The sequence below is a fragment of the Aeromonas sp. QDB62 genome (assembly GCF_027705695.1).
Taxonomy (GTDB): Bacteria; Pseudomonadota; Gammaproteobacteria; order Enterobacterales; family Aeromonadaceae; genus Aeromonas; species Aeromonas allosaccharophila.
Genome location: NZ_JAPDCD010000003.1, coordinates 113,854 through 171,524, shown reverse-complemented (window position 1 = coordinate 171,524; position 57,671 = coordinate 113,854). Strand labels below are relative to the sequence as shown.

The 57,671-nt window shown below is 60.3% G+C and carries 43 protein-coding genes, 1 tRNA gene, 1 pseudogene and 3 riboswitches (2 of these 48 only partly in view); of the genes and pseudogenes, 21 read left to right on the top strand and 24 right to left on the bottom strand.

Annotation, left to right across the window (positions count from 1 at the left end):
* Positions 1-367 carry the 5' end (the start) of a chemotaxis protein gene (locus tag OKC27_RS02805; protein WP_042658491.1) on the bottom strand. 533 nt of this gene lie to the left of the window's left edge, so the window shows 367 of its 900 coding nt (coding positions 1-367); its start codon is at positions 365-367; its stop codon lies beyond the left edge, outside the window.
* A 153-nt stretch (positions 368-520) separates the two neighbouring features.
* A complete protein-coding gene (locus OKC27_RS02800) occupies positions 521-1,180 on the bottom strand; it encodes a hypothetical protein (RefSeq protein WP_075114031.1) in 660 nt (219 codons plus the stop codon).
* Between the two features lie 39 nt (positions 1,181-1,219).
* Here OKC27_RS02800 and OKC27_RS02795 point away from each other — a divergent pair, with 39 nt between their 5' ends.
* A complete protein-coding gene (locus OKC27_RS02795; protein WP_005335287.1) occupies positions 1,220-1,423 on the top strand; it encodes a YheV family putative zinc ribbon protein in 204 nt (67 codons plus the stop codon).
* A gap of 143 nt (positions 1,424-1,566) precedes the next feature.
* On the top strand, positions 1,567-2,250 hold the full coding sequence (gene slyD / locus OKC27_RS02790; RefSeq protein ID WP_058052998.1) for a peptidylprolyl isomerase: 684 nt from the start codon (positions 1,567-1,569) through the stop codon (positions 2,248-2,250).
* Between the two features lie 412 nt (positions 2,251-2,662).
* Here slyD and OKC27_RS02785 read toward each other — a convergent pair whose 3' ends face one another.
* Positions 2,663-3,523, bottom strand: a complete 861-nt coding sequence (locus OKC27_RS02785; protein ID WP_058053005.1) for a Tim44 domain-containing protein — start codon at positions 3,521-3,523, stop codon at positions 2,663-2,665.
* 363 nt (positions 3,524-3,886) lie between these two features.
* Between OKC27_RS02785 and dnaB the strand changes: the two genes are divergently transcribed.
* The 3 genes from dnaB (at position 3,887) to OKC27_RS02770 (ending at position 6,970) form a co-directional block, all read left to right on the top strand.
* Positions 3,887-5,281: a replicative DNA helicase gene (gene dnaB / locus OKC27_RS02780; protein WP_033136212.1), complete on the top strand. Its 1,395-nt coding sequence runs from the start codon at positions 3,887-3,889 to the stop codon at positions 5,279-5,281.
* 196 nt (positions 5,282-5,477) lie between these two features.
* Positions 5,478-6,551: an alanine racemase gene (alr, locus tag OKC27_RS02775; RefSeq protein WP_182938124.1), complete on the top strand. Its 1,074-nt coding sequence runs from the start codon at positions 5,478-5,480 to the stop codon at positions 6,549-6,551.
* Positions 6,551-6,970 (top strand): secondary thiamine-phosphate synthase enzyme YjbQ, encoded by a 420-nt coding sequence (locus OKC27_RS02770; protein ID WP_182938123.1) that lies wholly within the window; start codon positions 6,551-6,553, stop codon positions 6,968-6,970. Before alr ends, OKC27_RS02770 begins: the two co-directional genes overlap by 1 nt.
* A gap of 103 nt (positions 6,971-7,073) precedes the next feature.
* Here OKC27_RS02770 and pepE read toward each other — a convergent pair whose 3' ends face one another.
* From pepE to OKC27_RS02730, 8 genes are all read right to left on the bottom strand, one after another.
* Positions 7,074-7,799: a dipeptidase PepE gene (pepE, locus tag OKC27_RS02765; RefSeq protein WP_182938122.1), complete on the bottom strand. Its 726-nt coding sequence runs from the start codon at positions 7,797-7,799 to the stop codon at positions 7,074-7,076.
* A gap of 250 nt (positions 7,800-8,049) precedes the next feature.
* A complete protein-coding gene (locus tag OKC27_RS02760; protein WP_033114626.1) occupies positions 8,050-9,858 on the bottom strand; it encodes a carbon starvation CstA family protein in 1,809 nt (602 codons plus the stop codon).
* 216 nt (positions 9,859-10,074) lie between these two features.
* The gene (gene btsR / locus OKC27_RS02755) at positions 10,075-10,812 is read right to left on the bottom strand and encodes a two-component system response regulator BtsR (RefSeq protein WP_182938121.1); all 738 of its coding nucleotides are present in this window, start codon (positions 10,810-10,812) and stop codon (positions 10,075-10,077) included.
* Positions 10,806-12,500: a sensor histidine kinase gene (locus OKC27_RS02750; RefSeq protein ID WP_182938120.1), complete on the bottom strand. Its 1,695-nt coding sequence runs from the start codon at positions 12,498-12,500 to the stop codon at positions 10,806-10,808. Before OKC27_RS02750 ends, btsR begins: the two co-directional genes overlap by 7 nt.
* Before the next feature lie 246 nt (positions 12,501-12,746).
* Positions 12,747-14,108, bottom strand: a complete 1,362-nt coding sequence (locus OKC27_RS02745; protein WP_075114035.1) for an endonuclease/exonuclease/phosphatase family protein — start codon at positions 14,106-14,108, stop codon at positions 12,747-12,749.
* A 229-nt stretch (positions 14,109-14,337) separates the two neighbouring features.
* Entirely contained in the window at positions 14,338-15,162 is an 825-nt protein-coding gene (locus tag OKC27_RS02740) for a heme ABC transporter ATP-binding protein (RefSeq protein ID WP_182938118.1), read from the bottom strand.
* 11 nt (positions 15,163-15,173) lie between these two features.
* On the bottom strand, positions 15,174-16,205 hold the full coding sequence (locus OKC27_RS02735; RefSeq protein WP_075114037.1) for a FecCD family ABC transporter permease: 1,032 nt from the start codon (positions 16,203-16,205) through the stop codon (positions 15,174-15,176).
* On the bottom strand, positions 16,202-17,053 hold the full coding sequence (locus OKC27_RS02730) for a heme/hemin ABC transporter substrate-binding protein (RefSeq protein ID WP_270805918.1): 852 nt from the start codon (positions 17,051-17,053) through the stop codon (positions 16,202-16,204). Before OKC27_RS02730 ends, OKC27_RS02735 begins: the two co-directional genes overlap by 4 nt.
* A gap of 170 nt (positions 17,054-17,223) precedes the next feature.
* Between OKC27_RS02730 and hutX the strand changes: the two genes are divergently transcribed.
* Together hutX and hutZ are read left to right on the top strand one after the other, a co-directional pair.
* A complete protein-coding gene (gene hutX, locus OKC27_RS02725; RefSeq protein ID WP_075114039.1) occupies positions 17,224-17,736 on the top strand; it encodes a heme utilization cystosolic carrier protein HutX in 513 nt (170 codons plus the stop codon).
* Positions 17,733-18,290 carry a heme utilization protein HutZ gene (hutZ, locus tag OKC27_RS02720; protein WP_075114040.1) on the top strand — a complete coding sequence of 186 codons (558 nt, stop codon included), beginning with the start codon at positions 17,733-17,735 and terminating at the stop codon, positions 18,288-18,290. Before hutX ends, hutZ begins: the two co-directional genes overlap by 4 nt.
* Positions 18,291-18,376: 86 nt before the next feature.
* Here the strand turns inward: hutZ and OKC27_RS02715 are convergent, their stop codons facing one another.
* From OKC27_RS02715 to OKC27_RS02705, 3 genes are read right to left on the bottom strand one after another with little or no spacing between them, the layout of a single operon-like run.
* On the bottom strand, positions 18,377-18,760 hold the full coding sequence (locus OKC27_RS02715) for a hypothetical protein (protein WP_042658522.1): 384 nt from the start codon (positions 18,758-18,760) through the stop codon (positions 18,377-18,379).
* Between the two features lie 37 nt (positions 18,761-18,797).
* Positions 18,798-19,352 carry a cysteine hydrolase family protein gene (locus tag OKC27_RS02710; RefSeq protein WP_042658523.1) on the bottom strand — a complete coding sequence of 185 codons (555 nt, stop codon included), beginning with the start codon at positions 19,350-19,352 and terminating at the stop codon, positions 18,798-18,800.
* 26 nt (positions 19,353-19,378) lie between these two features.
* Positions 19,379-20,350: a ChaN family lipoprotein gene (locus OKC27_RS02705; RefSeq protein WP_042658524.1), complete on the bottom strand. Its 972-nt coding sequence runs from the start codon at positions 20,348-20,350 to the stop codon at positions 19,379-19,381.
* A 194-nt stretch (positions 20,351-20,544) separates the two neighbouring features.
* Between OKC27_RS02705 and OKC27_RS02700 the strand changes: the two genes are divergently transcribed.
* Positions 20,545-22,650, top strand: a complete 2,106-nt coding sequence (locus OKC27_RS02700; protein ID WP_182938117.1) for a TonB-dependent hemoglobin/transferrin/lactoferrin family receptor — start codon at positions 20,545-20,547, stop codon at positions 22,648-22,650.
* A 290-nt stretch (positions 22,651-22,940) separates the two neighbouring features.
* A complete protein-coding gene (locus OKC27_RS02695) occupies positions 22,941-24,095 on the top strand; it encodes a 3-phenylpropionate MFS transporter (protein ID WP_111805191.1) in 1,155 nt (384 codons plus the stop codon).
* 77 nt (positions 24,096-24,172) lie between these two features.
* Here the strand turns inward: OKC27_RS02695 and OKC27_RS02690 are convergent, their stop codons facing one another.
* The 3 genes from OKC27_RS02690 to OKC27_RS02680 are packed head-to-tail and all read right to left on the bottom strand — an operon-like array spanning position 24,173 to position 26,163.
* Positions 24,173-25,390 (bottom strand): hypothetical protein, encoded by a 1,218-nt coding sequence (locus OKC27_RS02690; protein ID WP_182938116.1) that lies wholly within the window; start codon positions 25,388-25,390, stop codon positions 24,173-24,175.
* Positions 25,391-25,397: 7 nt separating this feature from the next.
* Positions 25,398-25,607 carry a helix-turn-helix domain-containing protein gene (locus tag OKC27_RS02685; RefSeq protein WP_005335250.1) on the bottom strand — a complete coding sequence of 70 codons (210 nt, stop codon included), beginning with the start codon at positions 25,605-25,607 and terminating at the stop codon, positions 25,398-25,400.
* A 7-nt stretch (positions 25,608-25,614) separates the two neighbouring features.
* Positions 25,615-26,163, bottom strand: a complete 549-nt coding sequence (locus tag OKC27_RS02680) for a DUF2975 domain-containing protein (RefSeq protein ID WP_182939785.1) — start codon at positions 26,161-26,163, stop codon at positions 25,615-25,617.
* A gap of 224 nt (positions 26,164-26,387) precedes the next feature.
* Between OKC27_RS02680 and OKC27_RS02675 the strand changes: the two genes are divergently transcribed.
* Together OKC27_RS02675 and OKC27_RS02670 are read left to right on the top strand one after the other, a co-directional pair.
* Positions 26,388-29,843: a hybrid sensor histidine kinase/response regulator gene (locus OKC27_RS02675; RefSeq protein ID WP_182938115.1), complete on the top strand. Its 3,456-nt coding sequence runs from the start codon at positions 26,388-26,390 to the stop codon at positions 29,841-29,843.
* Between the two features lie 234 nt (positions 29,844-30,077).
* Positions 30,078-30,166: riboswitch (cyclic di-GMP riboswitch) on the top strand.
* A gap of 103 nt (positions 30,167-30,269) precedes the next feature.
* On the top strand, positions 30,270-32,864 hold the full coding sequence (locus OKC27_RS02670) for a glycosyl hydrolase family 18 protein (RefSeq protein WP_182938114.1): 2,595 nt from the start codon (positions 30,270-30,272) through the stop codon (positions 32,862-32,864).
* Between the two features lie 180 nt (positions 32,865-33,044).
* Here the strand turns inward: OKC27_RS02670 and OKC27_RS02665 are convergent, their stop codons facing one another.
* Complete coding sequence (locus OKC27_RS02665; RefSeq protein ID WP_182938113.1) at positions 33,045-34,280, bottom strand: sensor domain-containing diguanylate cyclase; 1,236 nt, start codon at positions 34,278-34,280, stop codon at positions 33,045-33,047.
* Positions 34,281-34,594: 314 nt separating this feature from the next.
* Positions 34,595-34,682: riboswitch (cyclic di-GMP riboswitch) on the top strand.
* 98 nt (positions 34,683-34,780) lie between these two features.
* On the opposite strand from OKC27_RS02665, the gene OKC27_RS02660 reads away from it, so the two are divergent.
* From OKC27_RS02660 to OKC27_RS02650, 3 genes are all read left to right on the top strand, one after another.
* Positions 34,781-37,393, top strand: a complete 2,613-nt coding sequence (locus tag OKC27_RS02660; RefSeq protein WP_182938112.1) for a glycosyl hydrolase family 18 protein — start codon at positions 34,781-34,783, stop codon at positions 37,391-37,393.
* 81 nt (positions 37,394-37,474) lie between these two features.
* The gene (locus tag OKC27_RS02655; protein WP_182938111.1) at positions 37,475-39,400 is read left to right on the top strand and encodes a glycoside hydrolase family 19 protein; all 1,926 of its coding nucleotides are present in this window, start codon (positions 37,475-37,477) and stop codon (positions 39,398-39,400) included.
* A gap of 743 nt (positions 39,401-40,143) precedes the next feature.
* A tRNA-Ala gene (locus tag OKC27_RS02650) sits at positions 40,144-40,219 on the top strand.
* A gap of 169 nt (positions 40,220-40,388) precedes the next feature.
* On the opposite strand, the gene OKC27_RS02645 is transcribed toward OKC27_RS02650, so the two are convergent.
* Together OKC27_RS02645 and OKC27_RS02640 are read right to left on the bottom strand one after the other, a co-directional pair.
* The gene (locus OKC27_RS02645) at positions 40,389-41,906 is read right to left on the bottom strand and encodes an ExeM/NucH family extracellular endonuclease (RefSeq protein ID WP_232093666.1); all 1,518 of its coding nucleotides are present in this window, start codon (positions 41,904-41,906) and stop codon (positions 40,389-40,391) included.
* A 16-nt stretch (positions 41,907-41,922) separates the two neighbouring features.
* Positions 41,923-42,579, bottom strand: coding sequence for a hypothetical protein (locus tag OKC27_RS02640; RefSeq protein WP_270805917.1), 657 nt, complete (start codon positions 42,577-42,579; stop codon positions 41,923-41,925).
* A gap of 293 nt (positions 42,580-42,872) precedes the next feature.
* Positions 42,873-42,955: riboswitch (cyclic di-GMP riboswitch) on the top strand.
* 115 nt (positions 42,956-43,070) lie between these two features.
* Between OKC27_RS02640 and OKC27_RS02635 the strand changes: the two are divergent.
* Positions 43,071-46,099, top strand: a pseudogene (locus OKC27_RS02635) (glycosyl hydrolase family 18 protein).
* A gap of 139 nt (positions 46,100-46,238) precedes the next feature.
* On the top strand, positions 46,239-47,183 hold the full coding sequence (locus OKC27_RS02630) for a chemotaxis protein CheV (RefSeq protein ID WP_042060964.1): 945 nt from the start codon (positions 46,239-46,241) through the stop codon (positions 47,181-47,183).
* A gap of 183 nt (positions 47,184-47,366) precedes the next feature.
* On the opposite strand, the gene OKC27_RS02625 is transcribed toward OKC27_RS02630, so the two are convergent.
* Positions 47,367-47,978 (bottom strand): arylesterase, encoded by a 612-nt coding sequence (locus OKC27_RS02625; RefSeq protein WP_182938108.1) that lies wholly within the window; start codon positions 47,976-47,978, stop codon positions 47,367-47,369.
* A gap of 56 nt (positions 47,979-48,034) precedes the next feature.
* On the opposite strand from OKC27_RS02625, the gene OKC27_RS02620 reads away from it, so the two are divergent.
* Both OKC27_RS02620 and OKC27_RS02615 read left to right on the top strand, forming a co-directional pair.
* On the top strand, positions 48,035-48,730 hold the full coding sequence (locus tag OKC27_RS02620; protein ID WP_182938107.1) for an ABC transporter ATP-binding protein: 696 nt from the start codon (positions 48,035-48,037) through the stop codon (positions 48,728-48,730).
* A 36-nt stretch (positions 48,731-48,766) separates the two neighbouring features.
* Positions 48,767-51,214 carry an ABC transporter permease gene (locus OKC27_RS02615; protein WP_182939784.1) on the top strand — a complete coding sequence of 816 codons (2,448 nt, stop codon included), beginning with the start codon at positions 48,767-48,769 and terminating at the stop codon, positions 51,212-51,214.
* A gap of 127 nt (positions 51,215-51,341) precedes the next feature.
* Here the strand turns inward: OKC27_RS02615 and OKC27_RS02610 are convergent, their stop codons facing one another.
* On the bottom strand, positions 51,342-52,247 hold the full coding sequence (locus OKC27_RS02610; protein ID WP_182938106.1) for a TIGR01777 family oxidoreductase: 906 nt from the start codon (positions 52,245-52,247) through the stop codon (positions 51,342-51,344).
* Between the two features lie 253 nt (positions 52,248-52,500).
* Here OKC27_RS02610 and OKC27_RS02605 point away from each other — a divergent pair, with 253 nt between their 5' ends.
* Positions 52,501-54,030, top strand: a complete 1,530-nt coding sequence (locus OKC27_RS02605; protein ID WP_182938105.1) for an EAL domain-containing protein — start codon at positions 52,501-52,503, stop codon at positions 54,028-54,030.
* Between the two features lie 74 nt (positions 54,031-54,104).
* On the opposite strand, the gene OKC27_RS02600 is transcribed toward OKC27_RS02605, so the two are convergent.
* Complete coding sequence (locus OKC27_RS02600; RefSeq protein WP_182938104.1) at positions 54,105-55,286, bottom strand: aminotransferase-like domain-containing protein; 1,182 nt, start codon at positions 55,284-55,286, stop codon at positions 54,105-54,107.
* A 206-nt stretch (positions 55,287-55,492) separates the two neighbouring features.
* Positions 55,493-56,560, bottom strand: a complete 1,068-nt coding sequence (locus OKC27_RS02595) for a M28 family metallopeptidase (protein WP_182938103.1) — start codon at positions 56,558-56,560, stop codon at positions 55,493-55,495.
* A gap of 273 nt (positions 56,561-56,833) precedes the next feature.
* Between OKC27_RS02595 and trmB the strand changes: the two genes are divergently transcribed.
* Both trmB and OKC27_RS02585 read left to right on the top strand, forming a co-directional pair.
* Positions 56,834-57,547: a tRNA (guanosine(46)-N7)-methyltransferase TrmB gene (gene trmB / locus OKC27_RS02590; protein WP_182938101.1), complete on the top strand. Its 714-nt coding sequence runs from the start codon at positions 56,834-56,836 to the stop codon at positions 57,545-57,547.
* Positions 57,548-57,595: 48 nt separating this feature from the next.
* Positions 57,596-57,671 carry the start of a YggL family protein gene (locus OKC27_RS02585; protein WP_005348158.1) on the top strand. The gene runs 257 nt beyond the window's last position, so only the first 76 of its 333 coding nucleotides appear in the window; the start codon lies at positions 57,596-57,598; its stop codon lies beyond the right edge, outside the window.

Sequence of the window (57,671 nt, the reverse complement as noted above, 5' to 3'; positions counted from 1 at the left end):
ACACATTTTGGCCGAGGGCGGCGGGCGGTGACTCGATATCGCGCCAGTTGCACTCGGTGATCTTGTCGATGCCCCGCACCAGAAAGCCCACCAACGTGCGGCGGCAGTCGGTGATGATGATGAAGCAGTGGGGCATCTCCTCCTTGCTGATCGGGCGATAACCCACCGCCATCGCCATGTCGATCACTGGAATGGTGGAGCCACGCATATTGGCGGCCCCCAGCACGGTCGGATGCGAGTGGGGCATTGCGGTCAGCTGGGTGTAGGGCACTATCTCCTTCACCTTGAGGGTACCGATGGCAAAGGATTGTTTGGCTGAAAGGTGAAACAGCAACATGCCCTGGGATTGATTGGCTTTGCTCGTCATGGCAGATGTCCTGTTGGTCGAAACGTTGGCAGTCACTTCAGGCCTCTAGCATAAAGGATTACGGGGGGAATGGCCCTCCCTTGTTAGCGACCATCTGGCAAAAAACTGGACTCGTTTCACCGACTTTCTTGGCGTTATCACGCTGACAATCGGCTACTGGCCATCATCCCCGCTAACGCCCCACTGCTGACAGGCAGCTTGCAGCGCGGCCTCATTGGCATAGCCCAGCTTGCTGGCCACCTGGGCTGGCTTGCTGCCGCCCTTCAGCAGTCTGAGCGCCTGCAGCAGTTGCCACTGCTGTTGCAGAGCAAGGCCTTCTACAGGCGCATCGGCCTGTTGTGCCCACTGTTGCAGAGACTCTGGCTGGCCACTGGCCAGGGCTTGCCAGCGAGTTTGCAGATCATGGTATCCCTGCTGGCTGATGGCGCACTGTTGCAACTCATCCAGGATCACCTGCAGTCGCTGACCATAGGCCCCTTGCCACTCTTTTGGTCGCTGCCACCGGGCCTGCGAATCGAGCAGGGCATCGAGCAGCGGCGTGGCCTGTAGCCAGCCGGCCTGCTGCGGTTGATCAAGGCGCAGGGAGACATTCAGCTGATCGTAATCGCAACCGCTGAGCGGGCTGAAAGCGGCGAGGGCATCGGCGCAGAGCCAGAAGCTGCTGCCTGCGGGCAATAACAGCTCATGCTGGCCCAGTCTTAGCAGCGCGGCGCCCCGGGTGATCCGCAACAGCTGCCCGACCGGGGTCCGTTTGCGGTTGCCGGCGTGCAGGCCCTGGCAGGAAAAATGGTGATACTCGATGGCGTGATGCATGTAAAAACCCTGATATGATGCTGCCTGGAGGTAACAAATATGGAAACCAGACGTAAAAAACGCTTCATTGCCGGTGCAGTCTGCCCGGCGTGCGGCAAGTTGGACAACATGATGCTGTATCTGGAGCATGGAGTCGAGAAGGTGACCTGCGTCGCCTGTGGCGACACCCAGGTACAAACGCCGGCCGAAGTCGACAAGCAGACGCGCGAGGCGGAAGAGGTGATCGGGGTGTTTCGTCCCTGATGAGTCAATGGTTGGTGCGATGCGGGTCTCCCCGCTGACGCTGTTGCCGTTTTTTTCGTCACCCGGTGGCGCGGCACGGCATATGCGCGGCCCGCTTTTTAGGGTATTCTGAGCCCGTTTTTTTCTATCCGCAGGATCCTGACATGAAAGTAGCTCCTCTGAGCGTGGTTACGCTGGAATACACAGTCACCGACGAGCACGGTGAAGTCATCGACAGCACTGTCGGCAAAGAGCCGCTGGTCTATCTGCACGGCACCCGTTACCTGGTCTCTGGCCTGGAAGCCGAGCTGGAAGGTCGCGCGGTAGGTGAAGCCTTCGAAGTGACTCTGGCACCGAGCCAGGCCTACGGCGAATATGACGAGACGCTGGTACAAGAAGTACCGGGCGAGCTGTTCGACGGCATGGAAGTCTCCGAAGGGGATACTTTTGTGGCTGAGACCGACGATGGCCACCGTCCGGTGACCGTGGTTGAAGTGTCCGAAGAGTTCGTCAAGGTGGATGGCAACCATCCGCTGGCTGGTGTGACCCTGGGCTTCAAGGTCGAGATCAAGGACGTGCGCGCTGCCACTGCCGAAGAGCTGGCCCACGGCCACGTTCACGGTGCCGGTGGTTGCGGTCACGATCACGGTCATGACCACGATCACGGCGGCTGCTGTGGCGGTCATGGTCACGACCATGATGACGATCACGACCAGGGCGGTTGCTGTGGTGGTGCTGGCCACGGTCACGATCATGGCCACGACCACGGTGACGACCATGCTGATGGTCAGGGTAAAGGCGGCTGCTGCGGTGGCGGCGGTTGTGGTGGCAAAGGCCATCACCACTGATCACTGCCATGCCGATGATAAAAAATCTGCCATAGGAGTCATACCGAGCAATTAATGCTCATTAATTGCTCCTCCTTGGATGATGAAATCCGAAGCCGGTTGTTCTGGCTTCGGATTTTTTATGTCTGTCAAATAGGCTCGCGGCTTTTCCCAAGCTAACAGGGCAGCTGCTCAACATTATTCCCTCTCGGTTCCGCGATGTGTTTTTGGCTCTATGTGCAAACGTCATCTGTAAACGGGTTACCAAATCGGTGTCATCATCAGCACAATATGACCATGTTACTTCACGCCCCAACAGTTATGACGAGCCAGCGCCAGCCTCTATTTGGTCGCTTTGTGCCCTATAAAAAAATAGCCAGTCAGACTTAACTGACTGGCTATTGCCTAGTGATTCACTGATTGGCGCTAAGCCTTACAGCTGCTCGATACCGACGATATGCCAGGGGGCATTGTTCTTGGCCAGATCGCGCTCGAGGTGCCACACCTCTTTGATGTCTTCCTCAACCTGCTCCTGACGGTCCATATAGCGGCCGCTGAAGCGTACGCTCACCTGAGCCCAGTCGCTGCCGTAGTCGGCGCGTACCAGCTGGGTGTCGACGTACATCACTTCGGTGTGCTGGTCGCCAGTCAGTTCGGCGCGCTCGGCTTTGAGCTGTTCGAACAGCTCCGGGCTGACGTACTCGCGCACTTTTTCCAGATCGTTCTTGTTCCACGCTTCTTGCAGGGTGCGATAGTGATCGCGGGCTCCGGCCAGGAAGCTGTTCATGTCAAAGCCTGGCGGCAGGCGGAACGGCACGTCGCTGTCGGCAAAGCCGGTGGCTTGCGGTGCGCTGTTGCTCTGCTCGAACTGCTGCGGGGCAGCGGATTGCGGTGGCTGATAGCCCGCATAGGCCGCCTGTTGTGGCTGTGGCGTCGCGACCTTGCCCCGGCGCATGGCACGGAACAGGAACACGGCACCCAGTGCCAGCAGGGCAATCAGCAGGAAGTCCATTCCTTGCAGACCTTCAAAGGCACCGCTGCCCAGCAGGTAGGCAAACAGACCACCGGCCAGCAGGCCGCCCAACAGGCCACCCATCATGCCGCTCTTTTTCGGCGCAGTCTGGGCACCCAGTGCCGGGTTCTTGGTGTCGACCGGTTTGGCCGCAGGCTGGGCCGGCGCAGTTTTGTAACTTTTACCAAAGGATTTGCCGCCGCCAAATTTCTTGGCTTCGGCGTGAGGTGCCCCCAGGCCAATGGCCAGGATCACGGCAAACAGGGTCAGCATCTTTTTCATTTTGACTCTTTTCACTCTCGTCTGTGGGTGGGGCATGCTCCGCTTTGGCAAGCTCAGCAAGGCGCATGGCAGGCTGCCTGTCCCTAAATGTGTCGCAGCTTGTATTCATCAATATCACTGTTGGCATGAATTATTCATGAACGAGTTGTCTGGTCATCAGGCGTCAAGAGCAGGAGTACACAGCATGAAAAGCAGGCGATTGAGTCGCAAGGAGCGCAAAATGCGTAGCAAAATCAAAAGCAACAAGAGTGAGCCGACCCTGGTCTGGCCTTTTATGATGGTATGAGCCGCCAGATAGGGCTCGCCGTAGTTGGCTTTCTTTTGTAAAATTCCCGTCCCCTTCCCGCTGCGGTTTTTATGTGTATGGCAGAGCAAGTGACGGCGAAAAAAGACGCCAAGACACAACAGCTGAAAGTTCCTCCCCACTCTTTTGAGGCCGAACAGTCCGTACTGGGCGGCCTGATGCTGGATAACGATGCCTGGGATCGGGTTGCCGAGCGGGTGATCGATCAGGATTTCTACAGCCGCCCGCACCGGCTGATCTTCCAGGCCATGACCCGCCTCTCCAACGCGGGCAACCCCATCGACCTCATTACCCTGCAGGAGGAGCTGGAACGCTCCGAACAGCTGGAGGAGTCCGGTGGCTTCGCCTATCTGGTTGAGATCGCCAAGAACACCCCGAGTGCTGCCAACATCAACGCCTACGCCGAGATCGTGCGTGAGCGGGCGGTGGTGCGGGAGATGATCTCGGTCGCCAACGAGATAGTCGAAGCGGGCTACGAGCCGCAGGGCCGTACCTCCGGCGATCTGCTCGATCTGGCCGAGAGCAAGGTATTCAAGATTGCCGAGCAGCGCAGCAGCGCCAATGAGGGGCCCCAGCCCCTCAAGCTGATCCTCGAGCAGACGGTCGACAAGATTGAAGAGCTGTTCAAGACCCCGCATAACGGGGTGACCGGGGTGTCGAGCGGTTATGGCGATCTCGACAAGATGACCGCCGGTTTGCAGCGTTCGGACTTGATCATCGTGGCGGCCCGTCCCTCCATGGGCAAGACCACCTTTGCCATGAACCTCTGCGAGCACGCGGCCCTCACCGCCGACAAGCCGGTGCTCATCTTCTCGCTGGAGATGCCCTCCGAGCAGATCATCATGCGTATGCTCGCTTCGGTCGGTCGCATCGACCAGACCAAGGTGCGTACCGGTCAGCTCGACGACGAGGATTGGGCCCGTCTCTCCTCCACCATGGGATTGCTGCTCGAGAAGGGCAAGATGTATATCGATGACGCCTCCGGCCTCACCCCGACCGACGTGCGTTCTCGCGCCCGCCGCATCGCCCGGGAGCACGGTGGCCTCTCGATGATCATGATCGACTACCTGCAGCTGATGCGGGTGCCGGCGCTCTCTGACAACCGTACCCTGGAGATCGGCGAGATCTCCCGCTCCCTCAAGGCGCTGGCGAAAGAGCTGCAGTGCCCGGTGGTGGCGCTCTCCCAGTTGAACCGAAGCCTGGAACAGCGGGCCGACAAGCGCCCAGTCAACTCGGATCTTCGTGAATCGGGTTCCATCGAGCAGGATGCGGACTTGATCATGTTTATCTATCGTGATGAGGTTTATCACGATGACAGTCCGGACAAGGGGATTGCCGAGATCATCATCGGCAAGCAGCGTAACGGCCCTATCGGCCGTGTGCGCCTCACCTTCCAGGGGCAGTTCTCCCGGTTCGACAACTACGCCGGTCCGGCGTTTGATGACGACTATTGATGTAAACCCAGGGTGATGGGGGATTAGCCATCACCACGACTGCCCTGACCGATAGCCCAAGCAGACAGCGGCCAACCGTCAGGGCCTGTTTTCCCGGTTCGACAATTATGCCGGTCCGGCCTTCGACGACGATAAGTGAGTGGCGGTCTTCGGCCCGATGAGGGGGAGACCATTTGTGCCCTCGTAAGGGAAAACCATGAAAGCGGCTACTGCCCAAATCAACACTGCGGCCTTGCGCCACAACCTCGCCGTGGTCAAGCGCCACGCTCCCGCTTGCAAGATCATCGCTGTGGTCAAGGCCAACGCCTATGGCCACGGACTGCTGCCGGTCGCCCGCACCCTGGTGGATGCGGATGCCTATGCGGTGGCCCGCATCGAAGAGGCGCTGATGCTGCGCTCCTGCGCCGTGGTCAAGCCCATCGTGCTGCTGGAGGGATTCTTCTCCGCCGATGATCTGCCGGTGCTGGCGGCCAACAACCTGCAAACGGCGGTTCACACCTGGGAGCAGCTCGAAGCGCTGGAGCAGGTCGAGCTGCCAGCCCCCGTGGTGGCCTGGCTCAAGCTCGACACCGGCATGCACCGCCTCGGGGTGCGCGCCGACGAGATGCCTGCCTTTATCGAGCGACTCGGCAAGTGCAAGAACGTGGTGCAGCCGTTCAACATCATGACCCACTTCAGCCGCTCCGATGAGCTCGAACAATCCACCACCCGCGAGCAGATCGATCTCTTCAGCCGTCTCACGGCACCGCTGGCGGGCGAGCGGGCCATGGCCAACTCGGCGGGCATTCTGGCCTGGCCGGACTCCCACTGCGACTGGGTTCGCCCCGGCGTCATCCTCTACGGCGTCTCCCCGTTCCCCAACACGGTGGCGGCCGATTACGACCTGCAGCCGGTGATGACCCTCAAAACACAGCTGATTGCGGTGCGGGATCACAAGGCGGGCGAGCCGGTGGGCTACGGCGCCAACTGGGTGTCGGATCGTGATACCCGGCTCGGGGTGATCGCCATCGGTTACGGTGACGGCTATCCGCGCATGGCGCCCAATGGCACCTCCGTGCTGATCAACGGTCGCATCGTGCCGCTGGTAGGGCGTGTCTCCATGGATATGAGCACCGTTGATCTCGGCCCAGGTGCGACCGACAAGGCCGGTGACGAGGCTGTGCTGTGGGGCGAGGGGCTGCCGGTAGAGCGGGTGGCCGACGAGATTGGCACCATCCCCTACGAGCTCATCACCAAACTCACCTCCCGCGTCTTTATGGAATACGTCTGATGTGGCAGCAGTGCCTGTTGACCCTGAAGCCCCGTTCGCGGGGCTTTCATCTGGTGACGGACGAGCTGGTGGCCAAGCTGCCGATGCTGGCGGATTACCGAGTCGGCATGGCTCACCTGCTGCTGCAACACACTTCCGCCTCGCTCACCCTCAACGAAAACTGTGATCCGAGCGTGCGCAGCGATATGGAGGCCCATCTGCACCGGCTGGCGCCGGAAGATGCTCTCTACTATCGCCACACCTATGAGGGGCCGGATGATATGCCCGCTCACATCAAATCCTCCCTGCTCGGGGTGAGCCTGCTACTACCAGTTCGCGATGGTCAGCTGGCGCTCGGCACCTGGCAGGGGATCTGGCTTGGCGAGCATCGCATCGATGGCGGTGCTCGCAAGGTGCTGGTGACCCTGCAGGGGGAGTAATCAGGCTGCAACCAGCTGAAAAACTGGATAAAAAAGAGGGATGGCGCCGGCCATCCCTCTGTCGTTTCTACGGTGTTGTGAGTGACCCGTTTGCCGGTGGCGCTCAGCGCACCTTGAACGGCGTCAGCTCGGCCAGCGGGCTCGCGTCCATAAAGGCTTGCGGCTCCTGACCGTGTTTGAAGATCTTGAAGTCCTGATCGCGGGCGCTCCAGTACTCAACGGTATCGCCGCTGATCTGAAGCAGGCTCGCTTCGCGCAGGGCTACGACGTATTCGCTCTGGTTGATGGCACAGAATTCGGCCAGACGCTCGTCGCGAGTCTCGCCCATGTGGCCGCTGATGCTGGCATCCAGATAGTGCGGGTTGATCTGCAGCGGGAACAGCCCCAGCGCAGGCAGCACGGCGGCGTTGCAGACCGGCATGTCGTTGGTGGTACGGATGCTCGGGGTCGCCACGTTGCAACCGGCGCTCCAGCCCACATAGGGGACGCCCCGTTCGCGTACGGCACGCTGGATCGGCACGACGAGGCCATTTTCATGCAGCAGCTGATTCAGGCGCCAGGTGTTGCCACCGCTGATAAAGATGGCGTCGGCCTGATTGATGGCATCGACCGGATCGTCGAAGTGGTGAATGCTGATGGTCTCGATCCCGAGGCTCTCGGTGAGATCATTGGCGCGGGCATCCCAGTCGCTGCGGATCACCGCATAGGGGATGAGCAGAATGCGCTTGACCGGTTTGCGGGCCAGCAGGCTCTGCACCCGGTCGCGGGCCCAGCCGAGCAGACCCGGAAATTCGTTGGCTTTACCATTGCTAAGCAGAAGCAGTTCCATCAATACGTCCTCAAAAAGTGAAAGCGGAGGAGGGAGGGCCACCGGATCCGCCGTGCGGCCGGATGGCAAGAGGAGGCATGCTACCACCATTGGCGCGGCGGTTCTGTGATCAGGGGGTCCATTCAACGGCTATGGATGGATAACTCAATGCCAAACGGTGGATTAATGAGCCGTGGTCAACTCGCCAGCCAGCACCAATAAAAAGACCCCGCTGCAGCGGGGTCATGTCAGGGCTAAAGCAACTTGCACATCAGGAGGCGGTCGCTTCCACCACCTTGTAGGAGGGCTGCTGGCGCAGCTTCCACAGCTCGCTCCATTTGCGCAGGGCGGAGAGCAGGATCAGCATCCCCAGCACCAGCATGATGAGGGAAATGATGCCGTTCATCGGGTTGTAACCCTTGGCAGCGGCGTTGAAGTAGACGTTGCTCATCATCCAGTAACCGGCGTAGTTGACGGTGACGAACAGGTAGGCCAGCGGAATGAGGCAGGTCAGCATGTAGCGGCGCTTGCTGGCCAGCCGCAAGATGATGGTGGCACCGATAATCAGGCCCACCGAGGCCATCAGCTGGTTCGAGACCCCGAACAGCGCCCACACCGAGCCGATATCGCCGGACATCAGCAGATACCCCCACATCACGCAGGCGAGCACGCTGGCCCCGATGGCGCCCGGCATCCAGTCGATGCGCTTGAGGGGCGGGTAGAACTCGCCGAAGAAGTCCTGGATCAGGTAGCGGGAGACCCGGGTGCCGGAGTCGACGGCAGTCAGGATGAACACCGCTTCAAACATCACCACGAACTGGAAGAAGTAGGAGGCGAGGTTACTGAACCAGGGCACCTTGGTGAAAATGTAGGACATGCCCACCGCCAGGGTAACGGCGCCGCCGGTGCGACCGTTCAGATCCATGCCGATCTCCTGGGAGAGGAACGGCAGATCCACCACCTGCATCCCCAGTTTGGCGAAGGCTTCCGGGGTGGCGTTGATGGCGAAGTAGTCGGCCGGGTGCAGGGCGGTGGCGGCGATCAGTGCCATCACGCCTACCACGCACTCGGCCAGCATGGCACCGAAGGCGACCGGCAGGATGTCGTTCCACTTGTCCACCAGTTTCGGGGTGGTGCCTGAGCCGATAAAGGCGTGGAAGCCGGAGATGGCGCCACAGGCGATGGTGATGGAGATGAAGGGCCAGACCGGGCCGCCCAGTACCGGGCCGCCGCCGTGGACAAACTGGGTCATGGCGGGGAACTGGATCTCCGGGTTGATGCAGATCACGCCGATCACCAGTGCACCAAATACACCGATCTTCATAAAGCTGGAGATGTAGCCGCGCGGGGTGAGCAGCAGCCAGACCGGCAGCGCGGTGGCGAAGAAGGCGTAGATGGGCAGCGCCAGACTGATGGTCTCGGCACGCAGGGTCAGCCAGGCACCGAAGGCGCTCTCCTGCACGTAGGGGCCGAAGAAGACGCAGGCCAGCACGGCGGCAAACCCGACCCAGGAGGCGGCTTGCAGGTTGCCGGTCAGCTTGTGCCAGATCCCCACCACCATGGAGATGGGGATGGTCATGAACACCGCGAACACGCCCCAGGCGTTACGTTCCAGCGCGTGTACCACCACCATGGAGAGACCCGCCATGGTGATGGTGATGATGAACAGCATCGCGAGACCCGTGCACCAGCCTGCGATGGGGCCGAGCTCGGCCTTCGCCACCTCGGAGAGGGACTTGCCCTGATGCTTCATGGAGGCGAACAGCACGACGGTGTCGTGCACCGCGCCGCCTATAACGCAGCCGATCAGCAGCCAGAGAAAGCTCGGCAGGTAGCCGTACTGGGCCGCCAGAACCGGGCCAACCAGCGGGCCGGCGGCGGCGATGGCGGCAAAGTGCTGTCCGAAGTTGACCCACTTGTTGGTCGGCACATAGTTCTTGCCATCTTCCAGCTGGTGGGAGGGGGTGACCAGTTTGTCGTCAGCCTGCAGCACCTTGCGCACAAAGAACACGCCGTAGAGGCGATATGCAATGGCGAGGATGCAGAGGGCCGCAATGACAAAAGTGATTGCGTGTTGCATGGGGAGTTTCCTTTTCCTGTGGCCAGTCTGGCCGGGCTCAGGCTGCACTCTACTCATGCGGTGGGGAAAGGGGAGCGAAGAAAAGGTCAGTGGCCGGGTTCTGCCCGCGAGTGGCAGAAAAGCGACCCCGAGTGGTTTGACGGGAGTGCCGACGGTCGTGGTCAGCGGGTAAGTGGTCGCTGGCAGAGCAGGAGCGGGATGACGCGTCCCGCCCCATCAGGGGATATCGAGCAGCTCCTTGAGGGGTTTGAGGTAGCGGCGGCTCACCGGCACCTTGTGGCCGCCCTGAGTCACCACCTCCGCCAGCCCGCCGTCTAGCAGCAGGATTTCGCGGATCTGCCCCGGGTTGAGCAGGTACTGACGGTGGCAGCGCACGAAGCCGGTTTTCTCTTCCAGGGTGCGCAGGGTCAGCTCGGTGGTGCCCTGCTGCTGGCCGCTGATCACCCGGTTGCCGGTGAGATCGCTGTGGATGAACTCCACCTCGCCAAGGGGCAGCAGCAGAATGCGGTTGTGGCCGCTGCAGGGGATGCTGCGCAGGGGCTGGGCGATGCGGGTCGGATCCGGCAGCGGCTGGCCCGCCAGCTCACCTTTTGGAGAGAGCAACCGGTGGATGCGCTCCAGCGCCTTGTTCATCCGCTCTGCCGTGACCGGCTTGAGCAGGTAGTCGAGGGCATTCTCCTCGAACGCGCGCAGGGCAAACTCGTCGTAGGCGGTGATGAAGACGATGTGGGGGCGCAAGTCCGGGTCCAGCATGCTCACCAGCTCCAGCCCGTTGATGCGCGGCATCTGGATGTCGAGAAACAGCAGGTCGGGTTTGAGGCGATGGATGGCGGGCAGTGCCTCCATGGCGTGGGCGCACTCTCCCAGCAGGCGAATATTGCCCGCCTGCTCCAGCAACAGGCGCAGCTCCTCGCGGGCGAGGGGTTCATCGTCAACGATCAGGGCGGTCAGCATGGGCTCTCCTGCAGGGGAAGGGTGATCCTCACCCGGGTTGATTGATGGGGGATGCAGTCGATGGCGACCCCGTATTCGGCGCCGTAACGGGCCTTGATGCGCCGATCCACGATGTGCATGCCAAGGCCGCTCCCCTCCTGCTTCGTCTGATAGAGCCCGGCGTTGTCGCACACCTCCAGCACCACCCGCTGGGCCTCAACCCGGGCGGTCAGGGTAAGCAGGCCGGGTTCGAACATCTGGGATATGCCGTGCTTGACCGCGTTCTCGACGATGGGTTGCAGGGAGAAGGTGGGCAGCCGGTACTCCAGCAGCGACTCGGGAATATGGATCTGCACGCTCAGGTGCTCGGCGAAGCGGGCCTGCTCGATGTGCAGATAGGCGTTCACATGCTCCAGCTCGTCGGCCAGGGTAACCTCGTCCCCTTGCCGTTTGAGGTTCTTGCGAAAGAAGGTGGATAGGTTGTGTACCAGGGTGCGGGCGCTCTCGGGATCGCGCCGGATCACCGCCGACAGGGTATTGAGGGCGTTGAACAGGAAGTGCGGATTGATCTGTGCCTGCAACAGCTTGATCTCCGACTGGGCCAACAGCCGTTTCTGCTCGTTGTATTTGCCCGCCAGGATCTGGCCGGAGAGCAACCGGGCGATCCCTTCCCCCAGGGTGCGGTTGATGGAGGAGAAGAACTTGCGCTTGGGCTCGTAGAGCTTGATGGTGCCCACCACGGATCCCTCTTCCCCCCGCAGCGGAATGACCAGCGAGGAGCCGAGCTTGCAGCCTGGGTGGATGGTGCAGCTGTAGGGGATGAGGTTGCCATCGGCATAGACCACCTCGTTGTGCTGGATCGCCTTGAAAGTGTGCTGAGAGTTGATGGCGGTGCCTGGCAGGTGGTGATCCTCGCCGATGCCGATAAAGGCGAGCAGCTTCTCCCGATCGGTGATGGCCACCGCGCCCACCCCGGTCTCCTCGTAGAGAATGCGCGCCATCTGCTGGCACGCCTCCTGAGTGAAGCCCTTGTCCAGCACCCGCATCGCCCGCTCGGCGATCTTGAGGGCGCGGGCGGAGAAGGCAACCGAGTATTTCTCCAGCATGGCGCGGTGATCGAGGATCATCCGCATGAACATGGCGGCCCCCAGGGTATTGGCCACCAGCATGGGGGCGATGATGTTCTCGATAAGGTGGACGGCGTCGTCGAGAGGGCGGGCCACCAGCAATATGATCCCCATCTGCATCAGCTCGGCGACCAGGGCCACCGACCCAACCACCCAGGGGCTGAACAGCAGATCGAGCCGGTGGCGGGCGACGAAGTGGCGGTGTACCAGCCCGCCGAGCAGCCCTTCGGCGATGGTGGAGAAGGTGCAGGCGAGCGCGGTAAAGCCCCCCAGCGAATAGCGATGGATGCCGCCGGTCAGCCCCACCAGCAGTCCCACGGCCGGGCCGCCGACGATGCCCCCCAGCACGGCGCCGATGGCGCGGGTATTGGCGATGGAGTCCTCGACCCTCAGGCCAAAGTAGGTGCCCATGACGCAGAAGCCGGAGAAGATGAGGTAGCAGAGGATCTTGTGGGGCCAGCTCAGGGTCACCTGAGTCAGCGGCATGAACAGCGGCGTCTTGGAGAGCAGCCAGGCGATCACCAGATAGACGCAGAGCTGCTGGAACAGCGAGATCACCAGAGTGAATTGTTCAAACGCCACGGCTCGTTGCCCCGGTAATGGTTGGTCATTTAATGGACGCGGAGTATTAGCAAACCCCATACCCCCTTGCAAGGCAGGGTTATCGGAATGGTGGCGCAGCGCACGATTTGCCGAATCGCCTGACGCCGTGGCGGGCGGTAACTGTCTGGTTACTCAGCATGGTGCTTGAGCCTGCGACAGACGTGGCGATATTGCGGCAACAAAAAGGGGACCAAGAGGCCCCCGAATTGATGGTCAGTGGGTGGCTCAATCGAGTTTGAGATCGACCCAGACCATGCGGTGATCCGAACTGACTCCCTTGGCGATGCCGAGTTTCGCATCATAGACTAGGTGATAACCGGCCTCGAAGCTGGCAGGCCAGAAGACGCCGCTCTTGACCGCGTTGAGGTTGGCAGAGGGGATGACGTGATCCAGCTGCAGTACGCTGGAGTTGGTGATGCGCTCCGGGTTGGGACGATCAAGGTTGCGCTTGCAGTCGGCCCCCTTGCTGACGCACTCCGGGCCCCCTTCGCTGACCGGGATCAGGGTGCCATTGGTGATGGCCTGATTCATCAGGGCATTGTCCAGCAGCGCCTGAATGGCTGTCAGGTCACCGTCGCCGGTTTGCGGATCGGCGTTGAGATCCCCGGCGATAACGAACTTGGCGTTTTTGGCCAGCCCACCCTTGGTGCCCTTGTCATCGGTCATGTAGTTGAGACCCTTGACGTAGTCGTTCCAGAAGGCGATCTCGGCACGGTTGTGCTTGACGGTATGGCGTGCCGCGTTGGCAAAGATCGGCGGCGTCGGGTGGGAGATCAGGAAGTGGATCACCTCTTCACCCTTCTCGGTCTTGATCAGCACCGGCACATCGGCGTGGTTCTTGGAGGAGAGCGGGTACTGCTGCCAGGCTGCATCTGAATACCAGGCGTCGCCACACTGGCGGCTGGCCGGGATCTTGACCTTGGGATTGTTGCAGTCATCGATGATGGGGTTCTTCTCGCCCGGCATATCCTTCCACTTGAAGTGCTGGAAGGTACGGATCTGCTTGGTATCGATCGGATATTTGGACATCACCGCAAAGGCGTACTGGCCGTGGTAGTTGCCAAAGCCCCAGGCATCGTCGGGACCGTTGTTGATATTGCCATCCAGATTGAGGTCATAACCGCTCATCAGGCCGGTGTTGGTGGCGAAGTTCTGCATCACCGGATAGCTGATGGACGTCACCTCCGCGTGCTGGGCGTGGGCCAGATAGTTGTCGTTGAAGGCTTTCAGGTCGGCAGTGCTCTCGCCTTTGCCGTCGTTGTCGAACTCGTTGAGCAGGAACACATCCGGGCGGGTGCGCTGGATGATCTCCGCCACGTTGCGGATCTGCTGCACGTTCTTGGCTTTGGTTTCAGTGGCGCCGCTCAGGCTTCCTTCAGCGAGGCGGGCCAGCAGGGCATCCTGCTCGGTGCGGGTCAGTGCCAGCTCACCGGTCAGCATACCGGCGGCAGTGCGGTCAAAAGAGAGGTTGAAGGTGGCAAAACGAACCATGGGATCAGCTGCCTTTGAGTCGTTGTCGCTGTTGCAGCCAGCCAGCATCCCGAGGGAGATGGCGGCAGCCAGTAGGGTTTTGTTGATATTTTTCATTGTAATTATTCCGTAGCATCAATGAGTTATGCCTTCTGTGAGGCGGCGCCATTATAAGTAGACGGTGATGCTGCGGGGGTTTTGCCTGAGCAAAGTGTGAGGATATTCACACCACATATCTGGCGATGATGAATTTTAATGCAGTTTGAGGGGCGGGACGCAGGCAAATAGCAGGCAAATAGATGCAGGCAAATAAAAGCGTTTGTCTTCGCGTGCGGCGGCCCCTCCTTCACACCACCATCGGCAGGCCGCTCTCGGGGTGGTGGATCACCTGGGCCGGATAGTCATAGAGACGGGCAATCAGCTCAGGGGTGAGCACCTCGGCAGGTGTGCCATCGGCCATCAGCTTGCCCCGTTCCAGCATCACCAGCCGATCGGCATAGCGCGCCGCCAGATTGAGGTCGTGCAGCACCACCAGCACCGCGGTATTGCGGCTGGCCAGGGCGCGCGCCATGGTGAGCAGCTGATGCTGGTATTTCAGATCCAGCGCCGAGGTGGGCTCGTCGAGCAGCAGCAAGCGGGGTTGCTCGGCCTGCTCGGTCGGGGAAGGTGCCTGCCAGATCTGCGCCAGTACCCGGGCAAACTGCACCCGCTGCCGCTCGCCGCCGGAGAGCCCCGGATAGAGCCGTTTGGCCAGATGCTCGACTCCGGCATGGGTCATGGCCGCCGCCACTATCTCGTCACGCCGCGCCGCCGGTTCACTGTGGGGCAGGCGCCCCATGGCGACAACTTCCTCGCAGAGAAAGGGGAAGTTGAGTGAGGAGCTTTGCGGCAATACCCCGAGTCGGTGGGCCAGCTGGCCGCTGTCCCACTGCTGGCGATCCGCGCCAAACAGGGTGATGGAACCCTCATATTCCAGCTCGCCGGTCAGGCACTTGAGCAGCGAGCTCTTGCCCGCCCCGTTGGGGCCGAGCAGGGCGGTGAGGGTGCCGCTCTCGAGACTAAGATCGAGCCCATCCAGGATCTGGCGCTGGCCACGACGCAGGCTGAGCCGGTTGCAGCTCAACAGGGGGGCGGAGAGTGAGGATGAGAGTGCGGATGAGAGTGGTTGCATAACAGTCCGTATCACAGGGCGCGGCGGCCTTTTACCAGCAGCCAGATGAAGAAGGGGGCGCCGAGCAGGGCAGTGATGATGCCCACCGGCAGCTCGGCCGGGGCCAGCAGGGTACGCGCCAGCATATCGGCCGCCAGCAGCAGGGCAGCGCCAAGCAGAGCCGAGAGTGGCAGCAACCGGACATGGTTGGGGCCCGCCAGCAGGCGCACCAGATGGGGCACCACCAGCCCGACGAAGCCGATCATCCCCGATACCGCCACCGCCACTCCGACGCCCGCTGCGGTGAGCAGAATAAGGCGGCGTTTGAGGGACTGCACATTGACCCCCAGATGGCGGGCCTCCCCCTCACCCAGCAGCAGGGCGTTGAGGGGATTGGCATCGCGCATAAAGAGCCACAGCAGCGCCGCCAACGTGAGCAGGGCCAGCGCCACATCGGCCGGTTTGCCTGCTGCCAGCGTTCCCATCTGCCACAGGCTCAGGTTGCGCAGCATCTGATCGTCGGCCAGATAGGTGAGCAGGCCGATCACCGCGCCGGAGAGCGCCGTGATGGCGACCCCGGCCAGCAGCATGACGGTGACCGAGGTGCCCCCCTCACGGGTGCCGAGCAGATAGACCAGGGTGGTGGTGAGGGCGCCGCCGAGAAAGGCGAGCAGCGGCAGCAGGCCAATCCCGATGGTGGTTTGCAACTGCTGACCGAGTGGTGCCAGCAGCACGATGGCGAGCGCAGCGCCGAGCGCCGCACCGCCGGAGACCCCTATGATGCCGGGGTCGGCCAGGGGGTTGCGAAACAGCCCCTGCATCACGGCACCACAGAGCCCGAGGATCCCGCCCACGGCGATGCAGAGCAGGGTACGAGGCAGCCGGATTTCCTGCACTATCAATAATTTGTGCGACTCAATCCCGCTCTCCTGCCCGGCAAACAGCGCCCGCAGACTCTCGCCCAGAGTGAGCGCCATGGGGCCGGTTGCCAGCGAACCGAGCAGCAACAACGCCAGTGCGGCCGTGGTGAAGGCCAGCAGCCAGGAGAGGGGCAAGCGCATCATGACCCCTGCTTGATCCACTGGGCGATCTGGTTCGCCTGTTGCAGGGAGTTGAGGCTCAGGCCCCCTTGCAGGGCGTGACCGTCGATGGCGTGAATGGCGTTGCGCTTGCCCGCCGGGGTGGCGGCCTGTGCGGGCACTTCTGCCAGCACCGTGGCCGGATCGGCATATTGCTGCCAGTCACGACCGCTGACCAGCACCAGATCGGGTTGCATCTCGATGAGGGATTCGGCGGATACCGGCTTGTAGTTGCGCAACTCGGCGACCGGATTGATGCCACCCGCCAGCGAGACCAGCGCGCTGGCGGTGGTGTCACCTCCGGCGATGCTGGTGGGTTGCCCCTTGTGCAGCAGCAGGAAGGCGACCTTGAGCGGTTTGTTCTGTTTGGCTTGCGCCGCCAGCTGAGCGGTCTGGGCCTGGATCTCTGCCTTCAGGCGATCGCCAGCGGCTTTATCGCCCAGCAGGCTGGCGAGGGTGTCGATACGCTGGTTGAGGTTGGCGAGGGTCGGTGCGGTAGCCAGCACCTCCACCTTGACCCCGGCACGGCGCAGCTGATCCAGGGTCGGGGCTGGGCCCATCTCGTCGCTGCCCACCAGTCGGGTGGGGGAGAGGCTCAGGATCCCTTCGGCGGCCAGTGCCCGGTGATAGCCCACCTTGGGCAGCCCTTTTGGCAAGGGGCTGCTGACATCGGTGGCGATCAGGCTCGATTCACCACCAAGGGCCAGAATGAGCTCTGTGGTGGCGGGGCCGATACTGACGATACGCTCTTGCTGTCCGTCGGCGGCAACGGCAGAGAAGGGGGACAGTGAACTGCAGAGCAGGGTGATGGCGAGGGCAAGACGACGGCCCATGCTAACCTCCGAAGGGGTGAATGAAACGGGTGTGCCGCCGAGAATATCAAGGCTTTGAAAAAAATGCACTGATAATGATAGCAATTATCAATTGCATTGGTTTCGGTGCTTTATTAGAGTAGCCGCCATGATAAACAGCGGGACAACATGGTCTCGCAGAGGGAGAAAACATGAGCATTGCACAACGCATTCACGCGCTGCTGGAGCAGGATCCCGGCGCTCATCCGTCCACCCTGGCGGCCCAGCTTGCCATCAGCGAATGGGAGGTGGTTCGCCATCTGCCCGCCGAGCTGGTGACCCTGTTGCCCGCCGATCGCGCGCAGGGTCTGCTGGAAGATCTGGCCGACTGGGGCCCGGTGACCACCATCGTCGAATCAGAAGGTTCCATCTTCGAGGTAAAAGCCCCCTTCCCGAAAGGCAAGGATGCACGCGGCTACTACAACCTGATGGGCCGCGACGGTGAGCTGCATGGTCACCTCAAACTCGACAACGTGGCGGGGATTGCGCTGGTCAGCAAGCTGTTCATGGGCAAGGAGGGGCACTCCTTCCAGTTCTTCGCTCACTCCGGCCGCTGCATGTTCAAGGTCTATCTGGGGCGCGACGAGAAACGCCAGCTGCTGGCCGATCAGGTCACCCGTTTCATGGCGCTGCGCCACAACTCTCAAGAGGAAGTCAAAGCATGAGTGAACGTCAGGAGCGTCTGCAGAACCGCCTGCAACCGGAGATCCGCGAGTTTCGCGATAGCTGCCGTACCCTGCAGCTCGCCACCGTCGATGGCGAAGGCAATCCCAACGCCAGCTATGCCCCGTTCGTGCTGCAGGAAGATGGCTACTATGTGCTGATCTCCGAGATCGCCCGCCACGCCCGCAACCTGCAACAGGTGCCCCGGGTATCCCTGATGCTGATCGAAGATGAGATCGGTGCCCGCGAGCTGTTTGCCCGCAAGCGCCTCACCTTCGATGCGGTGGCCGAAGTGGTCGCCCGTGACGACGCTCGCTGGAGCAAGGCGGTCGCGGCGCTGGAAGGGCGTTTTGGCGAGATCATCAAGGGTCTCTCCAACCTCAAGGATTTCAAATTGTTCCGCCTCAAGCCGGAGCAGGGGCTGTTCGTCAAGGGCTTCGGCCAGGCGTTCGCGGTCTCCGGTGACGAGCTGGTGGATTTCGTCCATCTGGTGGAAGGGCACAAGCGCATCGACACCGGTGCTGAGCTCACCAGCCCGGCCGATGCGCCGGTCTGATAATCTCTGTCGACCACGACAGCCGTCATAACAAAAGGGGCAGCCAATTGGCTGCCCCTTTTTATTGCGTTATCTCATCCGCCAGTTCAATCCTGCCAGCTGGCCTTGTTGGGAAAAGCGCGGCGATCGGCGTCGGTGGCCGTTTCGTTGCACTCTCCCCGCACCTTCCAGGAGGTCTGGCTCAGTACGATGTAGCCCTGACGGCAATATTGCTTGGTCGCCAGGGTCTCGGTCAGCAGATTCTCCTGCAACGCCTCCCGCTGCTCCAGCAGCCGCTGGCTCTGGGCCGCCGAGAGACCGCGCGGCAAGGTGTCGTTGGGCGCGGCTTCAAAGGTGAACCGCTTGCTCCCCTCCTCGTTGATGTGGGTCAGAAACAGGGGTTCCGGCCCGTCATACTTCTGGCCGGGCAAGCTGGAGCAGGCCGACAGCAGGGGAACAATCAACAACAGGGTGGCAGACAACTGGCGCACAACAGACTCCGGTGAGAAACGAGGCGAGGCTCGCAGATTAGCACGGCTGCAGGGCGGGTGTTACTGCCAGCAGTTCGTCGGTGGTGAGCAGGGTGACACTGCGCCCCTCCGGCAGGCTGAGGTGGCGCCACATCCAGTGATGGTGCTCGATGATCTGGGGCGCGTTCAGGTGCGGGCGGTCGGCGGTGGTGTGGCCATCGCTCAGCACCAGTACCTCGAAGCCATGAGAAGCGGCACTGCGCACCGTGGTGTCGACGCAAAAATCGGTGGCACAGCCACAGAGAATGAGCCGATCGACCGGTTGCTCGGCCAGCAGGAAGGCGAGCTCGGTGTCGAGAAAGCTGTCACAGGCCGTCTTGCGTACCCGGCTCTCTCCCTTGGCCGGTTGCAGCGCACTGTGCAACTGCCAACCCGGGGTGCCCGGTTCCAGTTCGGTGCCGGGGGGCGAGTCATGCTGGATATAGATGACCCGTCCCTGTTGCTGCCTGACATGGGCCGCCGCCCGGTTGATATTGGCCAGCATTTGTTCCTGGCGGTAACGGGGCTCGTTGAACAAGCCTTGCTGCACATCGATGATCAGTAACACATCCATTTTCTTACCCGCCGTTTCCTTGAAGATTAGGGTTGCAGCCACTGGCTGCAGTCACGACTGCGGGATTGATGCAGCGCGCCCATATCTTGCTTCATCTCGTCACTGTTTTGCCAGCGCTTAGGCAGCGGCATGATGGTTACCTGCACATCGGCTGCGCGATCTGCAACAGAGGTCTCATCTGTACGGGGCACGACCAGCGCCACCTTGAGTGCCGGATTGCGGCTGGCGATGCGACTGGCGAGCCCAAGCCCCCCCTCGACGTGGAAATTGCCGGCGATATGCATGATCTGCTGGCCCGGGTGCTTGGCGAGATAATCCACCATGCTCTCGGCCATGGTGTCGTCCCAGCTGGTCTGGGCGGCGAAGCGGCGGGCGTTGCTGTCGGCATCGCCGTGGTGCATGGAGGCCATAAATTTCTGGCGATAGGGATCATCCCCCAGCGTCAGTTGGCGGGCCAGCTGGCTGCGGCGCGACGCGGGCAACTTGTCGAGCCACTCAGCCCCCTCCTGACCGACACAGCTCACCAGCGGTTTGGGGGCGTTGGCGGCGATCACCGGCATCCGGTGTGCCTTGGCAAATTCCACCAGCGGGCGGTAGTCGCTCGGATAGTTGGGCCAGGCGTTGCCTTCGCGGATCAAGGCCGCTTCACCAATCTGGTCCGCCAGATAGGCATCCAGCGTCTCCTGATCGGCGCGGCTGAACTGCTCCATGGAGAGGGCCAATGGCCGACCGTGCTGCTGACCGGCGGTGTAGAGCCCGCTCAGCAGGCGCGATTGCAACAGATGCACGGCGGGATGGCTGTGCAGCTCGCCCACCAGAATGATGTCGGCGTCGGCAATGCGCGCGATCGCCTGCTCCAGCGTCAGGTCTGCGGCGCCCTCGCTGCTCAGCCGGTAGTCATAAAGCGTCTGCAACTGTGATGACACGGTCGGCTGGGTGGGGGTGGCACAGGCTGCCAACAGCAGCGGCAGGGCGAGCAGGGGAAGTCGTCTCATCATGGGATCTCACGGCAGATATACCCGGATGCCGGTGCATCTCGGGGGGCTAACACAGAATAAGGGCAACACGTGGCGACAGTGTAAAACCAATTTGGTTCAAAACAAAATGAGAATGATTTCGTTTCTTGTTGATCTTTGTCGAGAGCTGGGTAATATGCGGCCTGTTTGATAACAGTTCTCAATAAGGATTCGCTGTGACCCATCATAACGCACTCTCTCTGGTTGCCCTCGCCGTGGCGGCCGGTCTCTCTTCCCAGGTCTTTGCTGCCACCCAGAAGGCGGATGAAGTCGTGGTCGTCAGCGGCTCACGGATGGAGCAAAAACTGGAAGATGTCTCCGGCCCCATCTCGGTGATCACCGCCAAGCAGATTGAAGAGCAGGTCGTCACCAATGTCGCCGACCTGTTCCGCTACGAGCCCGGTGTGACCGTGCTCGGCGGTCAGGGGGATGCCCAGACCTTCGTCATCCGCGGCATGGGTGAAAACCGGGTCAAGGTGGTGCGCGACGGCGTGCGCCAGAACGATGCCTACAGCAAGGGTGGTGTCGGCCAGAGCTACTTTGATACCGACATGATCAAGCAGGTGGAAGTGGCCAAGGGGCCCGCTTCTGCGGCCTACGGCTCCGATGCGTTGGGTGGCGTGATTGCCATCACCACCAAGGATGCCAGCGACTTCCTCAAGGGCAAGGATAGCTATCTGGATGTGACCAGCGGTTACGCCTCCAGCAGCCACCAGAAGATGGCGGGCTTTACCGGCGCCCTGCGCACCGGCGAAGTGGAGAACCTGCTGCGCTACACCTGGCGTGATGGCGGGGTGACCCAGAATTACGACTCCAGCAAGAACGACTTCGACATCGGTACCCACGCCCTGCTGCTCAAGAGCAAGTGGAACCTCTCCGATGAGCAGTTCCTCAAGCTGACCGTCGACTACCTGACCGATGGCGAGGAGCCGGATGCGGTCAAGCTCAACAAGGTGGGGACCGGCACTGCCCGCGTGTTCGATCAGCCCATCACCGACAAGCAGACCGACAACCTCTCGCTGGTGCTGGATCACGGTATCGCACTGAATCAAGGCTGGGCCGATCGGATGGATACCAAGGTCTACTTCGGTCGCACCAAGCAGACGCTGGATCAGTACGCCTCGTCCAAGTATCCGGTCAGCCCCGGCAACCCCTATGTGACCAAAAACTCGCTGGATCACAACGTGTTCGATCAGAAGAACATCGGCGCCCAGTTGCAGTTCCACAAGGCGGTCTCCAATCACCGCCTGGCCTGGGGCGCAGAATACGAGCATACCGACAACGAACGTACCCGTTACAAGGGGCCGACCACTCCTGGTGATTTTGTCGGCTACAACGAGCTGAGCTTCCCGGCTACCACCAGCGAGCGCAGCGCGCTGTGGGCCTTTGACGAGATCAAGTTTGGCGAGCGCTGGGTGCTGACCCCGGGTGCCCGTTATGACTACTACCGGATGACCCCGGACAACGATCCCGCATACACAGGCGATCAGCTGCACAAGTTCTCCGAAGGGGAGTTGTCACCCAAGCTGGGTCTGGTGTTCAAGGCCCACGAGGCGGCCAACCTGTTCGCCCAGTACAGCCACGGTTTCAAGGCCCCCATGTATGACAGCGCCTTCTCCACCCTGAACCATCAGGCTTACGGCTATCGCATCGAGCCCAACCCGAACCTCAATCCGGAGAGCAGCGACGGCATCGATCTCGGCGTACGTGGTAACAGCCACGGCTTTAGCTATGAAGTGGCCAGTTTCTACAACAAGTTCGATGATTTCATCGAGATGGTGGAAGTGGGTCAACAAGGGCGCACCGCCGTCTACCAGTACCAGAACCTGAGCAAGGCGACTACCAAAGGGGTTGAGGCCAAGGCGGATTACTGGCTCAACGATATCGTCAATGTCTGGGGCAACCTCGCCTACATCGAGGGCAAGGATGGGGATGGTAACTACATCAACAGCCTGAGCCCGCTGAACGGCTCGGTCGGTGTGCGTCTGGAACAGTCCCAATGGAACTTCAACACCGCGCTGCGCTTTGCCGACGACATGGACAAGGTGCGCAAGGATGCCAAAGGCAACGATTACGTGAAGAGCGCCGGTTGGGGTGTGGTGGATATGTACGCCCAGTTCAACCCGATGACCGACCTGCAGCTCAACGTCGGGGTATTCAACTTGTTTGACAAGGAGTACACCAGCTACGAGCGCATCGCCGGTCGTGCCGAGGGCTCCGATAACAGCCTGATGACCGAACCGGGCCGCAACCTGAGTGCACGGGTCAAATACGTATTCTAAAGAGCAAACAACAGACGCAGATGATCAAAGGGGCTTCGGCCCCTTTTTTGCGGCCGCCATGTTGTGACGATGGAGCAGGGCAGATGTTTGCCTAAAAAAAGAAACCCGCCATGGGCGGGTGGAAGGATTGCAACACTAACCAGGAGGAGGTGTTATCAGGTAGACCCCGCTTCTTCGGTAATGGTTCAATTTTATTGAAGTTTTTTCGTTTTCTTCGCGGGGTTTCCATCGGGATCTGTGGGGGCTGATGGGTTATCATTCTGCTCCCGTCATCTGGTTGCAGAGGATCTATGCCCGCGTTCTCCTGGTTAGCGCTCTTTTTCGGCGCCTTCTATTTTGTCTACGGCGCTTACTTGCCGTTCTGGTCGCTCTGGCTGGAGGGGGTGGGCGTCAGCGCCGAGATGATTGGTCTCCTGCTGGGGGCGGGGATGGCGATCCGCTTTGCCGGCAACCTGATGGTGATGGGGCAGATCAAGGGGGCGGGCCATCTGCTACCGGTTACCCGATTGCTCTCCCTGCTCAGTCTGCTGGCGTTTCTCGGCTTCTACCTCAGTCATAACCTCTGGTGGCTGGTGGGCTTGACTCTGCTGGCGAACTTTATCTATCCGACCCTGATGCCGGTGGGAGAGGCGCTGGCGACCCGCATGGTGGTGCAGGCCCACCTCGATTACGGCAAGGTGCGGCTGTGCGGTTCCTTTGCCTTTATCGTCGCCTCGACGCTGGTGGGGGCGTTGGTGGGTAACTTCGGTAGCGAGTGGATTTTGCACACTATGGTGGCGGGGCTGGTGCTGATGCTGCTGCTCAGCTGGCTGCCGCTCTATCCGGCGCCACAGGATAGTCAGGGCGAGCGCGCCAAGGCCTCTTTGCTGGCAACCCTGCGCAGCGCCCCGGTGCGCCGTTTTTTGCTGCTGACCGCGCTGCTGCAGGGGAGCCATGCCGCCTATTACGGTTTCAGCGCCATCTACTGGAAGGCGCAAGGGTATAGCGGCACCATCATCGGCTATCTCTGGGCGCTCGGGGTGGTGGCGGAGATCTGCATGTTCGCCGCCGACAAGCGGTTCTTGCAGCGCTTTGGCGCCCAGAGCCTCTTTATCGCCGGTGCCATCGGTTGTGTGGTGCGCTGGGTATTGCTGGGGGCCTCGACCGAGCTATGGGTGCTGGTGTTGGGTCAACTGCTCCACTCGGTCACCTTTGGCATGAGTCATCTCGGGGCGGTGCGTTTCATGACTCGCCAGCTGCCTGCCGAGCAGTTGATCCCGACCCAGGCGCTCTATGCGGCCCTTGGCCTCGGCATGACAGTGGCGGCCCTGATGGCGATTTGTGGCGTACTGTTCGAGCCTATCGGCGGTGGCATCTTCTTCCTGATGGTGCTGGTGGTGTTGCCAGTGTTCTTCCTGCGGCTGCGCCCCTTTGCGCCCTCTGCACAGGAGAGTGCTCCGGCCTGATACAGCTCTGTCTGAATCATCACCTGGAAAAAGGGAGAGCCACGGCTCTCCCTTTTTCGTTGCTGCGGTTAGCGGCGTTACTGCTGCTCGCCAAGATAGTGGCGGCTGAGCCGGCGCCAGGTATCCGAGCCGATGGTGCCGGCAAGCAGCTCATTGGAGGCGGCATCAAAGCGGCCATCCGGCAGCCAGCCCAGTTGGGGGAGCAGTCGGGCCAGCGTTACGTCATTGTGTTGCAGCTCCCGCTCCAGCGCTTCCCAGAAGGCGCTCCCCTTGACGTAAAAGAGCGGGTAGTAGGAGCGATCGCCCGCCATCACCTCGCGGGCCGCCCGATAGAGGCCGCTCTCGCTATGGGGCAGTTGTTTGCCCTGCTCGGCCAGCTCGTTGACCGCCGTGACCTGATGCAGCCGAAAGCGGCGCAGTGCCTTGATGGCGAGGTACTCGGCGAGGCTCTCTTCGACCCAGGTGGGCTGTGGAGCAGCGCGGCGAGCGCTGAGGATATGCACGGCCTCGTGGGCCGAGGTGCGTAGCAGGCGCAGGGGCGCCTGTGGCGTCGGTTTACCAGCCTCGGTGGGGTAGTTGGCGACATACACCTGATCTCCGGCGGCGCCGCCGAGGGAGCGGGTCGCCACATCCCGCCCCAGCCACACCAGTTGCCATGGATGAGTGGGCGGATCCACATCGAGCTGGAAGGCCAGATAGTCGATGATCTCATTCAGTTGCTGCTGCAAGGCCGGCAGATCGAGCTGGTTGGCGGTCTCGTCATGGCTCAGCACCAGCCGCGGATCCGGCTTGGTGACGGGCACTGTGTCCAGACCAAACGGCAGGATCAGCGGCGGTTGGTTGACATCCGGCAGCGGTTGGCTGCTGCCATCCGGTAGACACACCTTCCCTTGGCGACTCCCCATCTGGCGCACAAAGTTACCCCATTCGGTCAATAGCCACTTGTTGGGAGCGAACAGCAGCGACTGTTGGGCCGAGGCATCAGCACCCAGTGCCGGAGCGGGTGTGAGCGTGATCTGCCAGCCAACCTCTTTGCAGGAGAAGGACTGGTTGAGGGCAACCGGCTGGTTGTCTGCAAGGCAGACCAGCGCGGGGGAAACTGGCGCGGCACTGCCCGGCAACTGACGAGCGGGGAGCAGGGTAAAGGGAGGTTTGCCCTGCATGGTGAGGCGCACTTGCAGCACATTGGTGCTGGCGCCCTGCTCGATAAGGTAGCGGGGGCCGTTCGCGTCATTGCCAGCGCAGGCCCACAGCGGCAGCAGCCAAAGGGCAAACAGAGTGATATGACGACTCATAAGAGGGTTAGCGCTCCTGCTCGTAGCCCAGCAGATCGCCGGGTTGGCATTTGAGTTCACGGCAGATGGCCTCCAGAGTGGAGAAGCGCACCGCCTTGGCGTGGCCATTCTTGAGGATCGAGAGGTTGGCCTCGGTGATGTCGATGCGCTGGGCCAGCTCGCGGGCGGTCATTTTGCGCTCGGCCAGCAGGGCATCGAGGCGGATGATAATGGGCATACGTTCCTCACACCGTCAGTTGCTGTTCATCGGCCAGCAGTTTGGCCTCGCGCATGACCAGTGCCAGCGCCAGTACGATCAGTCCCGCCAGCAGTACCCGGAAATCTGAGGTACTCAGCGCTATGGTACCGAGTACTTCCGGGCCTCTCATGGTGAGCACCGTATCCAGCAAGGGGGTCAGGATCAATTCGACCAGGAAGGTTGTACAGAGCAGCAGTCCGATCTGCCGGTAGCGGCGGATCTGCTCGAAGGTGAAGAGCAGACCGGCGCGGTAGCCGCGAAACAGCTGACGCAGTTGCCAGAGCATCATCATAAAGACCAGATCCGGCAACAGCTGCACCAGGGTGCCGAGCAGCCGGGTGGAGAAGTGAAGGGGATAGTCGGCAGGATTGATGCCGGGGCGGCTCAAGATGGTGTTGAGCTTCTCCTGCAGAAAATCGGCGCCACCGAAGGGGGTCCACACCTCCAGCAAGGTGATCAAAGGGGTCGCCAGCAGTGCCAGCAGTAGCAGCCATTCGATCAGAACACTCAGGCGTTCGAGTTTGGTCGTTCTCATCATGAACCTCATGGTGGGTGCCATCTCGCTGGCGAAATGGCTTGAAGTTTATTGTTTATCAATATGCGGATGGACGAATGTTTATCGTTTTACGATATTCAGTCAAGGCAAAACTTATTGAAAAACGATAATTTCAATCTGTCCGAAGGGGATGACTTTTGGCTGCCGCCTCTCTAGACTGGCGAGGTTGTATACAAAAACTCAACATGGACAAGGAGTTATCGATGCACCAGGGATGGCTGCTGATCGGATTGTCGCTCACCTATCTGGGGCTGCTGTTTCTGATCGCCTTCGTGGCAGACAAGCACAAACGGCACCGTCTCAAGGGGCAACCGCTGCTCTACAGTCTGTCGCTAGCGGTCTACTGCACCTCCTGGACCTTCTTCGGCACCGTAGGGCAGGCGAGTGAATCTCCCTGGTCGCCGGTGCCCATCTACCTTGGCCCCATGCTGGTATTCCTGTTTGGCTGGCGGCTGCTGGCCCGCCTCATTCTGGTGGCCAAGCGCGAGCACATCACCTCCATCGCCGACTTTATCGCCGCCCGTTACGGCAAGTCCCAGCGGCTCGCCATGGTGATCTCTCTTATCGCCATCATGGGGATCCTCCCCTATCTGGTGTTGCAACTGAAAGCCATAGTCACCGGGCTGGATCTGCTGATGGTCAACAGCGGTGGCATCAGCCCGACCAGCAATACCAGCGAGTTGGCGCTCGGGGTCACCCTGCTGCTGGCGCTGTTCAGCATCCTGTTCGGCACCCGCCATCTTGATGCCACCGAACATCACAGGGGGATGGTGGTGGCCATCGCCTTCGAGTCGGTGGTCAAATTGCTGGCCTTTATCGCGGTGGGGGGCTTCGCCCTCTGGTTGATCCTGAGCAAACCCGGCGAGGCTCACGAGCAGGTGACCCGCGACTTCTTTGCACAGGTGGTAGCGGTGAGCCCAGGCAACCTGCTGGAGCTTGCCATCTACACGGTGCTGGCGATGTGCGCCGTTATCTGCCTGCCGCGCCAGTTTCATGTGACTGTGGTGGAGAACAATCAGGGGCAGGATCTGCACTGGGCGCGCTGGATCTTCCCGCTCTACCTGTTCGTGATGGGGCTCTTTATCTGGCCGCTGGCGCTGGCGGGCAAGCAGTGGGTGGGGGCTGATATGGCCTCCGACACCTATGTGATCAGTCTGCCGATGGCCCTCGGGTTCGATGGCATGGCGATGCTGGCGTTTCTCGGCGGCACCTCGGCGGCCACCGGCATGGTGATCGTCTGCACCATCGCGCTGGCGATTATGGTGAGCAACGATCTGGTGCTGCCGGTGCTGCTGCGCCGCTTCTGGCGGCAGGGGCGCGACGAGCGACTGGTGCGGCTGCTGTTGCAGGTGCGCCGTGGCGCCATCCTGCTGATTTTGCTGGCGGCTTGGGGGCTCTACCTCTGGCTCGGCGATCTCACCAGCTTGTCGCGCATCGGTTACCTCTCCTTTGGCGCGGTGGCCCAGTTTGCACCGGCCCTGCTGCTCGGTCTCTACTGGCGTCACGGCAATCGCAAGGGGGTCTATCTTGGGTTGAGCCTCGGGGTGAGTCTCTGGTTCGTGACCCTGCTGGTAGAGAGTGGCTTGCTGGCGGGCTCGCCCTTGGCCGAGCTGCTGGCGCCGCCGGACTGGCCCGCGTTTCGCGAGCTGAGCCTCGGGGCCTGGTGCATCTTCCTGAGCCTGCTCTTCAACCTGCTTGGCTATGTGGCCGGTTCCCTGTTATCGCGCCCTGCGGTGAGCGAGCGGCTGCAGGCCGCCAACTTTGTCGGCAAGCCGAGCCGCGATACCGCCGCCCTCTATCAGGCGCGGGTTTCGGTCAAGGAGCTGGAGATGCTGGCGGCCCGCTTTGTCGGCTCAAGCCGGGTCAAGCGCGCCTTTGGCCGCTTCGCCGGTGAGCGGGGCGGCACGCTTGCTCCGCAAATGCAGGCTTCGGCCGAGCTGATTGCCCACACCGAGCGGCTGCTGGCAGGGGTATTTGGTACCTCATCGGCGCGGCTGGTGCTCGCCTCGGCCCTGCAGGGGCGCAACATGCAGCTCGAGGAGATCGCCACCATAGTTGATGAGGCCTCCGACGTGTTTCGCTTCAACCGCGGCCTGCTGCAGGGGGCGATCGAACATATTGGGCAGGGGATCTCGGTGGTGGACAGGGAGCTTCGGCTGGTAGCCTGGAACCGCCGTTACATCGAGCTGTTCCACTATCCGCCGGGTCTTATTCAGGCGGGGCGCTCCATCGAGGAGATCATCCGCTATAACGCCCAGCAGGGGCTCTGTGGCCCCGGTGATATCGAGGATCACGTGGCGCGGCGGGTCGCCTTTATGAAGCGCGGCAGCGCCCATATCTCGGCGCGGGAGCGCCCGGACGGGCGGGTGATCGAGATGCAGGGCAACCCCATGCCCGCCGGCGGCTTCGTCATGACCTTTACCGACATTACGCCGTTTCGCGATGCGGAGCGGGTGCTGCGCGAAGCGAACGAACATCTGGAGGCGCGAGTGGCCGAACGCACCCACGAGCTCTCCGAACTCAACCGCCAGCTGCTGCTGGTGAACCAGCAGGTGGAGCGGGCCAACCATTCCAAGAGCCGTTTTCTGGCGGCGGTCAGCCACGATCTGACCCAGCCCCTCAATGCCGCCAAGCTGTTTACCTCCTCCTTGCTGGAGATGCTGCCCGCTGCTGGCGAGCAGGCCCGTATCGCCCGCCATATCGATGATGCGTTGGGGGCGACCGAGGATCTCATTACCGATCTGCTCGATATTTCGCGACTCGAAGCGGGCAAGTTCAAGGCCAAGAAGCTCGACTTCGCCCTGCGCGACCTGTTTGACAACCTCAAGGCGGAGTTTGGCGTGCTGGCGCAGGCGGGGGGGATCAACTTCTCGGTGGTGGAGAGCAAGCATGCGGTGCACAGCGATGTGCGGCTGCTGCGCCGGGTGCTGCAGAACTTCCTGACCAATGCGTTTCGCTACAACCCGGGCGGTCGGGTGCTGCTCGGTTGTCGTCGGTTTGGGGAGAAGATCCGCATCGAGGTGTGGGACAACGGCCCCGGCATTCCGCAGGACAAACAGGAGGCGATCTTCGACGAGTTCTCCCGCCTCGATCACTCCCGCACCGCCAAGGAGCAGGGGCTGGGTCTGGGGCTCGCCATCGCCCGCGGCATCTCGCAGGTGCTCGGTCATCAGCTCACCCTGCAGAGCTGGCCGGGTAAGGGGTCGGTCTTTGCGGTGACCCTCAATCTGGCGACCCGGCCGGTCACGGTTCATCAGCTGGCGGCGCCGGTAGTGCGCGACAGCCAGCTGGAGGGGGTGACCGTGCTCTGCATCGATAACGAGCGGGACATTCTGACCGCCATGAGCACCCTGCTCGGCCGTTGGGGCTGTGAGGTGCGCTGCGCCGTCGATCTGGCCGAAGCCGAGGCGCTGGTAGCAGACGGGTTTGTGCCGAGGCTGGTGCTCTCTGACTATCACCTCGACGACGGCAAGACCGGGCTGGAGGCGCTGGCCGCGCTACAACGGGTGTGTGGTGATGAGCTGGGCGGCATCATCATCAGCGCCGATCGCAAGAGCGAGTTGCAGGCGCAGATCCGCGAAGGAGGGTATGGCTACATCAGCAAGCCGGTCAAACCGCTCAAACTGCGGGCCCTGATGAACAGTCTGCTGCTGCGATAGCCGCATCCGGGACGGCAAGCCGTGAACAGGCTCACAAAACCACGCAATGGTTGCGCGGGCCGTGGTCATGGATGAATGCCGAGAACAGAGTTTTATCGGCGAAGATGCCTTCACATTCTTGCGTGATGGCAATCCATTGCTGCATTGGTTTGTCATTGTCGGTAAACGCCGACAGTAGCGGACCGGATCGGCTCACTCTATAGTCGGGATGCGATTATTTTCATCGCGAATGAAGTAACCGAAGGGCAAACCGATCGCAAGGTCGGGACGCAAAGCTTCCGGTCCAGGGAATGAGCCGTACTTGAGATAGCGGGGCCACCACAGGTTGTTGTGCACCTTTGCCAAGAGGTTGCACTGCTGTCTGCGTTACCTGTCAGGGCGTAGCCCTTTTCGTTGCCAACATAACGAAATAGGGAAATATAAAAAATGCTAAGTCCAAAGCCTACCATGCTGGCCCTCGCGGTCGGTCTCTGCTGTGCCTCGTCTGCTTATGCTGCTGCGCCCGGCAAGCCGACCATCGGATGGGGCCCCACCAAGTTTTCCATCGTCGAAGTCGATCAGGCGGCCACTGCCTACAACAATCTGGTCAAGGTAAAGGATGGCGCCGATGTGGAGGTGAACTGGAACCTCTGGAGCGGCGATCTGGGCCAGAGTGCCAAGGTGCTGCTCAATGGTCAGGAGGTGTGGTCCGGCCCTTCCGCCGCGGCGGGCAGCGCCACATTCAAGGTGAAGAAGGGGGGGCGCTATCAGATGCAGGTGGCGCTGTGCAACGCCGATGGCTGCACCCTCTCTGACGCCAAGGAGATCGTGGTCGCCGATACTGACGGCAGCCATCTGGCGCCACTCAAGGCGCCGCTGCAGGAGAACAACAAGCCTTACGCCAACAAGTCCGGCAAGGTGGTGGGGACTTACTATGTGGAGTGGGGCGTCTATGGCCGCAAGTTTACGGTCGACAAGATCCCTGCCCAGAACCTGACCCATATCCTCTATGGTTTCACCCCCATCTGCGGCGGGGATGGCCTCAACGACAGCCTCAAGGAGATCGAAGGGAGCTTCCCGGCGCTGCAGCGGGCGTGTGCCGGTCGCGCCGACTTCAAGGTGGCGATGCACGATCCCTGGGCCGCCATCCAGATGCCGCAAGGCAGCCTCACCGCCCATGACGAGCCCTACAAGGGCAACTTTGGCGCCCTGATGGCGCTCAAGCAGGCCTATCCGAACCTCAAGATCCTCCCCTCGGTCGGCGGCTGGACCCTATCCGACCCCTTCTACTTCCTCGGTGATAAAACCAAGCGCGATGTGTTCGTCGGCTCGGTAAAAGAGTTCCTGCAGACCTGGAAGTTCTTCGATGGCGTGGATATCGACTGGGAGTATCCGGGTGGTCAGGGTGCCAACCCGAAACTGGGCAGCCCGAGCGATGGTGCCACCTATGTGGTACTGATGAAGGAGCTGCGCGCCATGCTCGACGAGCTGGAGGTCGAGACCGGGCGCCAGTATGAGCTCACCTCGGCCATCGGGGCGGGGGGCGACAAGATCCAGGATGTGGACTACAAGGCGGCCCAGCCCTACATGGATCACATCTTCATGATGACCTACGACTACAACGGTGGCTGGAGCAAGACCGAGCTGGGTCACCAGACCAACCTCTATGCGGCGAGCTGGGATCCCGATACCAAGTACACCACCGACAAGGCGGTCAGGCAGTTGCTGGCGCAGGGTGTTGAGCCCGGCAAGCTGGTGGTCGGGGCCGCCATGTATGGTCGTGGCTGGACCGGGGTGAGCGGTTATCAGGGCAACAACCCCTTCACCGGTACGGCAACTGACAAGGTGAAGGGAACCTGGGAGGACGGGGTGGTGGATTACCGCGACATCGTCAACAACCGGATGGGGGCGGGCTGGGAGCAGGGCTATGACGAGGTGGCCGAGGGGCCCTATCTGTTCAAGGCGGCGACCGGCGATCTCATCACCTATGACAACGAGCGTTCGGTCAAGGCCAAGGGGCAGTATGTGCTATCCAATCAGCTCGGTGGCCTCTTCTCCTGGGAGATCGATGCCGACAACGGCGACATCCTTAACGCCATGCACGAGGGGCTGGGTCACGGCAGTGGCGTCACGCCACCGGCCAACAAGCCGCCGCTGGCCAATGCGGGCAGTGACCTTAAGGTGACCGGCCCGACCGAGGTGACGCTGGATGGTTCGGCCTCCCACGATCCAGAGAACAGCGCACTCGGCTATAGCTGGAAGCAGATCTCCGGGCCGCAGGCTGGTTTGCTCGATGCCACTCAGGCCAAGGCCCGTGTGGTGCTGGACGCGGTGGCTGCCGACATCAATCTGGTGTTCGAGCTGACGGTGACCGATGACCACAACCTTACTGCCCGTGATCAGGTGGTGGTGACCAACAAGGCGCCGCAAGTCAACCTGGCGCCGGTGGTGAGTGTACCTGCCACGGCCTCTGTGGAGGCGGGCAAGCAGGTGACCCTCAAGGCGACCGCCTCCGATCCGAATGGCGATCCCCTGACCTATCAGTGGAGCGTGCCGGCAGGCATCACCGCAACGGGTCAGAACAGCGCCACTCTGGTGGTCACCGGCCCGAGCGTGACCAGCGACACCGGCTATGACCTGAGCGTCACCGTCTCCGACGGCGGGCTGGATGCCAGTGCGGCAACCCGTCTGACGGTCAAACCGGCCAGCAGTGGCGGTGGTTGCACGGCGACTGATCCGGATGCGATCAATTGGCCAGTCTGGAAAGCGGCAAGCACCTATAACAGCGGCGACAAGGTGAGCCACAACCAGCTGGTGTGGCAGGCCAAGTACTGGACTCAGGGCAACGAGCCGAGCCGCACCGCGGATCAGTGGCTGCTGGTGAGCAAGGTGCAACTGGGTTGGGATGCCAATGTGGCCTACAACGGTGGCGAGATCACCACCCATAACGGTCGTCAGTGGAAGGCGCAGTACTGGACCAAGGGCAATGAGCCCGGTAAACACGATGTCTGGCAGGATGTGGGGGCCGCCAGCTGTAAATAAGCGTGGAATAGTGGCGGGGCATGCCAGTCATGCCCCGTTTTTTCTCCCCGCACAATTAAATGCTGGCAGGCCTGCCAACTTGCTTCGCTTCGCTTCGCTTCGCTTCCCTTCCCTTCCCTTCCCTTCCCTTCCCTTCCCTTCCCTTCTTGTCTCTTGCTCGACGACTGCGGCTCTTGCGGGCTAGTGATTGATGCTCTCCCCGATAGCTGGCATCTGTGCCGCCTGCTGCTCCTTGCGGCGCCGCTTGTGTTGATACATGGCTGCATCGGCCCTGGCAAATGCGGCTGCAAAGTCGCCGCGATAGGGGGCCATCCCCATGCTGCACGAGATAGTGGGGGAGGCGCTGGCCAGCATGGTCGCCAGCATAGTCATTGTCTGTTGCAGCGTGGGCGGTGCCAGAGTGGTGAGCAGCACAAATTCATCCCCGCCAAAACGGGCGGCAATCACCCCCTGACCGAAGTGCTGGCGTATGCCATCCGCGATCAGGCGCAGGGCCTGATCACCCGCCAGATGGCCGCAGCTGTCATTGAGCTGCTTGAGATTGTCCATGTCGATCAGCAGCAGGGTGCCTTCCGGCTGTGCCTGCAGAGCGAGTTCGAATTGCTGGCGATTGGCGAGGCCGGTCAGCTGGTCGGTATTGGCCCGCTGATAGATGCGGCGGGACTGCTGATAGATGGTGATGGCGTGGCGAATATCCCGCGCCAGAATTGCCATCAGGTGGCTGTCGTAGCGGGTAAAAGCATGACGTTTGCTGCTGTCCATATTGATCATGCCGTAGAGCTGACCATCGATATGGATTGGGGTCGCCAGGGTGGCCCGGATGGGCAGGTCGCTGCAGTTGACCAGCAGCTCCTTGTCCTGTTCGGACAGGGGCATGGTGGCATTGATCTTCGACAGGTCGTTGATCAGCAGCGTTTTGTTGCAGCGCCCCTGAGTCAGCTTGTACTGAAAGGTGTGCTCAAGCGGTAAATTGATCCGCCGCAGTTTCACCAGATCCATGCCGATGGCCGCTTCATATCTCAACATCCCTGTGCCCGGCAGCAGCTTGATCAGGCAGCCCATCTCGGCCCCCGGGATCAACATCACGGCCCGTCTGAGCAGATCCTCCAGAAAGGCCTCTTCGGTCTGGTATTGCGCCGAGTTGCGGGCCAGCTCGGCGGTGATTTCGTTGATCCGGAGCGCCTCACTGAGATGCTGCCACTGGCGCTGCAGATGGTAGCGGTAGTGGCGATAGAGCCAGATGGTGCAGATAAGGTAGCTCTGGAGCAGCAAGGTGCAGGCAAGCGGTGCCTTCTGCCAGCCGTTGAGGCTGTTGAGCAGCAGGATTATCCCCGCCAGTGGCAGTGTGTAGACCGTCAGGCGAACAAATTTGTCGTATCTGGATAGCCGGGTGCGTGAGGGGAGATCGCTGGGCATGAAGGCACCTGATGGTCATGCAAAACGGCGATTATATATTCATACATTGCGATGCAGATGGGTCTTTTGATGTGAAATACGCTTACTGATTGATTTTTATCGTGTTGATGTGATTTGGATCAATAAATGGCGCGCCGCCTTCGGTTGGGGATGATGACATTCCTTTCATGCATGAGTCTGTTTATTAAGCGTTAATTCTAAAAAAGTGAGTGAAATGTGAGCTTGGCAACAGCTTGGCTGGCAATGGTCGGATTTGCTTAGCTATCCGAATTACCCTAAAGTTAATCCGCGATTATTTATCGCCAAGAATAAAGTTGTGACAAGGGCAAACCGATTGAAAAGTCGGGACGCAAAGCTTCCGGTCTAAGGGACATATCGACCTAGGATAGCGGGGCCACCACAGAGTTATGCAGGCTGCCTTTGCCAAGGGGTGGCTATTTTTGTGTTACCTGTCGTGTTGCGTTGCCCTTTCGTTTTTCCATAACGTAAAGGAAAGCAATATGCTAAGTCCAAAACCCGCATTGCTGGCCATGATGGTCGGTACTCTGCTCGCTTCATCTGCCGCTCATGCTGCCGCACCGGGCAAACCCGCCATCGGTTGGGGCCCCACCAAGTTTGCCATCGTCGAAGTCAATCAGTCTGCAACCGCCTATAACGAGCTGGTCAAGGTCAAGGATGGCGCCGATGTGACCGTCACCTGGAACATCTGGAGCGGCGATATCGGTCAGAGTGCCAAGGTGCTGCTGGATGGCAAGGAAGTCTGGTCCGGTCCCTCTTCGGCGGCGGGCACCGCTACCTTCAAGGTGCACAAGGGGGGCCGTTATCAGATGCAGGTCGCGCTGTGCAACGGCGATGGCTGCACCCTGTCCGATGCCAAGGAGATCGTGGTCGCCGATACCGATGGCAGCCACCTCGTACCGCTCAAGCCTGCCCTGCAGGAGAATAACAAACCCTATGTCAACAAGTCCGGCAAGGTGGTCGGTACCTACTATGTGGAGTGGGGCGTCTACGATCGCAACTTCAGCGTGGACAAGCTGCCCGCCCAGAACCTGACCCATATCCTCTATGGCTTCACCCCGATCTGCGGCGGTGATGGCCTCAACGACAGCCTCAAGGAGATCTCCGGCAGCTTCCAGGCGCTGCAGCGCTCCTGTGCCGGTCGCAAGGATTTCCAGGTCGCCATTCACGACCCCTGGGCGGCACTGCAAAAAGGGCAGGGTTCGCTGGTCGCCTGGGACGAGCCCTACAAGGGCAACTTCGGCAACCTGATGGCCCTCAAACAGGCCTATCCTGACCTGAAGATCCTCCCCTCCGTCGGTGGCTGGACCCTCTCCGATCCCTTCTTCTTTATGCATGACAAGGCCAAGCGCGACGTGTTCGTCGCCTCGGTCAAAGAGTTCCTGCAGACCTGGAAGTTCTTCGACGGTGTAGACATCGATTTCGAGTATCCGGGTGGCGACGGTGCCAACCCCAACCTGGGTGACAAGAGCAAGGATGGTGAAACCTATGTGCTGATCATGAAGGATCTGCGCGCCATGCTCGACGAGCTGGAAGCAGAGACCGGTCGCACCTATCAGCTCACCTCTGCCATCGGTGCCGGTTACGACAAGATTGAGGATGTGGACTACAAGGCTGCCCAGCAGTACATGGATCATCTCTTCGTGATGAGTTACGACTACAACGGTGGCTGGAGCAACACCTCTCTGGGCCATCAGGCCAACCTCTATCAGGCCACCAACGGCTCGGCCAACAAGCGCTACAACACCAATGAAGCGGTTAATCTGCTGCTGGCTCAAGGTGTTGATTCCGAGAAGCTGGTTATTGGTGCCGCCATGTATGGCCGTGGCTGGAAAGGGGTGAGCGGCTATCAGGGCAACGATCCCTTCACCGGCACCGCCACCGGCAAGATCAAGGGCACCTGGGAAGATGGTGTGCTGGACTATCGCCACATCGTCAACGGCCACATGGGCGCGGGTTGGGAGTACAACTACGACGAGACCGCCGAAGCGGCCACCCTGTTCAAGCCCTCCACCGGTGAGCTGATCACCTATGACGATGAGCGCTCGGTCAAGGCGAAAGGCCAGTATGTACTGACTCACAAGCTGGGTGGTCTCTTCTCCTGGGAGATCGATGCCGACAACGGCGACATCCTCAACGCCATGCACGAAGGGCTCGGCCATGGCGAGGGGATCACCCCGCCAGTCAACAAGCCGCCGGTTGCCAACGCGGGTAGCGATGTGACCGTGACCGGTCCGGCCTCCCTGACGCTGGATGGCTCCGCTTCTCACGATCCGGAAAAAGGCGCCCTGACCTACAGCTGGAAGCAGCTCTCCGGCCCACCAGCCGTGCTGGGTGATGCCACTCAGGCCAAGGTGCGGGTCGATGTGAATGCCGTGAGCGCCGATGCCGCGCTGGTGTTCGAGCTGACCGTGGCCGATGACCATCAACTGACCGCCAGGGATCAGGTGGTGGTGACCAACAAGGCGCCGCAACCCAACCTGCCTCCGGTGGTCACCCTGCCCGCCAGCGTCAAGGTGGAAGCGGGCAAACAGGTGAGCATCACTGCCAAGGCATCCGACCCCAATGGCGACGAGCTGATCTACCAATGGCAAGTGCCTGCCGGTATCACGGCGACCGGCCAGAGCAGCGCCACTCTGGTGGTCACCGGCCCGGCGGTCGATGCCGAAACCGGTTATGACCTCTCCGTGACTGTCTCTGATGGTGCGCTCGACGCCAACGCGGCAACCCGCCTCACCGTTACCCCGATCAACGAAGGCGGTGAGGGTGGCTCCTGCAACACCACCGACCCGGAAGCAGCCAACGTCCCTGCATGGCAGGTCAGCAAGGTCTATAACGGCGGTGACAAGGTGAGCCACAACCAGCTGGTATGGCGTGCCAAGTACTGGACTCAGGGCAATGAGCCGAGCCGTTCCGCCGATCAGTGGGCGCTGCTGAGTCAGGTTGATCTGGGTTGGAACGCGGCCGTTGCCTACAACGGCGGTGACCTGACCAACCACAACGGTCGTCAGTGGAAGGCCAAATGGTGGACTCAGGGCAACGAGCCGGGCAAGCACGATGTCTGGCTGGATGTCGGGGCGGCAAGCTGCCGTTAAGTCGAGATCGTTATGATGGTAACGGGGTCTGTTCTGACCCCGTCTTTTCCTGCTGAAAAATTTAGCCAGAGAGCAACAATAATGAAAAAAAATCGCATCACCCTTCTGCTTGCCAGCTTGATGCTGAGCGGCCACCTGTGGGCGGCCGAGGCATATGACATCAACAAATCCTATCCGGGCGGCAGCCAGGTCAACTACAACGGCCAGGTGTTCGAGGCCAAGTGGTGGGTCAATCCGGGTCAGACTCCCGGCATGGCGGTGGCCAACGAGTGGGATACCCCGTGGAAACTGATCGGCGAAGGGGAAGTGACTCCGCCGGACAATGGCGATGGCGATGACAAGCCCACGCCGCCGACTCCCACCCCGCCGGATGGCAGCACCACCCCTGTCTACATGAGCCAGGCCGAGCTGGATGCCAAAGAGCAGGCGCTGACCGATTTCCCGGCGATGGAAGCGGTCAAGGCCTCCATTGCTACCCGTGACAATCTGGTGGTGGAAGCGGTGCAACCGGGCCGAGCCGACAACCCGGACAACGTCAAGCTGGTAGAGAGCCTGCTGAGCGAAAGCCAGTTCAGCTACCTGTTCCCGCTGCGTGCTCCGGAGTATACCTATCGCGGCCTGTTGCAGGCGGCCGCCAAGTTCCCGGCCCTGTGCAGCAACTACAGCGATGGTCGCGATGCCGAGGCCATCTGTCGCAAGACCCTGGCGACCATGTTCGCCCACTTCGCGCAGGAGACCGGCGGCCACGAGAGCTGGCGTCCGGAGGCCGAGTGGCGTCAGGCGCTGGTCTATGTCCGTGAAATGGGTTGGACCGAAGCGATGCGCGGTGGTTACAACGCCGAGTGCAGTCCCAGCGTATGGCAGGGTCAGCAGTGGCCATGCGGCACCTTCGACAATGGCGAGTTCAAGAGCTATTTCGGTCGCGGTGCCAAGCAGCTCTCTTACAACTACAACTATGGCCCCTTCTCCGAGGCGATGTTCGGCACGGTGCGCACCCTGCTCGACCAGCCTGAGCTGGTGGCCGACAGCTGGTTGAACCTCGCCAGCGCGGTGTTCTTCTACACCTATCCGCAGCCGCCCAAGCCCTCCATGCTCCATGTCATCGACGGCACCTGGCAGCCGAACGAGCACGACAAGCAGAACGGTCTGGTACCCGGTTTCGGGGTGACCACCCAGATCATCAACGGCGGAGTGGAGTGTGGTGGCAGTGCCGAACACGCCCAGTCCCAGAACCGCATCAACTACTATCGCGAATTTGCCAACTATCTGGCCGTGGCAGTGCCCGCTGACGAAGTGCTCGGTTGCAAGAACATGAAGTACTTTGACAATCAGGGCTCCGGTGCCCTGCCCATCTACTGGGAGCAGGACTGGAGCTATGTGGCCGAGAACCCCAACGGCGGCAAGAGCTATGCGTGCAAGCTGGTGGGCTACCAGACCCGCTTCAGCGCCTTCAAGGAGGGTGACTACAGCCGCTGTGTCCAGCACTTCTATCCCGAGCTGGTGATTGAAGACAATGGTGGCGGCACCAACCTGCCACCGGTGGCCACTATCACCGGCCCGGCGCAGGCCGAAGGTGGCAGCAAGGTGATCCTATCCGCCCAGCACTCCAGCGATCCGGAAGGCAAGCCGCTGAGCTATGCCTGGACCATTCCGGCCGGCGCCGCTGCCCCTGCGTTGGATCAGGTGACCCTGGAGCTGACTCTGCCCAAGCCGGCCAGCGATACCAAACTGGATATCAAACTGACGGTGACCGATGAAGGGAGTCTGAGCCGTAGCGCCAGCCATGCCCTGCTGGTCAAAGGGGAAGAGGGGGGCGTGACGCCGCCGGATGGCGACTACCCGGCCTACAAGGCAGGCACCCCCTACAAAGCGGGCGAGCGCGTCAGCAATGGCGACGCCAGCTACGAGTGCAAACCGCACCCCTACACCGGCTGGTGTTCCGGTGCCGCCTGGGCCTATGAGCCCGGCAAGGGAACCGCATGGAGCGATGCCTGGATCAAGCTGTGATCCGGCAATGAGCCGATGCAATAAAAGATGGGGCCTGCGGGCCCCATTGTTGTTTGGTGGAGTTCAGGTGTGGCCGAGGTATTGCTCTGGCCGGGACAGGACAGCACCTGATGGCGCTGCGACAGGATGTGTGTGATGTAGTTTTATTACTATTAATGGTGAAATACTTTCACGGCTCACTTGCCGTAGCGGAAGTAGTATTCACGGGTGGACGGTGCATAGGCATCTTTCTCTACAATGCCGCTCTTGGTGGTTGCGCCCTTGAGGTGGAACAGGACTGCCAGATTCTCAAACATGGTTTACCTCATCGCTCTGTCATTTATGGTTATGATGTGTGACCTGGGTCACGGTTTGATCCTATGGCTATTTGTGAGCTGGATCAACTTTTTGTGTTGTAAATTTACCAAAATCATGGAAAGGGTTTTCAAATGCAAAGCTCTTTATGGAAAGGCTTTCCCGGGGTGACGGGGGAGAACCTGCTTGCCAGCCAGCAAAAGAGCCAGCGAGCGAGAGCCATATATAGAGAAGGAAGCATGCCTGATGACTTGCGCGTTATCGGGGTTTGAGCCGATTTATGACATAAAACAGAGAGATAGCGTGCTCCTTGCTGGTAAAAACAGCGAACTGCTGCAATTTTGACTAAACGAATCAATCGCAGTTATTTTAGGGTTGACAGCAAAGCGGGTGATGCCTATCATGCGCCTCCGTTGCCGGAGATAACTTCGTCAGCGCCGAGGTGAGTTGGGGTTATAGCTCAGCTGGGAGAGCGCTTGCATGGCATGCAAGAGGTCCGCGGTTCGATCCCGCGTAGCTCCACCAAATTCTTGTTACAAGAAGCAAAAAGGCCACCGCATCGCGGTGGCCTTTTTGTTTGCTCCCGCATTCATTTTCCCATATTCCTGTGCTTTTCATGTGTAAATCCATTGCTCCAACGAAAAAGCCCGCGGGTCTCGCGGGCTTTGGTTGCACTATTCAGATGCGCCTGTGGTTAACGGCGACGGCGCCAAGCCAGCGGCAGCAGGGCCAGCAGGCCGAGTCCCAGCGCACCGCCGCCTGAGGAGTCGGCTGTGGTCAAGGGCTTGGTTGTCGTATCTTCTGTCTGGGTACCTTGATCTGCAGTGGATGAACCATCAGTTTGAGTGCCACTGTTTGAATCAGGCTCCGCCTTCAGGTCAATAATGACGGGGTCATGGTCCGAGGAGCTGTACATGTTCTCGGATTTGACGAACCCTCCCGAGTTTTTCTTGCCGTATTCGAACAGCGTCATCTCGTAAGAGTTGATGTGCCAGTCAGAAACTTTGAGCACCCGTTCAGCCATCGCATTGTTGGCCAACGCGTAATCAAGGGTGCCCAGCTCGCCTTCAAAACTGTATGAAATTGCTTCCTTACCGTTGAATTTGACGTTCAGGTCGATCAGACCATAGCCGGGTTTGTTGAACTGCTCCCCATCTGAATAAGCTGCACCTCCCAGGTAGGTTTTCATGCCGGTCACGATTTTTCGAGTGGCTTCAGGGTTATAGTCGGTGAGTACTCTGATGGGGTCTTCTTTGGCATAGGAGTTAAAGTCGCCGACCAACAGTACCTGACCCGGTAACTTGGATACCGCTTCCCCCAGTGCTTTGGCTGCACTGACCCGGAACTCGTTGCACTTGCCCTGCAAGTCAGCAGGCTCAGTTTTACCATCACCATTCTCAAGACAACCGGAGCCTTTGGATTTCAGATGGTTGACGATAAGAGTCAGTGGTTGCGCTTCGCCTTTGACGTCAAAGGTTTGTACCAGCGAGTCCCGTTGCGAGGCTTTAATCACATCGCCTTCTTGTTGAACCGGCAAGGGAATAATATCTGCTGACCCTTTGGGGCTCAGTAAGGCCGCGCGATAGATAATGGCTTGGCCAATGGCATCTGAGCCAAAAAACGTGTTTTTATAAAGGAGTTTGCTGTCAGGCACGACATAACTGTATTGCTTTTCTGCTGGCAGGTGTTCATTAAGTTTGTTGACCAGATCCCTGACGGCTGATTTATCACCATAACCGTTGTTTTCAATCTCCATCAGGCCCAGCAGGTCGGCATCCATATCCAGAATGGCATTGACGATCTTGGTTCTCTGCAGCTCAAACTCTTCTGCAGAAGGGGCTCCCCGGTTGCATTTAGTGGTAAAGGTATCACCACAAGTCGGGTTGAGATCGCCGCCGACACCGCTTGTAAAGTAGTTCAGTACGTTAAAGCTGCCCAAGCGCAGCAGAGTGCCATCTGGTCGGGTCGGAGCATGCAGACGGGGTGCTTGCCTATCCTGGATGTCCCCGGCTTTGAGCTGGGCATCAGGAGAGACAATCAAACGCCATTTGTCACGGTTATAGGCAATAACCCCGTGCAGTTTGGGGATCAGGTCCCCCACTCGCAGGTAGCCGGTATCGGCATCAAGTTCCGGGAACCAGGCAATCTTGCCATCTTTGGCTTTGATATCGGTTTCAACTACCAGCTGATTTTTCTTATTGGATTCATTCAGCCCAATCGCCTCGGGGCTATTTGCTCCATATAGCTGGGTGGGTCGGTTTTAACAGTGGATCTTTATGAGAGAGCACCATATTGCTGCGGCTGGCACTGTAATCGAAGCCGTACGTGCGGGTGATTCTAAGGTCGCTGGCATTGTCGAGCGCAACCAGCATACCTTCATGACGCTGCAGCGCATCGGCAAGTGACTCACCATCTCCTACTTGAAGCGTAACGGGGAGTGGCGTGACGCTGCTCTCTTTGATTTCAATATTGTCCCCAACCAGTTTTAGCTGCAGACCTCCGAAGAAATCCTGGATGTTGGCTTCGAGGCACACTTCCGAGCCCGGCTTCAGGTCTGGGTATTTTTTGGCGACATCTGGCAGATAAACAAAAATCCCCTTGGATTCAATTGCTTGAACAGGTTGTGAATCAGTCAGGTAAACACCTTTCGTCAGGGAGCTGCCGATGGCGGTGACTTGTCCTTTTACTACCTTGGTTGTCGTGCTGGTAAACCCTGAGCCAGCTGGTGTCGCTGTTGGCTCTTTGGGAATTGCGCCATTTTTGAACTCGGCTCTGAGTTGGGGGATCGTGGTAATTTGATCTGCAGGGCAGTCGTAAGCGAATACAGAGGGGGATGCCAGCGCCAGCCCGATAGCGAGCGACAGCAGATTACGTGTAGCGGTCATTATTATTCCTTTTATTATTTTTCCAGTTATTCCGTAGCCTTGGGTCTTTGCTCAAGGGGGTGGCATTTTTGCACTTCCCTCATGTCTGACCAGTGAGCTGGCGCACATTTAATGGATTCGGTAGAGCCTAGCTTTGTGTTTTTATGATCAGGATAACAGTATGACTTTATTGATTAATTTGTCATTTTTGTCGAATTGCCGCGAGCAACTGGGTACTGTCGATAATTCTCTTTGAGAATAAAGATTGAGGGGGGAGTGTTGCCTTTCTATACTGGGCTCGTTCCTCACGGAACCCAGGTAAAGGGCAAACCGGCAGTGATGTCGGGGCGCAATGCCTCCGGTCTGGATCATGGATCCAGATAGCGGGGTTTCCCTGGGTGAGGGTGGTTTTTGTGGCAGGTCCATTGCCAGTTGTCTGCGCCCATCACGCAGGTTGCGATTGTTCTTTGCCTTGGTGAACCATGCCAAGACAAAACAAGGAAGATAACAATATGCAACAGTTCCTGAGGCCCAGCCGGCTTGCCGTGCTGGTGGCCATCGCTGCCATGCCCGCCTGGGCGCAGGCAGCCTATCCCGCCTACAAGGCCGGTACTGCCTACAAAGCCGGTGACATCGTCAGCAATGCCGGCGCTCTATATGAATGCAAAGAGTTCCCCTACTCGGGTTGGTGCGGGGCATCACCCTATCACTATGAACCCGGTGTCGGGGTGGTCTGGGCGGATGCCTGGAAGCTCTACGGCGGCGAAGTGCCGCCACCGGCGCTCGGCGTGGCCGTCAGCTCTCCGGCTGCCGGTGCCAGCTTCAACGAAGGTGCCAGCGTTGCGCTGGCGGTGACCCTGAGTGGCCCGGTGACGGCGCTGGTTCGGGTGGAATACCTTATCGACGGCAAGCTTGCTGCCACGGCCAGCGCCTCGCCCTGGGGCGCCAGCTGGAGTGCTGCGGGCGTTGGGGCGCACGCCCTGAAAGCGCGGGCGCTGGATAAGGATGGCAAGGTACTGAGCGAGGCGGATTCGAGCTTCAACGTTGCTGCAGTGGTAGCGCCAGAGGCGCCCAAGGTGAGCATCAGCAGCCCGGCCAGCGGTGCCAAGGTGACGCTGGGTCGCAGCGTGGCGGTGAGCGGCAATGTCACCGATGCCAACAACGATGTGGCCAAAGTCGAGCTGTTTGTCGATGGCAAGAAGGTAGGGGAAGACAATGCCGCCCCCTGGCAGGTCAACTGGACACCCGATGCCAAGGGCAGTGCCGCCCTCAAGCTGGTTGCCACCGACAAGACCAATCTGGTCGGCGAGTCGGCGGCAGTGAACATCACTGTCGAGGAGGCCGCGCTGCCACCATCTGGTGGCAACCTCTCCTGCGATATCCGCCAGATCTATCGTCCTGATGGCTACGAGTGCATGGGGGATGACCATGCCCGCCGGGTCATCGGCTACTTCACCTCGTGGCGCACTGGCAAGAACGGTCTGCCCGCCTATCTGGTGAGCGACATTCCGTGGAGCAAGATCACCCACATCAACTACGCCTTCGCGGCGGTGGACGAGCAGAGCCACACCATCAAGGTGGATGACTCGGCGACCAAGATGACCTGGGATGGCGTGCCGGGTGCCGAGATGGATCCGGAGTTCGCCTACAAGGGGCACTTCAACCTGCTGTCGAAGTTCAAGAAGCAGTATCCGGACGTGAAAACCCTGATCTCGGTCGGGGGCTGGGCCGATACGCGCGGCTTCTACACCGCCACCACCAAGGGCGACTGCTCGGTCAACACCGATGGCATCAATGCGCTTGCCACGTCGGCGGTGAGTTTTATCCGTCAGTACGGTTTTGACGGGGTCGATATCGACTACGAATACCCCACCTCCATGAAGGATGCGGGCAACCCCAACGACTTCCCGCTCTCCAACCAGTGCCGTGCCAAGCTGTTTGCCAACTACGAGGTGCTGATGAAGACCTTGCGGGCGCGGCTCGACAACGCCGGTAACGAAGATGGCCGCAAGTACATGCTGACCATCGCCTCACCGGCCTCGGCCTATCTGCTGCGCGGGATGGAGAACTTCCAGGTCACCCAGTACCTCGATTACGTCAACCTGATGACCTATGACTTCCACGGTGCCTGGAACCACTTTGTCGGTCACAACTCGGCGCTGTTCGACAACAATGCCGACCCCGAGCTCTCCCACTGGGGCGTCTATACCCAGGCCCAGTTTGGCGGTATCGGTTACCTCAACGCTGCCTGGTCTGCCCACTACTTCCGCGGTGCGCTGGCAGCCGGCAAGATCAACGTCGGTGTGCCCTATTACACCCGCGGTTGGCAGGGGGTGAGCGGTGGCAGTCACGGGTTGGGTGGCAAGGCGGCCTTGCCGAGTCAGAGTGATTGTCAGCCGGGCACCGGTGGCAGCACGATTCCGTGCGGCAACGGGGCGGTCGGCATCGATAACATCTGGCACGATCTGGACAAGAACGGCAAAGAGATCGGCGGTGGCGCCGTGCCCATGTGGCATGCCAAGAACCTGGAGAATGCGGCCAGCCTCGGTATCACCACGTTGCCGAGTTACGGCACTGCCTGGGGTCTGGATCCCAACAACCCGGCTCACGTGATGCAGGGCAAGTATGTGCGTTACTACGATGAGAAGGCTCACGCGCCCTGGTTGTGGAACGAAGAGAAGAAAGTGTTCCTCTCTACCGAAGATGAAGAGTCCATGGGTCACAAGCTGGACTACATCATCAAGCGCGGTCTGGGCGGCGTGATGTTCTGGGAGATGGCGGGCGACTACGCCTTCGATCCGGCCAAGAACGAGTACGGCATGGGCAGCACCCTGACCACCCTGGCTTACGAGAAGTTTGCCAAGGCAACTCCGTACAACACCAAGCAGAATGATCTGGCCGCGCCGAGCGCCCAGCTCGACATCCAGGTCAGCCTCTCCGGCTTCAAGGAAGGGGACTCCAACTACCCGATCAACCCGAAACTCAAGCTGATCAACAAGTCGACCCAGACCATTCCGGGCGGCGCGCGCATCGAGTTTCTGGTGCCCACCTCCACCTCTGACACCATTACGGATCAGAGTGGCATGGGGCTGAAAGTGGTGGAGAGTGGTGGCAACGACAACTCGGAAGGCATAGCCAACGAGAAGGACTTCCACAAGGTCGCCATGAACCTGCCGGGCTGGCAGACCCTGGCGCCGGGGGCCGAGATTGAAGTCGCGATGACCTACTACCTGCCTGCGGCGGGTGTGCCGAGCGGGATGCGGATCATCAGCGGCAGCCAGACCATCGGGCTCAAGGCCGAGTTCCCGACCCTGCCGGAGGCCGTGCTGGGCTCGGGCGGCGGCGAGAATCCGGGCACCAGCTGCAGCAGCCAGAACGTCAATCCGGCGGCCTACAAGGCCTATCCGAGCTGGCCGCAGGGGGATCATGCCAATGGCGGCGATCGCATTAACATAACAAGGTGGTGTGGCAGGCGAACTGGTGGACCAGCAGCGAGCCCAAGGCAACCGATGGCAGCTGGAAATCCGTATGTAGCTATTGATTTTAAAATCAATGAGATAAGTGAGGCTTCGGCCTCACTTTTTTTGTCTGGTTGGTCGCTCTGGTTGAAAATGCGTCTGCCTTTCCTGACAGGCAGCCTCTATAATAGAGTCGATTAATAATCAGATGGATATCAGCGTATGGCGAGTATATTGGATTCCGTTGATCAACGAACTCAACTGGTGGGTGAAAACCGCCTCGAGTTGTTGATGTTTCGTCTCGGCACCCGTCAGATGTTCGCCATTAACGTCTTCAAAGTGCGGGAAGTGGTCAAGCTGCCCCACCTCAGCAAAATGCCGGGTTCCCACCACAATATCAGCGGGGTGGCCAATATCCGCGGTACCTCGATCCCGGTGATCAACCTGCGCAGCGCCATCGGCATGCGTCCCATGCCTATCGACAGTGAATCCAACCTCATCATCACCGAGTACAACCGCACCATTCAGGGCTTTCTGGTGGGGCAGGTGGCCAACATCGTCAACATGACCTGGAAGGATATCCTGCCGCCACCGCGTTCGGCCGGGCGCGCCAACTATCTCACCGCCATCACCCGCATCCCGGAAGAGGGGGTCGATCAGATCGTCGAGATCATCGACGTGGAGAAGGTGCTGGCGGAGATCATCACCTATGACATCCGGATCTCCGAAGAGGTGCTGGATCGGGAGATCTTGCCCGAGATGCATGGCCGCAAAGTGCTGATCGTCGATGACTCCAGCACCGCCCGCAATCTGGTGCGCGAGACCCTGGGCCAGCTTGGGCTTGAGGTGATCGAGTGTCAGGATGGTTTGCAGGCGCTGACCCTGCTCAAGGGGTGGTGCGATGCCGGCAAGAAGGTGACTGACGAGATCTTGCTGATGATCACCGATGCCGAGATGCCGGAGATGGACGGTTACCGCCTGACCCACGAGGTGCGCAGCGATCCGCGCATGTCCGATCTCTTTATCACCCTCAATACTTCACTCAGTGGCAATTTCAACGAGGCCATGGTCAAGAAAGTAGGCTGTGATCGCTTTATCTCCAAGTTCCAGCCCGATCTGCTGGTGGGCGTCACGCAGGAGCGGCTGCGCCAGGTGCTGGAAAACTGAGACGCAGCCAACCGGTTTTTCTTAATCAATAACAAAACATCCCGCTTCGGCGGGATGTTTTGTTATTGGATATTGGCGATGGGCTGGTTGAGCCAAGGCGTCACGCAGAGGTCGTCGACCGCTCAAAACATCCGATTTTTGCGGGATGTTTAGTTGTGGAATATTGGCGATAGACCGGCGGGCTTATTGGCTGAGCAGCGGTTCCATAAAGCGGGCCACTTTATCGCGGATTTGGGGCTGGGCCGCCGGGGCGGGGTGAATGCCATCGTTCATCATAAGTTCAGGGCGCAGCGCAATATCATCCATGAAGAAGGGCAACAGTGGCAGATCGTTGGCCTTTGCCAACTCCGGGAAGATTTGCTCGAACTGGCGCAGGTAGCGGGCACCGTAGTTGCGGGGCAGCTGGATCTGGGTCAACACCACACGGGTCTGCTGCTCCTTGGCGAGCGCAATCATATTGGCCAGATTCTGGCGGGTAATGGTCGGCGCGAAGCCGCGCAGGCCGTCGTTGCCCCCCAGTTCGATCAGCAGCCAGTCGGGATTGTGCTCTTTCAGCAGGGCGGGCAGACGGGCCAGTGCCCCTTGCGTCGTTTCACCGCTGATGCTGGCATTGAGCAGGGTGTGTTTGCCCCCCTCTTCTTGCCATTTCTGGTTGAGCAGGGCGGGCCAGCTCTGCTCAAGCTGCATCTGATAGCCGGCGCTCAGGCTGTCTCCCAGTACCAGCAGGGTTTGGGCCTGAACCGACGAGAGCAGGCTGCCAAGGCCAACCAACAAGGCAAACAGAATACGCACCATCAATTCAACTCCCACTATGGATTGCCATCAAGGGATTGGAACAAAGGACACAGATCATGAGTTCAACCCCCATTATTGTCGTCAAGGGCCTCGGTAAATCGGTTCGCCTCGGCCAGGAAAGCCTCACCATCCTTGAAGGGATCAATCTGCAAGTCAATAGCGGCGAGACGGTGGCACTGGTCGGCGCCTCCGGCTCCGGCAAGTCCACCCTGCTGGGGCTGCTGGCCGGGCTCGACCTGCCGAGTCAGGGGGATATCGAGATCCTCGGCAAATCCCTGGACGAGCTGGATGAAGAGGGGCGGGCCCGATTGCGCGCCGAGCAGATCGGTTTTGTGTTCCAGTCGTTCCTGCTGCTCCCGACCATGACGGCGCTGGAGAATGTGATGTTGCCTGCCGAGCTGCGCGGCGAGCGGGATTGCGAGCCCAGAGCCCGCGAACTGCTGGCGGCGGTCGGTCTTGGCGAGCGGTTGCACCATCTGCCGCCACGGCTCTCTGGCGGTGAGCAGCAGCGGGTGGCCATTGCCCGCGCCTTTATGACCCGTCCCAGCCTGCTGCTGGCGGACGAGCCGACCGGCAACCTCGACAGCAAGACCGGCGAGAAGGTGATCGAGCTGCTGTTTGAACTCAATCGCAAGCATGGCACCACGCTGGTGGTAGTGACCCATGATCATCAGCTGGCCGAGCGTTGCCAGCGGCAACTGGTCATGACGGCGGGCAGACTGGATCGCGAGGTGGCCCATGATGTGGTGTAACGGGGTGAGCTGCGGATCAGGCGGGAGATGCAAGGGATGATGCAGTGGCGATTGGGATGGCGGCTGCTTCGCCGGGAAGGTTTCAGCGGTGAGCTGCGCTGGTTTGTGCTGGCGCTGGCCCTGAGCGTGGCGTGCGTCTTGAGTGTGGCGCTGGTGGCGGATCGGCTCGATGCCGGACTCAAGGCATCGGGCCGCGACTTTATCGGGGCGGATCGGGTGCTGCGCACTGCCGCTGCTCTGCCAGATGGCTGGTTGGCCCGGGCGAAACAGGATGGATTGGCGGTGCAGACCACCGTCAGCTTCAACAGCATGCTGTTTCACGGCGATGCGTTGCAGCTCGCCTCCATTCGGGCGGTGCCCGACGGTTTCCCCTTCTACGGCAAGCTGGAGCTGGAACCGGGCCGCGCCCCGGCACCCGGCGAGATCTGGCTCTCCGCTCGGGTGATGCAACTGCTGCAGGCCAAAACGGGGGATAAGCTGGAGGTGGGCAATACGGTGCTCAAGGTGGCTGGTTTGCTTGGCGAGGAGCCGGATCAGGGCTTCAGCCCCTTCCTGCTGGCGCCGCGGGCGCTGATCCACAGTGCCGATATCGAGGCGACCGGCGCCCTGTTGCCGGGCAGCCGCCAGCAGTGGCGCTATCTGTTCAAGGGGCCGCGAGAGTCGCTGGCCCGTTACGAACAGTGGCTGCTGCCGCAGTTGCAGGCCGGACAGAAGTGGATCAAACCGGATGACAGCGAATCCCGGGTGGGCCGTTCGCTAGCCAATGCCGAACGTTTCTTCCGGCTTGCCTCGCTAAGCGGGGTGTTGCTGGGGGCGCTGGCGATGGGCATCGCGGTGCGCCACTTTGCCGAGCGCCAGACCAATATGGTGGCGCTGCTCAAGACGCTGGGGGCATCCCGTCGCTCGCTCTGGCAACTGATGGGTACCCTGCTGCTGTCGTTGACGCTGATCGGCGCGCTGCTGGGGCTGGTGGCGGGCACTGCCATGCAGTGGATCACCTTGCAACTGCTGGGGGACCTGTTGCCGCCGGATCTGCCGCCCCCCTCCTGGCGACCCTTTGCCTTGGGCGTGGCGGTAGCGCTCTTTATCACCCTGCTGCTCGCTTTTGTACCCTTCTTGCGGCTGCTGAAAGTGCCGCCGTTGCGGGTACTGCGCCGCGAGCTGGAGGCGGGGATTCCCCCCTGGCTGGCCCTGCCGGTAGGCCTGCTCGGGCTGTTTGCGCTGGTCTGGGGTTTTACCGCCGATGTGCGGTTGGCACTGGGTCTGGTCGGTGGCATGGGCTTGCTGATGGGGCTGTTGGCCCTGCTGGCGTCTCTGATGTTGCGGTTGGGGGCAAAAGTGAGCGGGCCTCATGCCTTGCGGCTGGCGTTGGCCCACCTGTCGCGCGAGCGCAGCAGTGGCCTGTTCCAGCTGGCGGGTTTTGCGCTGGCATTGATGTTGTTTGGCTTGCTCTGGGCGGCCCGGGTCGATCTGCTGGATGAATTTTCGGCTCGTCTCCCCGCCGATGCGCCCAACCGGTTTCTGGTCAATGTGGCCGAGAACGAGCGGGAGGGGATCCTGAGCGAGCTGGCGGCGGTGGGGGCCACCACCTCCGATTTCTATCCCATGGTGCGCGGCAGGCTGACCCATATCGCCGGTGAGGCGGTGGGCGAGGGGGCCAGCAGTGGCCGTGAAGGGGTCGATCGGGAGCTCAACTTCACCACCACGGCTACCCTGCCAACCGACAACAAGCTGGTGGCCGGGAAGTGGCTCGCCGGACCCGGCGAAGTGTCGGTGGATAGCGATCTGGCCAAGCGGCTCGATATCAAGCTGGGGGACATGCTCGCCTTTACCATCGAGGGACGCAGCTTCGGCGCCAGGGTCACCAGTTTGCGCAGCATCAAGTGGGACAATATGCGGCCCAACTTCTACATGATCTTCTCCGGGGATCTGCTGGCCCCCTTCTCAAGTACCTGGCTGGGCAGCTACCGGCTGCCCGAGGCGGGGCGCACTGCCGAGGTGGAGCTTATTCGCCGTCACCCCACGGTGAGCCTTATCGATGTGGATGACCTGATTGCGCGGCTTACTCAGGTATCGGAGCAGGTGAGCCGGGCGCTGGCGCTGATGCTGGGGCTGGTGACAGTGGCCGCACTGCTGGTGCTGCTGACCCAGACCCAGGCTAGCATGGCCCAGCGTCGGCGCGAGCTGCTGTTGATGCGCACTCTGGGTGCCAGCAGTGATCTGCTCAGGAAGATGCTGCGCTGGGAGCTGGTGGCCAGTGGTGCGCTGGCGGGGTTCTGTGCCGCCATGGTGGTAGAGCTCTGCGCCTTTGGCCTGCAGTGGTGGTGGTTCGAGGGGCAGTGGCAGTTCCACTGGGCCATCTGGCTTGGCCTGCCGACGCAGGGGGCACTGCTGGTGACGCTGGCGGGGCAGGGGATGCAGCGCCAGCTGCTGGCTGGCACCCTGAGCGATCGGCTGCGGGGTCTGGGTCAGGGACTGTTGTAATCCCGACAGCGCGAGCCGATGCACACAAGGTGCAATAGCGCAGCCACAATAAACAAGCAGCCCGGTCATTGGCCGGGCTGCTTGTTATGTGAGGTGCTGACGAGCGGACGCCGCGAGCGGGTGTGAGTTAGCGGGGCTCGCGCAGCAGATTGGTGAGGGCACTCGGCAGCTCGGGATAGCTGAAGTGAAAACCGGCCTGTTGCAGCCGCGCTGGTATCACCTTTTGTCCAGTGAGTAGCAGATCGGCCGCCTCCCCCATCACCAGTTGCAACAGCGGCGCTGGGACGAAGAAGAGGTGTGGACGGTGCAGCGTGGTAGCAAGGGTCTGGCTGAACTCCCGGTTGCTGACCGGATGGGGCGCAGTGCCGTTGAAAATGCCGCTGCACTCCTCGTGTTCCAGCAGGAAGAGCATTGCGCTCACCAGATCCTGCACATGGATCCAGCTCATCATCTGGCTGCCCGATCCCATGGGGCCGCCGAGTCCGAGTCGGTAAGGGGGGAGCATTTTGGGCAGGGCGCCGCCATCCATGCCAAGCACCAGCCCGATCCGCACGATACAGACCCGGGTTTGGCGGCTCTGGGCCTCCTGCGCCAAGGTTTCCCACTGCTGGCAGAGTTGGTGGGTAAACTCGTCGTTGGGAGAGCGGCACTGCTCGTCGAGGGTTTCGGTGCCTTGTCTGCCATACCAGCCGATGGCGGAGGCATTAATCAGCACCTTGGGCGGCGTGCTGGATAGCTTGATGAGATCCACCAGCTGCTCGGTCAGCAGCCAGCGGCTATCGCAGAGCAGCTGTTTGCGCGACTCGCTCCAGCGTCCGGCAGCGATGGGTTCACCGGCCAGATTGATCACGGCGTCCACGTCATTGAGGTCATCGAGCCGGTCGAGGCTATCCAATACCTTGATATCGTGGCCGAGCAGGGAGTAAGCGCGGCTCCCCTGCCTGCTCAAGACCACGACCTCGTGATTGACCTTGAGATGGGCAACCAGCTTGCGGCCGATAAAGCCGGTCCCTCCGGTAATAAGAATCTTCATCGCTGCACGCTCCTGCTGCCGTTTGCTCTACTCTAATGGCGCTGCTCCGCTTCAACAAGGGAGATACCGAGAGAACATATTGTCACCTTGATATGTGTTAACCATATCTCCCCTTGGTAACATATTGTTGAACAATACACTGATTTGATTGATTTTTGTAAGGTGGACATTTGTTGAGCGGTCGCTATTATTGCGACCCTTTGCGCCTGTCCACCGGGGTTGCTACCACTCATCGTGTATCAAAGAGGCCACCATGCCATTTCGCCGTCTGAAACTTCGCCAGCTCTCCATGAGGATTCTTATGGCGCTAATGATGGGGTGCGGGATCCTGTTGCTAGGGGGCATTTCCGTCATCTGGCAAACAGTGACGGAGATCGAGCAGGATGCCGAGTCACGGTTGCAGCGTGCCCAGCTGATGTTTGATCGTACCTTGGGTTATGCTCAGCAAGCCGCCATGAATGTGGAGAAGGTGATTGGTGCTCCCTGTGCAGAGGCCGCCTTGCTGCTGCGCGAGCAGGTGATCATGGTTCCTGATGTTCGTTCTGCCAACCTGACCATCGGTCGCCGAATCTACTGTACGTCTCTCTATGGCGAGTATAATGGCCCCATGGGGCCGGACAACTATGTCGACGGTAAGCTACAACTGTTCAGCGGTAATGACACAACGCCAGATAGACCGCTGATTGTGCTGCGTCATGAGGTTGAGAAAGGGAGTGCGCTGATCGCTGTGGATGGCTACTACCTGCTTAATACCCTTGATATCGCCAGCAAGAACTCCTCGATGGCCTTGGTGGTCGGTGACAAAGCGCTGTTTGGCTCAGGTCAGGTCGGGGCTGCGCCCTCTCCCGCTGAGGAGGGGTATATGGCACTCTCGTCAGCCAGCTTCCCATATCAGGTAGCGACACTGGTGACGAAGGATGATTATCTGGCCCATGCATGGCGCTACTCCAGAGACACGCTGCTTCTCTCTCCGTTGCTGGCATTACTGATTGGATTCGGTACTTTCAGGCTGATGGGGCGTAGCAGCTCGCCAGCGGAGGAGCTCAAGCGAGCACTGATCGAGGAGGAGTTTATTCCCTACCTGCAGCCGGTGGTCACTGGCGCTGATGAGCAGTGTCGCGGTTGTGAGGTGCTGATGCGCTGGCAGCATCCCAAACAGGGGATGATCTCGCCGGATCGCTTTATTCCGCTGGCGGAAGATAGCGGCCTGATTGTGCCCATGACCAGCCTGTTGATGGCCCAGGTGCGGGATCACTTCGCCCCTCACGCCAGCAAGCTGCCGGCAGGATTTCATTTCGGTTTCAATATCTGCGCCAGCCACTGCAAGGATCTGAGTCTGCTGATCGATTGCCGGGCCTTTATCAATGCTTTCAAGGACAACCCAGTCAAACTGGTGCTGGAGCTGACCGAGCGGGAGCTGATCGTGGCGGACGAGACGACCGACCAGCTGTTTGCCGAGTTGCGTCAGCTGGGGGTCATGATCGCCATCGATGACTTTGGTACCGGCCACTCCAGCCTGACTTACCTGCAGCAGTTTCAGGTCGACGCATTGAAGATCGATCAGAGCTTCGTCGGGATGATCGGCTCCGATGCCCTCTCCAGCCATATTGTCGAGAACGTGATCGATCTGGCGACCAGACTGGGGCTGCAACTGGTGGCCGAAGGGGTGGAGACTCAGGTGCAGGCGGACTATCTGCAGGCGCGTCACGTCGATTATCTGCAAGGGTATCTCTACGGCCGCCCCATCCCGATGAAGCAGTTCCGCCAGACTCTGTTTGGCTGATGGGTTGCGTTGAGGGTACAAAAAAACCAGCGATCTCTCGCTGGTTTTTTTGTTGGTGCCGTTTGATCTGACGATCAGAGCATGCGCTGGAGAGCGCGGGCCAAGCGTTTGACCCCCTCCTCGATGGTCGCTTCATCGACGCAGGAGAAGCTCAGGCGCAGGGTGTTCTTGATCTCGGGGCGCACATAGAAGGGGGCGCCGGGCACGAAGGCCACCTTCTCCTTGATCGCCTCGTCAAACAGCGCCATGGCACTGATGTGGGCTGGCAGGGTCAGCCAGAGGAACATGCCCCCTTCCGGTCGGGTATAGCTGACGCCTGGCGGGCAGTGACGGGCCAGCGCAGCCTCCATGGCGGCACGTTGGCGGCCATAGACCTCCTTGATCTTCTCCAGATGGGCATCCAGCGAGTTATCGCTCAGGAAGCGGTGCAGCACCTGCTGGCTGAAGGCGTTGCTGTGCAGGTCGGTGGCCTGCTTGGCGATGGTCACCTTCTTGCGCAACCAGTCCGGCACCAGCATCCAGCCCAGACGGAAGGCGGGTACCACGGTTTTCGAGAAGGAGCCGAGCAGCACGGTATTGTTCGGCGCCAGCTTGGCGATGGGGGGCAGATGTTCACCTTCGAAGCGCAGCTCGCCGTAGGGATCATCTTCCACCATCAACAGCTCATGGCACACCAGTCGCTCGGCCAGTGCCTCGCGGTTGGCACGGCTGTAGGAGACGCCGCTCGGGTTCTGGAAGTTGGGCACACCGTAGAGCAGTTTGGCATTGGAGCCGCTTGCCAGCAGCGCATCCAGCGCCGCCAGATCCAGCCCCTCTTCTTCAAGGGTGATCGGCTTGAAATTCGGTTGATAGACAGAGAAAGCCTGAATGGCGCCAAGGTAACCCGGTTCTTCAATGATCAGATCCTGACCCTCGTCGATCAGCACCTTGCCCAGCAGATCCAGCGCCTGCTGGGAGCCGCTGGTGATCAGGATGTTGTCCGGATTGACCTGCATGCTGTGGCGGGCCAGATAGCGGTCTGCGATATACTGGCGCAGCGGGGCGAAGCCCTCGGTCGCCGCATATTGCAGGGCGGCAGCCCCTTGCTCGCGCAGTACATCCTGACAGGCCTGATCGATCGCCTTGACCGGAAACAGGTGGGGATTGGGCAGGCCACCGGCGAAGGAGATGATCTCCGGATTGGCGGCAACTTTGAGGATTTCACGGATAAAGGAAGGCTCGACCTTCTCGAAGCGCTGGGCAAAAAACGGCTGCATAGACAATTCTCTCGGCATGTGGGCGGTCGCTCCATTCGACCACCAGGTTATCCGTTTGTATCAGATTTCAGAATTGAGGCAATGATTGTCACAAAAATCGCCAAAAAAGGGCTGGATTGGCACCAGCCCGAATTTTGTCTGCCCATGTGGCGCAAACGCGTTGAATTGAGTTGAGGCTATCTTGCTTTGTTGACGAGCTGCTGACCTTACAAACCCGGTTCCTTCAGGAAGCTGATCATCAATTCAGTGTTGGCGCTAAGTTGGCTTTCTACTCTGCCCGGGAATAGTTCAGCCATCTTGTCGAGGCGGTCGTACTGGGTATGCCAGATTTTTCCCCACTGGGTTTCGCCATCACGATCGCAGGCGCTCTTGGTTGTGGCGTCATAGCAGTCCCACAGCGCTGGATTGGTGCTTTGGGAGTAGCCGTCATAGCCATCAGCTCCGTTGATGGTGAAGTTGGTCGCTTCAACGTAGGCGATCGGCACCCCCAGGCAGGCAAAGGGGGCGTGATCTGACCAACTACCGGTTTCCCCTTCCGGATAACCGCTGTAGCTAGGGTGAATGGCAAACGGGGTGGCAGTCTGCTTGGAGATGGCTAGCAGGCGATCTCGTACCTTGGGATCGAAACTGTAGCGGCTCGGATCGGCGCAGCTGTATTCGGCAACGTCCGAGTGGGCAGAGTGGACGTAAACGATGTCGCCCCCGGCGATGGTGTCGTAGTTCACCATTGCCAGCAGACGGTCAATTGCGGTGCGGTCCAGACTGGCAGCGTAAGCCTTGGATCCGTTGAGACCGTTCTCCTCCGCGCCGAGAAAGGCAAAGCGAACCGTGTAGGGCAGAGTTTGTCCCTTAAGCGCCTCAGCGACTGCCAGCAGAGCAGCGACGCCAGCACCGTTGTCAGTGGCCCCTTCAGAACCCTTCTTGTCGCCCGTGCTGTCGTAGTGGGCGCCGATCAGGATCACCTTGTCACTTTTTCCCTTGAGCTCTGCGATCAGGTTTTGGGAATTTTTACTGGCGCCACTTTTGGTGTAGGTGAAGGGCTGACGTTGAACATCGTAGCCCCAGCCAGCCAGATGATCCTGGATCCATGCTGCGGCACGGGTCTCAGCCTCTGTCCCCGTGGGACGAGCGCCAATTCCTTCTGCGGTTGAACTCAATTGCACCAGATACTCATAGGCCTGCTCGGCGGCGGTAGGGGCCTGCGAGTCATTTGTTGAAGTGTCGCACCCTGCAAGCAAAGTGGTGATGGCAAACGCCAATGCTGTGTGTTTCATACTGCAATCCTTTGTTGTGTATGGTTTTATTTGCGCAGGCAGCATGCGCTCGACGCGTGACCGATTCTGTGAACCGATCGGCATTTGTCAACCGTTGTGGATGAATTGGTGAGAGATGAGGGATTTGTTTCGCGAAACACTTGCGCCTTGGGCCTATCTTGGGATAATTCGCTCCCCTGTTTTCGCGGGCGATGACATGATGCGCCGCGAGCGGTCCCGTTCGGGATCGGACACAAGATGTATTACCCGGATTGATGAAATAACGAGACCATTATGCCTGTGACCCAAGATGTATTTAACGAAGACGGCAAGTTCATGCGCAAGATCCGCAGCTTTGTCCGTCGCGAAGGCCGCCTGACCAAAGGGCAGGAGAAGGCCCTGGAAGAGCTCTGGCCGGTCATGGGTATCGATTTTGCGCCAGCGCCGCTCGATATGGTCGCGCTGTTTGGCCGCGAGGCTCCGGTGGTGCTGGAGATCGGCTTTGGCATGGGCGCCTCTCTGGTCGAGATGGCCAAGAATGCCCCCGAGAAGAACTTCATCGGCATCGAAGTGCACTCCCCGGGCGTGGGTGCCTGCCTGGGCACCGCTCAGGAAGCGGGTGTCACCAATCTGAAAGTGATCTGCCACGATGCGGTTGAGGTGCTGGAGCACATGATCCCGAACGGTTCACTCTCCTGCCTGCAGCTGTTTTTCCCGGACCCCTGGCACAAGAGCCGTCATCACAAGCGTCGCATCGTACAGCCGGCGTTTGCGCAGGACATTCGCCAGAAGCTGGCCATCGGTGGCGTGTTCCACATGGCCACCGACTGGGAAAACTATGCCGAGCACATGCTGGAAGTGATGAGCGCCGCCGAGGGTTACGAGAACACCTCTGCCACCGGCAACTGGGTGCCTCGTCCGGGCTGGCGTCCGCTGACCAAATTTGAACAACGTGGCCACCGTCTCGGCCACGGGGTTTGGGATCTGATTTTCAAGCGTGTCAGCTAAGCTGGCACGTCAACACACCTAGCGTATCAACTAACTTGAGGAGCTATCATGGCCAATCGTAGCCGCCGCCTGCGCAAGAAACTGCGCGTCGATGAATTCCAGGAGATGGGTTTCGACATCAGTT

Bases quoted from the DNA above. Each gene is read 5' to 3' on its own strand.
- OKC27_RS02800 (WP_075114031.1), bottom strand. From the start codon at position 1,180: ATGCATCACGCCATCGAGTATCACCATTTTTCCTGCCAGGGCCTGCAC.
- OKC27_RS02795 (WP_005335287.1), top strand. From the start codon at position 1,220: ATGGAAACCAGACGTAAAAAACGCTTCATTGCCGGTGCAGTCTGCCCG.
- slyD (WP_058052998.1), top strand. From the start codon at position 1,567: ATGAAAGTAGCTCCTCTGAGCGTGGTTACGCTGGAATACACAGTCACC.
- OKC27_RS02785 (WP_058053005.1), bottom strand. From the start codon at position 3,523: ATGAAAAAGATGCTGACCCTGTTTGCCGTGATCCTGGCCATTGGCCTG.
- dnaB (WP_033136212.1), top strand. From the start codon at position 3,887: ATGGCAGAGCAAGTGACGGCGAAAAAAGACGCCAAGACACAACAGCTG.
- alr (WP_182938124.1), top strand. From the start codon at position 5,478: ATGAAAGCGGCTACTGCCCAAATCAACACTGCGGCCTTGCGCCACAAC.
- OKC27_RS02770 (WP_182938123.1), top strand. From the start codon at position 6,551: ATGTGGCAGCAGTGCCTGTTGACCCTGAAGCCCCGTTCGCGGGGCTTT.
- pepE (WP_182938122.1), bottom strand. From the start codon at position 7,799: ATGGAACTGCTTCTGCTTAGCAATGGTAAAGCCAACGAATTTCCGGGT.
- OKC27_RS02760 (WP_033114626.1), bottom strand. From the start codon at position 9,858: ATGCAACACGCAATCACTTTTGTCATTGCGGCCCTCTGCATCCTCGCC.
- btsR (WP_182938121.1), bottom strand. From the start codon at position 10,812: ATGCTGACCGCCCTGATCGTTGACGATGAACCCCTCGCCCGCGAGGAG.
- OKC27_RS02745 (WP_075114035.1), bottom strand. From the start codon at position 14,108: ATGAAAAATATCAACAAAACCCTACTGGCTGCCGCCATCTCCCTCGGG.
- OKC27_RS02740 (WP_182938118.1), bottom strand. From the start codon at position 15,162: ATGCAACCACTCTCATCCGCACTCTCATCCTCACTCTCCGCCCCCCTG.
- OKC27_RS02735 (WP_075114037.1), bottom strand. From the start codon at position 16,205: ATGATGCGCTTGCCCCTCTCCTGGCTGCTGGCCTTCACCACGGCCGCA.
- OKC27_RS02730 (WP_270805918.1), bottom strand. From the start codon at position 17,053: ATGGGCCGTCGTCTTGCCCTCGCCATCACCCTGCTCTGCAGTTCACTG.
- hutX (WP_075114039.1), top strand. From the start codon at position 17,224: ATGAGCATTGCACAACGCATTCACGCGCTGCTGGAGCAGGATCCCGGC.
- hutZ (WP_075114040.1), top strand. From the start codon at position 17,733: ATGAGTGAACGTCAGGAGCGTCTGCAGAACCGCCTGCAACCGGAGATC.
- OKC27_RS02710 (WP_042658523.1), bottom strand. From the start codon at position 19,352: ATGGATGTGTTACTGATCATCGATGTGCAGCAAGGCTTGTTCAACGAG.
- OKC27_RS02705 (WP_042658524.1), bottom strand. From the start codon at position 20,350: ATGATGAGACGACTTCCCCTGCTCGCCCTGCCGCTGCTGTTGGCAGCC.
- OKC27_RS02695 (WP_111805191.1), top strand. From the start codon at position 22,941: ATGCCCGCGTTCTCCTGGTTAGCGCTCTTTTTCGGCGCCTTCTATTTT.
- OKC27_RS02690 (WP_182938116.1), bottom strand. From the start codon at position 25,390: ATGAGTCGTCATATCACTCTGTTTGCCCTTTGGCTGCTGCCGCTGTGG.
- OKC27_RS02685 (WP_005335250.1), bottom strand. From the start codon at position 25,607: ATGCCCATTATCATCCGCCTCGATGCCCTGCTGGCCGAGCGCAAAATG.
- OKC27_RS02680 (WP_182939785.1), bottom strand. From the start codon at position 26,163: ATGAGAACGACCAAACTCGAACGCCTGAGTGTTCTGATCGAATGGCTG.
- OKC27_RS02675 (WP_182938115.1), top strand. From the start codon at position 26,388: ATGCACCAGGGATGGCTGCTGATCGGATTGTCGCTCACCTATCTGGGG.
- OKC27_RS02670 (WP_182938114.1), top strand. From the start codon at position 30,270: ATGCTAAGTCCAAAGCCTACCATGCTGGCCCTCGCGGTCGGTCTCTGC.
- OKC27_RS02665 (WP_182938113.1), bottom strand. From the start codon at position 34,280: ATGCCCAGCGATCTCCCCTCACGCACCCGGCTATCCAGATACGACAAA.
- OKC27_RS02660 (WP_182938112.1), top strand. From the start codon at position 34,781: ATGCTAAGTCCAAAACCCGCATTGCTGGCCATGATGGTCGGTACTCTG.
- OKC27_RS02655 (WP_182938111.1), top strand. From the start codon at position 37,475: ATGAAAAAAAATCGCATCACCCTTCTGCTTGCCAGCTTGATGCTGAGC.
- OKC27_RS02640 (WP_270805917.1), bottom strand. From the start codon at position 42,579: ATGACCGCTACACGTAATCTGCTGTCGCTCGCTATCGGGCTGGCGCTG.
- OKC27_RS02630 (WP_042060964.1), top strand. From the start codon at position 46,239: ATGGCGAGTATATTGGATTCCGTTGATCAACGAACTCAACTGGTGGGT.
- OKC27_RS02625 (WP_182938108.1), bottom strand. From the start codon at position 47,978: ATGGTGCGTATTCTGTTTGCCTTGTTGGTTGGCCTTGGCAGCCTGCTC.
- OKC27_RS02620 (WP_182938107.1), top strand. From the start codon at position 48,035: ATGAGTTCAACCCCCATTATTGTCGTCAAGGGCCTCGGTAAATCGGTT.
- OKC27_RS02615 (WP_182939784.1), top strand. From the start codon at position 48,767: ATGATGCAGTGGCGATTGGGATGGCGGCTGCTTCGCCGGGAAGGTTTC.
- OKC27_RS02610 (WP_182938106.1), bottom strand. From the start codon at position 52,247: ATGAAGATTCTTATTACCGGAGGGACCGGCTTTATCGGCCGCAAGCTG.
- OKC27_RS02605 (WP_182938105.1), top strand. From the start codon at position 52,501: ATGCCATTTCGCCGTCTGAAACTTCGCCAGCTCTCCATGAGGATTCTT.
- OKC27_RS02600 (WP_182938104.1), bottom strand. From the start codon at position 55,286: ATGCAGCCGTTTTTTGCCCAGCGCTTCGAGAAGGTCGAGCCTTCCTTT.
- OKC27_RS02595 (WP_182938103.1), bottom strand. From the start codon at position 56,560: ATGAAACACACAGCATTGGCGTTTGCCATCACCACTTTGCTTGCAGGG.
- trmB (WP_182938101.1), top strand. From the start codon at position 56,834: ATGCCTGTGACCCAAGATGTATTTAACGAAGACGGCAAGTTCATGCGC.